Below are 47,874 nucleotides of genomic sequence, written 5' to 3'. Positions count from 1 at the left end.
AGCGGCGACGCAGGCTTCTTCCGGTACGCCCTCGGCCACGCCGCGCTGCGCCTGCACGGGGTGACCGGCTGGGCCCTGGACCGGCAGCGCGACGACGCCATCCCGATGCACGCGATGCGCACCGACGTCATGCCCGTAAGCCAGGACTCCTCCCGCCTGACCTACGCCACCCGCCAGGCGTCCGACACGGCGGCGGCCACAATCACGATCAGTCTCACCATGACGCAGGACGCCCGCCTGTCAGGGGCACTGCGCCACGAGAGGGCCTACCACGGCCCGGCCACCGCACGCTCGATCCTGCACCACCTCCATGAACACCTGGGCGCACTGTCCGGCTCGGCCGGGACGTGAGGCGTCGGCAACGTGCAAGTAAGCGAGATCAGCCCGACGCCTCGGGCCGTGCAGGCGGCACAGCCCCTGCCCCTCGTTCATGACCCGGATGACCCACCGGGCCGTCCGGCGGTTCGTAGCCCGCCCCGTCACTCCGAGGCAGACCTCGAAGTACTCCGCGCAGCAAGCCGGCTGCATCGTCGGAAGTCGGGTCTGCCGCGCAGGGGTCAGCTTTGCCTCTTGCGCCGCCACCTCGCACCGGCCTCTCGAGCCCGGTCGTTCCAGTGGTCCCGGACCCACCCCCACAACAGCGCCACCGGCGCTGCGACCAGAGCGACCAGGAACGAATGGTCCCATGCCATGCCGCCACGCCCATAGCGGAACATCAGCACGAGCAGCGCATAGACGGCGACGCCGAGTAAGAGAACCTTCAACGGTTTCGACAGATACATACCGTGCGGATACCCGGTGTCGACCGATGAACCCTGAGCACCCTTCGTCCCCCTTGGACCTCCTCCCAAAGCTAGCTGCGTTTCTCGCGCCCCTCGGCCGCCGCGGCGGGGGTTCTTGGCATCTGTCGAACTGGCCTGCCCGGTGCGGGGGGCGACCAGGGGCTTGCGCCCTTTGGGTCAGCCCTCAGCTGACGGCCGGGCCGGCTTCCTCGGTACCGGACAGTTCGCCAGGAACTGATGACGCCGGGCCGCGCGTTCCGAATCCTGCTCCATCACGGTGCGGAAAAGGTCGGCGATCGTCGGCGATCTCCTTCTTCCCCGCGTCGGCCCCGGCCCGGTCCCGACTACCTCGATGACCCTGGCCACGACTGAGCCGCCTCCACGGGCCGGGCCATGGCCTCCAACTGCCAGGCAGGAGACGGGCGAGGGCTGAGCGTCACCCCCAAGCGCCGGGCGAGGGCGGTCTCGAGGTGGGATCTCAGCGCGCGGTGCTGCGGCCCCAGCCAGTTCGGCCACTGGTCCGCAGACTTCAGTTTGTCGGTCACACCCGCCCAACGAGCGAGGCGCTGCCCACGCTGTCCGCCGTACGAGGGCGGCCCGGGCTGGATAACTCCTGACGATCTCCGGACCCTGCTGACCGCTCCGGCCTGCGTCGGCGGCCGAGTCGGCAGGCGCGGCGGGCGTCGTGCAGCTACGCGACAGCCGGGCGACGGCGGCCGGGGCCGGTGGGCGGGGGCTTGCTCGGGCTGCGCGTCCACGCTGGCGAACAACGCTGGCGAACAGCTCGTCCTCATCATGTGGGCCTCCCTTCCCACATCGCCCTAGCAGCATTTGCCCCGCTTCTTGTCCCTTTCTGTAACCCGCGCGAATGAATGGATTGTTTGCGTAGGCAGGGAAGCACCGGTCGACATCTGTGAGCCGCCGGTAACAGATGAGGGTACAGGCGATGCTCGTGAAAGCGAGGAAGTGCTCGGCTTTGCGCTCGTAGCGGCGGTGGAGACGGCGGCAGCCGGCGAGCCAGGACATAGTCCGTTCGATGGTCCAACGGTGACGCCCCAACCGCTGCTGGGTCTCAACTCCTCTGCGGGCGATGCGGTGCCCAATTCCCCGCTTGGATAACCATCGCCGCAGGTGAGCGTAGTCGTAGCCCTTGTCGGCATGGAGCTTGCCGGGCCTGCGACGGCGGGGGCCTCGGCGCGAGCGGACCGGGGGTGTGCCCTTCACCAGCGGAATCAGGGCCTGGCTGTCATGGATGTTGGCACCGGAAATCCCGATAGATAGGGGCAGACCGCTCCGCTCGGTAACCAGGTGGATCTTTGAACCGTACTTGCCCCGATCGACAGGATTCGGACCCGTCAACTCCCCCTTTTTTTGGGCCCGCATGTTCACCGAATCGATCGCGCAACGGGACCAGTCCAGGTTGCCGCGGGAGCCCAGTTCGTCGAGTACGAGGCGGTGCAGCTTGGCCCACACCCGTGCCTTCGTCCGCTCGGTGAACCGGCGGTGAGCAGTTGCCCCGGACGGCCCGAAGGAGGCCGAGGGCAGTTGCTGCCATGTACAGCCCGACGTCGCCACGAACACGATCGCGGCCAGCACTTCACGGTCACCGTGCCGTCGTCGACCACCGCCCTGAGGCCGCGTGGGGGCCTCAGGTGCCACCCGCTGGAACAGCTCCCACAACTCGTCCGTCACCAGCCGCTCAACGATTCCCACCACCCCGACAGCCTACCGAGACACCCAATTGAGATGGCTTCTTAGACCGTGTCCTACGTGGTGAGGCGTCGTTGACCTCGGTATGGGGCGGGGTACGTGGAGTTGGATTGTTCCGGACGGGCTGTGGGAGATCGCGAAGCCGCTGATCCCGCCCTCGAGGGTGCGGCCGCAGGGCGGCGGAACACAGGACACGCCTGATGAGACGCTGTTCGCGGCCATCGTCTACGTCCTGGTCAGCGGCTGCGCCTGGCGCCAACTGCCGCCCTGCTTCGGGATATCGAAGTCGACCGCTCACCGCCGGTTCCTGATCTGGTCGAGAGCCGGTGTCTGGGGCCGCCTGCACGAAGCAGTGCTGCACCGGCTCGACGACGCCGGTCTCGTCGATGTCACCCGCGTCGTCCTCGACACCGCCCACGTCAGGGCTAAAAAGGGGGCGAACACACAGGTCCGAGCCCCGTGGACCGGGGCAAGCCGGGTTCCAAGATGCACATCCTGTCGGACGCGAACGGACTGCCCCTCCTCGTCGGCATCTCGGCCGGCAACACCCACGACAGCGAAGGGCTGAAGCCCATGATCGAGGGTCACCAAACGAGACACGACCCCCACCGCGGCCGCCACTTCAAGCCTCAACGCCTACACGCCGACAAAGCCTACGACCGCGCCGACCTGCGGAAATGGTTACGTGGTAAACGCATCGGAGTACGGATCGCGCGCAAAGGCATCGAGCCCAGCGAACGATTGGGCCGCCGCCGCTGGGTCATCGAGCGGACGATGTCCTGGCTGTCCGGCTACCGACGTCTGAGCCCTCGCTACGAGCGCGATCCCCGCAACTACCTGGCCTTTCTCGGACTCGCAGCCGCCCTGTGCTGCTACAAACGACTCGTCCGCCTCACCACGTAGGACACGGTCTTAGATGACCGGGGCGTAAGCCTTGCGCGGTGCCGCCCTTGCCGCAACGGGCCTATCTCCGCGATAAGTTCAGTGATCGCAGCGGCCAGCAGGCCTCTACCCCTTCGGCCTGTGATGATCGCTGCACGAGCAGACGCCTCGGGGCCGGTGAAGGTGCCGAGGTGGAGGCGGGCGAGTTCGCGGCGGGCGGTCGACCACACGCCGGTGGTGGTCTCGGTGATGCGGATAAGGCAGCAGAACGAGCCGGTGTGGATCCGGACGGTGGCACGGCCCGCCAGGCGGTAGTGGTCGAAGGTGTACGTGTGGCCGGACTCGTCCCTCAGGGTCCAGCCGTCAAGGTTGACCGCGTTGCGGGGTGTTGTTGGTTAGCTCCACCCACTGCTTCTTCAGCACTTGGATCAGCTCGTACGCCTCGTCCAGCGTCAGCAGGCGCAGCCGCTCGGCGTCGTGCTCCATGGGCGCGAAGTCGATCTCATCGAGGTCAAGGGGTTCGTAGCCGTCCATGATCAGGGCAACGTCACCGACCGCTGGCGGGCTACGGCAGGACAACCCCTGCGGCCCCGGCCTGCCGTAGCCCGCCAATTCCTGGGCCGGGTACCCGGCTTCTACTGGTAGGCCTGGTTCAGCGCCCAGATCGCCCCGACGATCACGGCCAGCGACAGCACAATGGCCGTCGTGCCGAGTGCGACTCCCGCCCGCGCCGCCCGGGAGGCAGTCGCCTCCTCCCGGGGCTGAACCCCTGATCTCGGATGTCCGCCAAAGCGGATCAAGCACACTCGCGCCTCTCCGGGCCCTGGCAGGCCTCTCGCCTCCGGTGTGCATGGAACCACAAGGAGATGTGGACGGATCACCAACGACAGTCGTGCTACGGCTACGCATGATTGATCCCAAGCGCCGGAAGGCTCGCCTGCCCGCCCAGCCGACGGGCTATGCGGGTGCGGGGCAAAGCAGTAGTCGACAGAGAGAAGGACAGACCATGCGTACAAGGGCGTTGACCGTGATGGTCGCCGTTGCCGGCACCGTAGCCCTCAGTGCCACGCCCGCCAGTGCAGCGGTGGGCTGGAAGGCCGTGGACACCAACTCGAACTGGAGTTGTGGCGGTTATAAATCGCATCCGCTGTCCGGTCAGCTAAAGCTCAAGGTCTGCATCGTGAGGAATTCGAACGGCGACGCTCAAGCGATTGTGGTGGTACAGAATACGACGGGGGTGCCGGTATCGATCAGTGGCGCAGTGCGCAGCGACTTCGGAAGCAACGTCGACTGCGCCGGCACCACCCTGAACACCGGATTCACTCGCGGTTGTTTCGCTGGAACCGCCACTGACGTCACTGACAGAACCTTCCTCAATGCCACAGGGTACCTGGAGGCCAACGGTGTCACGGCCTCAGTCGGTCACGGAATCGCCAACACCTAGAGCTAAGGGATTTTCATGCGTCGCTTCACTACCGTGACTGCCGCTACGGCCGCCGTCCTGATGTTCGGAGCGAATTCCGCTTCCGCCAGCCCGACAGAGAACTGGAAGGCCGTGGACACCAACTCGAACTGGCACTGCGCCGCGTACACCACGCATGTGGACAAGCCGGGGGTGAAATTCAAGGCTTGTGTAGTAGTGAACTCCAACAACGACGCGCAGGCCGTGCTTGTCGCTCAGAACATTTCCGGAGGCCCTGTCACCATCGATGGCCGCATCGTCTTCCAGTCGCAACTCCACGGAGACGCCTGGTGCGCCTCGACACCGCTCAACACGGGTTTCACCCGGGGATGTTTCGCTCCCACCGTGCAGTTGGCGCCGTGCGACAGCATAGGGATCGCCGTGGTGACGCTCGGAGTCAACGGCAGGGACGACACCGCTCGCAGCGAGACGTTGATCAGCACCTGCTGACAACGTGTCCCCGCGCACCCTCATCGGTGTATCGAGAGGCCCTCAGTTTCGTACGCGCCGGCTTGGGGCGACATTCGTCGGGGCAGCATCTGCGCTCTTGTCGGACAGGGCCTCAAGCCGGTAGTCACTGGGAGCGAGACCGTAGGCGGAGCGGAAGGCTCGAGTGAAGTCGGCCGCGCGAGGGAAGTTCCAGCGGGCGGCGACGGCGTGGATCGGCATGCTGCCGCTGGGAGCGAGACCGTAGGCGGAGCGGAAGGCTCGAGTGAAGTCGGCCGCGCGAGGGAAGTTCCAGCGGGCGGCGACGGCGTGGATCGGCATGCTGCCCAGGGCCGGATCAGCCAAATCACGGCGGGCGCCCTCCAGACGCTGGCCKCGTATCCAGGCCGCGACCGTCTCACCAGGCATCTGCTGTTGGAAGATGCGGTGCAGGTAGCTGACGGAGATGTGGTGCGCGGCAGCGATCGCRGAGGGCGTCRGTTCGGGATCGTGAAGGTTCTGCCGGACGAACGCCCGGATTCGTTCTGCGAGCACCTGCTGGCGCGTCTCTGGCGAGAGGACGGCCTCCGCGTCGAGGAGTTGGCAGATCCACGCTGTTACCAGGTCGACTACGACCTTGCCCATGTGGGGCGCGTCGGAAGGCTGGAGGTGCTCGGACTGACGGTTCAGTCCGAGGAGGAAGGCCGCGAGGAGGGAACCGACTCCCTCGTGCACCGGCATCCGTCTGTTCAGCAACTCCCGTACCCGCTGCGGCGGCAGCGGCAGCATCACCTTCGGGATGTCCACGCCGATNGGAACCGACTCCCTCGTGCACCGGCATCCGTCTGTTCAGCAACTCCCGTACCCGCTGCGGCGGCAGCGGCAGCATCACCTTCGGGATGTCCACGCCGATYCCTCTGACGATCCGGCGTTCCCGGTCGTCCAGCGGCCGGAAGTCACTCCAGCCGGAGCCCCGCGGAGGTCGGCGATGTGGCTGCGGACCATCTGGTGGGTGACGGGCGCGTTGTCGGCAGTGAGTTCACGATGTAGCTGGGTGACGCTGGCGCATCCCTCGGCGAAGCGTCGCTCCAGGTAGGGCTTGTAGGGGTCCAGCCTGCTCGGTGGGGGCCGCCCCCCCCCCGCCGCGGTCTCGGCAGAGCGACCTGCGTATGCGGAATTCCAGGATGTTTAGTACTATATTTGACGAAAGCGTACTTCGTATCCTGCATCCGTAGGTCAGCCAGGTTCAGGGCAGGTCGGGACCATGGACGAACCGGACACGCCGGAGAGGCGCGGGCGCCTGAGCCGCCCGCTGGTGCTCGCCGCCGCCGTCGCAGTGGTCGACCGGGAGGGCCTCGCGGCGCTGACCATGCGGCGTCTGGCCACCGACCTGGGCGTCGAGCCGATGGCCATCTACCGGTACACCGCCGGCAAGGAAGCCCTTCTCGATGGCCTGGTCGAAGCCTTCTTCGCCGAGGTCAACGAACGGCTGCGCACCTCGGCCGCGCAACCGGCCGCCCCCGCCGACGTACCCGCCTGGCACGCCGAGCTGCGCCGAATCGCCCACGCCTTCGCCTCGGTGGTGCACCTCCACCCCGAGCTCCTTCCAGTCGTCGCCACCCGGCCGCTCGCCGTGCCGGTGGCCCGCCGCCCCAAGCCGATGCTCCAGCTCACGGAGCACATCCTCGCCGTACTGAGCCGGGCCGGCTTCGACGACGCCACCGCGCTGGCGATCTACCGCGCCTTCGCGGCCTGGAACCTCGGCTGTCTCCTCGTCGACAAGCGCCAGGTCGTCGACGACCCCGACGAGCCCGACCTCATGCTCCGCCTCGGCCTGCACCGCCTGCCCGCCGCCCAGTTCCCGCGGCTGCGCGCCCTGGTCCCGCACCTCGCCGAGTACGACGACGAGCAGGAACTGCTCGCGGGCCTCGACAGCCTGCTCAGCCGCATGCCCGAGCCGCCCCTTGACGCCTTCTACGGTGGAAGCGCACGCTGAGGATAAGAAGTACACATCGGATATATCAGTACGTTACCGCGTACGTGTACAGGTACCGTCGTCCCCGCGAGCGCTGCCGTCCGTCGTGCCCGGTCCCGGCCCTTCGACGCCACCGACCCCGGCTCCCGCTCCCCGATGTGGGCCCGGCGGCGCCCGAAGGAGGCCCCGTCATGTCCGACGACCACACGATCCTGCGCGCCCGGGTAACCGCCAGAGACGCCGACACCCTGCGCGCCCTCCTGCGCGATGCCCGCCCCGATGTCGGTGGGCGCGTCCGCCGGGCCGAGGACGGCAGTTGCACCATCGACGCCTACGTCACCCCCGACGAGGCCGAAGCCCTGGACCGCGAGGGCGTGACCGTCACCATCGTCGAAGACGCCACCGCTGTCGGACGGGCCCGCCAGGCCGAGGTCGGCGAGGGCGACCGCTTCGCTCCCGAGGACGCCCTTCCCCAGGGACTCGCCCTCAAGGTCCAGGACCCCTAGGAAGGACCCAGGAGGCACCGCCATGCCATACCTGAACGTCGTCGAGGTCGAGTCCGGTCTGACCAGCCTGGCCACCGCGTTCCCGGCCACCACCGATCTCATCGAACTTCCCGAGCCATCCGTCCAGGGCCGCACCTGCCACGCCCTGCGCGTCGGCACCCACCGCCTCGCGCCCAAGGACGCCGTCGTCCTCACCGGCGGCGTGCACGCCCGGGAGTGGGGCAGCTGCGAGATCCTCGTCAACCTCGCGGCCGACCTGCTGCACGCGCACGCGGGCGGTGCGGGCCTGGCGTACGGCGGTACGCACTTCACCGCCGACCAGGTCCGCACGCTCGTCGAGGAACTCGACGTCGTCGTCTTCCCGCTCGTCAACCCCGACGGGCGGCGCTACAGCCAGACCGCCGACCCCAACTGGCGTCGCAACCGCAACCCGGCCCAGTCCGGCGGGGACCCGCAGGCGATCGGCGTCGACATCAACCGCAACTTCGACTTCCTCTTCGACTTCAGAACCGCTTTCCACCCTCTCGCCCCCGTCCGGGTCTCGGACGACCCGGCCGACCCCAACCAGGTGTACCAAGGCCCCGAACCCTTCTCGGAACCGGAGACGCGCAACGTCCGCTGGCTGATCGAGCACTTCATACGCACCCGCTGGTTCGTCGACGTCCACAGCTACACCCAGAACATGCTCTATGTCTGGGGCGACGACGACAGCCAGTCGGACGACCCGGCCAGGAACTTCCAGAACCCCGCTTTCAACGGCAAGCGCGGCCTGCGGGACGACCTGCTCTACGCGGAGTTCTTCCCGAAACCGGACGCCGACGACGCCGCCCTGCTCGCCCAGCAGTTCTGCAAGGCCCTCAAGGGCGTGCGAGGCAAGGTCTACACCCCCAAGCCAGCCTTCGACCTCTACCCGACCTGCGGCACCAGCGACGACTACACGTACGCGCGCCACATCGCCGGGGCGGGCGAGGAAAGGATCCTGGCCTTCACGATCGAATGGGGCATGGACTTCCACCCGCCGTGGCCGGAGATGAAGGACATCGTCCTCGACGTCGACGCCGGCCTCGTGCAGTTCTGCCTCAGCGCAATCTCCTAGCCCGACGGAAACGACCGGGGCGCCCGCCGCCGGCGGGCGCCCCGGTCATGGCCCGGGTCAGGCGGCCCGGTGGTAGAAGAACGGGTCGATGGACGGCGGTACGAGCGTCAGGTTGTCGAGGTCGAGCAGTTGGTGGCTGGCGAAGTCGGCGTGGCGCTGGTACGTGACCCCCTCGGGGAAGTTGGCCGGGTCGGGCGTGTTGTTGCCCGAGAACACCCCGTAGAAGTCCCGGTCGACCGTGAGCAGCCGCATGTAGTCGCCCAGGTACGGCAGGCCCCGCCGCACCGGGATGTTCGCCGGTGCCTGGTGCAGCACGTGCCGCTCCGGGGTCGTCTGCCAGTCGTCGTCCGTCAGCTCCAGCACGGTCCTCCAGGTCCCCTCCAGGAGCCGCTGGCTGGCCAGCCCGAGCAGGGAGTCGGTGTTCACCGCCAGCGCCGGGTTCTTGGCGTTGGTGACGGTGCGCACGTCGGTGGACCAGGTCTGCCCGTGGTCGGTGGAGTGCCGTACGTGCAGGGTGTAGTCCGTGCCCGCCAGCCCGCCGACCCGGTCGCACCATGCCACCCAGACACTCCCGGGGTTCGTCGGGTCCACCGCGATCGACAGGTCGCCGCCGAGGCGGTCCTGCCCCATCATCGCGCCGAACTTCACGAAGCGGCGGGTGTCGACGCGCTGGCCCGGGGCGGAGTCCAAGGCGTCCTTGAGGTCCTCGAACGGAGTCGCCCCGACGCCACCGTTGTCGTCCCGCGTGACCACGACGTCGAAGAAGACGTTCGGCCCCGACCTCTGCTGCCAGCTCTGGAACACCGCGTAGACGGTGCCGGCGGGATGCAGGGCCACCCGCACCGGCGGCCCGTCCTGGCCCGTGGTCGTGCGCCGTTCGATGCCATGGCGCGTGAAACCGGCCGGCGGCCCCGCCGTCCGGGCGCTGCCCGAGACGTCCACCGTCGCGGTCTGGCCGGTGCCCTGGCCGAAGTCGTTGTTGGCCACGTAGACGCGGTCGCGGACCGTGCCGTTCACGTTCACGCTGCCGGCCACAACCCACGGCTGGTCCTCCTCGTCGCGCGAGACGAGCACCTCCATGGGCGCGGTCGAGGAGATCCCTGGGGAGCGCAGCACCTGCATGCGGAGGACGTTCTCCACGGCTGCCTGGCCGTTGAGGATGCCCGCGTACAGGGTGCCGCCCTTGGACGCGAAGCCGACCGAGATGTCTCCGGTGCCCAGGCCCAGGGCGCCGCCCGGCACGATGTTGCGCATCACCCAGGTGTCCCCGCCGTCGGTGGAGACGTAGACCGGGGCGAACGGGCCACCCATGGGGTCGGGTGTGAACGCGGTCGCGACCATCTCGTTGGGGTGCTCCGGGTCGACCGCGAGGCTGGGCTCGCCGTCCTGGGTCCGGTCGCCGCTCAGGGCTACGGGCGTGATGTCGACGACCTTCACTGTGGGCATGTCCGCTCACCTCCGTGCGGCCTGGAGCGTGTCGAGCTTCTGCACCGGCTGGTGGTCATCGGGATGGAGGATCTGGAACGGCGCCCACGCGCGCAGCTCGCCCTCGGTGGCGTGCAGGATCCACACCCCCTCCTGCGACGGCTTGGGCTTGGGCGCCTTGTACCAGCGGAAGTCGAGGCTGTTGGGGTACAGCACGTCGAGCGGCCCGGGCTCGACCTGCCCCTGCTCGACGGTGGTCACGTCGATCCGGGCGCGCCACCAGTCGGGGTGGTGTTCGGAGGGCTGGTCGGCGGTCATCTGCTCCAGGCCGACGACCGTGCCGACCACGACGGCGTCGGCCTCGGCGGCATGCGCGACCATGTCCTCGTCCGCGAGATCGCGCTCGATCGGCGAGAACGGCATCGCGTCGGCGGTCCTGGCCGCCATCTCGATGTTCTCCTGGACGTCGTCGGCCGGCAGCCGCCCGACCTCGGTGACGGCGAGGCTGTCGCCGTAGACCATTCCGGTGGTGAAGAACGCCGCCGCCTCACCGACGGCGGGCGGCTCCAGGTCGGCCGACAGTTGCACGGTGACCTCGTTGCCCGCGAGCTTCTGGAACGCCTCGGGCGCGTGCAGCACCGTGTCCACCTGGACGACGGCCGTCCGCTCATCGACCGGTACGTCCGTCAGCCGCGCGTCACCGAGTCGCGTGACGGTGCCCACGAAACCAAGCGGAGCGCGCCGAACGAGCGTCCGGACGTCCTCGGGACCTTCAGGCATGGCGGAATCCTCCTCCCGCCTAATTCCGGCCGCCTAGCGCGCGGCGTGCGCGCCGGCCGGGTGGATGCGGCGCCATTCCGTCCTCGCGCCGAGGGCGCACAGGACGGTGGCCAGGGCCGTGACGGCCACGATGAGCCACTCCAGGGCTCCGCTCCCGGCGTCCGGTTCGATGCCGAAGAGCAGTTCGATCCAGTCGCGCCAGACGAGAGTGATCACGAAGAGCAGCCCGGACAGGGTTCCCAGGACGACCTCCGCCCAGAAGCGGGGGCGCAGCCGGCCCGGGGAGGGGTGGTGCAGGGGTCGGAAGGCCATCACGCGGCCTCCCCTCTGTGACGCGCCGTGCCGGGGCGCTGGGGGTAAACGCGTACACCTACGAGACACACATACTCTGTACACCAGTCTCCGCGCGCCTCCCGTCCCAGGTCAAGAGCCGCCAGAGCCCAGCCGAAGTCTCCACTTCCCAGCCCGCGATCACGCAGGCCGTCATCCGCATTACCATCGACGGCTTCGCGCGCCCTTGCGGCCGGCGCGTTCACCGCCGTCCGCGAGGGCGCCGAGACGTCGTCGGCGGTGCGTCACCGGCCTGTCCAGGCGTGAGAACTAACGCCAACGGCCTGCAGCGGCTGTCGGCAGCGATGGAGGGGCACCGCCTCATCCGCGACGAACGCGACCCCGCCCAGCACCGGCGCGCACTGCTCGCTCTCGCCGACCAGCTCGGCGCCGCCTGCGCGACCCCGGCCAGATCGCCGCCGGGCTGACCTGCACCGTCCGCTACGCCGACCACAGCTCCACCCGCCCGAGCCGCCCCCTGACCGAAGCCAACCACCACACCGTCCAGCCGGCCCGAGCAGCGTATGCGATCCATGAATCCCTCGGGCTCCAGCGCGCCCGTGCCCGCAGCATCGCCCTGCGCACCGACGCCCTACGTCCTGGCGAGCAGGCCACCCGGCAGCTCACCCTCGACCAGGGCGACGACAAGCCTCTCGCGCTCGAAGCCGTCGCCGACCGCGCCCGGTACGGACACGACGTGCCCTACCCAGCGGCCCTCGCGGTCCACGTTTCCGGCCGGCGGGGTTCCGGCGAAGGGGCCAGGCGCTGGAAGATCCTCCGCGACTGCCGCCTCAAGGGCGACGGCGTCCACCACGCCATCCTCGGCATCGCCCGCCTGCACAACCTCGCCCTCACCGGATAGGCCAACGGACGGCACCGCAGCCAGCCTTGCCCTCGCCAAATCCAGGATCAGTTACGGGACAAGCCTTAGGGGTACGTGAAGTAGGTCAACAACACCTCTGGCGACCAACGGGTGCAGGTGTCCGCCGCCGGAGGGTTGTGGCGGTAGCAAGCAGCTACCTTGACCGAGTATGTGTTGTAGGGATCGCCACGCATGTTTGTGCAGTGCGCCGCCTTCACGGTGACCCTGCTCACGACCTGCTTACCCGGCGTCTTGTACTTTTCCTCGGAGGTCCGCGAGGGGCAGTTGATGCTCCAAGAGACCTTGTAGTAGCTGGCCGACCAGTAACCGCCGATATAGAAATTGACCGAGTCCCCGCAGCGGCGGAACCGCGAGCCCACGGACGGGCTCTTGTCGAACTTCCAGCGGGGAGGCTTGGGGTTACCGCCTATACTTTGGCCTTCATGCGCCAACCCGTCTACAACCTCACACGGCGCGGCCTTGGCGAGGCGCGGCGTAGGCAGCGAGTCACCGGCGGCAGATGCCTCAGGGGTGAGCAGAAGGCTGCCGGCCAGGGCGCCAGCAGCGAGGGAGCTGATCGCCAATTGGCGCGACGGAAATGCCAGAAATGTGCTCATGGTCTCTTGCCCTTTCCCGATGCCGACCTCGCAGCGGGCCTTGGCCCACTCATATTGGCCGGCACACAGAGATACAGGGGAGCCGGGGTCAGATCGATCACCGCTGGCCCTGAACCGCTCGGGCGAGAACAGTCGGTGAATGTCCCCAAGCAAAACAACCGTCTCATCAGCCCCCCATGATCGCATCTGTCCATAAGCTTCCAAGGTCAGCTGCGCCTCGGCGCATGGGCAGTTCGAGGGAAGCGACTTACACAACCGTGAGCGTAGCGGCGGTGTACGTGTTGGATTGATAAGAGGTGCGGCCCATGGCTCAAAAAGGATGGCTGGCTGGACAACGTTTGTGGCTGGGTCTCACTCTGTGCGCGATCCGGTTCTCGTGAACCAGGCCACTGGCCACCTCTGGTACGACGTGCCTGGCACTAAAGAGGAAAGGACCCCGGGGCGTATCCGGGGTTCCCTCCTCTTACTGCTCCAGCCGTAGATCGTGATCTCGATGGTGAGGGGCGCCGGGGCCAGCGTGGATCATCTCGCCCGAGATCGCCCACGCCGTCACGGGCGTCGGCTCCTTCTTCGTCTACCCGAGTTCACCGAGACGGAGGGCATCCCGCATCTCGCTGAGCTTCGCCGTTGTTGCCGGGGTCTGCTGCTGCGCTTGTCCAGCGAGTCGGAGGGCATCGTCAATCTCGCTGAGCTTCGCCGGGGACAGGACGGCCTCCCGCTCTATCAGGTCGTCCCGGGACACAGTGGTCAGCCACGTGCACGGGGTGAAGCCTGGACTCGGGAACGCGAGCCGCAGCGCGCCTTCGAACGGCAGTCCTTCACCGGCGCCCACCATCACTTCGATGCCCAGACCGCTGATGTCGACGCCCGCCGGAGCGACGACCTGCATCACCCGGATCCCGGACGTGTCCTCTCCCGACAGCAGTACGACCAACCTCCGCTCGTCGAACTGAACCCACCAGACTTCGCCACGTTGCACAAGTCCTCCAAATACAGGACGGCAGGCAGACGCTGCGCGACCCTGACGCGCTGTGGAGACGGGCGCAGCCACCGTTGATCACCGGCGTGTGAAGACAAACGATCACGCGGTGACCGGAGGTCACAGCGTAGACCCTGCCCGCTGGCAGGAAGCGTTCGAGGGCCTGATGAGACGGATAGCGGGACGGTTGACGCGGGTGGAATCCCGGTGCCGGGCCCGGAAGTTGGTACTCGGCCTGCTGTCCGACCTGCTGCGCAAGAACTGCTGGACCATCGTCGAGTGGGCCGGGGACAAAGCCCCGGTCGGCACGCAGCACCTGCTCGGGCGGTCCAAGTGGGACGCCGACCAGGTCCGCGACGACGCGCCTACGTGGTCGAGCATTTGCACGACGACGAGGCAGTCCTGGTTGTCGACGAGACAGGCGACGTGAAAAGGGGCACCGACACTGTCGGTGCTCAGCGGCACATCGGCACCCCGGGCAGGATCGAGAACGTCCAGGTCGCCGTCTATCTGGTCTACGCCGGCCGCCGCGGGCACGCCGCGGCGGACCGGGAACTGTACGTTCCGCGTTCCTGAACCTCAGGTCGGCGCGGCACCGAACCGATTGCTCGCCGCAATGGCTTGCGCGCTCGTCGGGTCCGGTCGGCGCACCGTCATCGACGGCTCCCCCGAGCCGATCACCAACTTCCTGCGTCCCCGTCCGGCCCGGGAGTTGCTCGACGCGGGCACGAAATCGGCGGCCGCGGGCTGGTCAGGCTGCTCTTCGAGCGCGGACGAACCCGAGGACGCCCTGGCCATCCTGAGACCGCTGGTCGAACTCCACGACACGACGCAGCGATATCCCGTTTCGGCCGGCCTTGTGTGTGGCCAGGCGTATCAGGACGTCCTGAGGGGCTGTCGGATTCCGCCCCAGCCCGGACAGCCGGGGGTGATCGAGGCTCGTCATGCGCTCAACCTAGCGGGATTGCCATGTGCCGTCCGTCCATCGGTCCTTGCCCCGGAAAGAGCGATCGACCTCACCGAGACCCTCCTGCTGCGGCCGCGGCGACCGCGCGGACCCCACCCGCGAGAGCGTCGAGCTCTCTTCCCAGCCGAAGAAGCCGCAGGACCTGGAGCTGAGTTTCCGGGACGCTGGTCATGGGCGGCTGGCTGCGCAGTGGATCGTCCGTCAGCGGTTGATTGCCGGTTTCCCGGTGCTCGCCTCGGTGGCGGTCGTGCGCTTCCCGACCCGTGACAGGCGAGACTCCGACGCCATGGTGTTCTGGTGTTCGGCCACAGAGCCTCCGCAAAAACCCGTTGGCGGAACCACAGCAGCCACTGTTATGTTTCCGGAGGCCGTGCAGGAGAGCGAGGAGGTGGTACCCGTGAACGTATCGACATGGGTGCTCCCCTCAGGGGTCATGGTCGGGCGGTAGGTCGTCCGGGAGCGCCACTCTGAGCCCTCCCGAAAGGCACGACCGTGCACTTCACTTCCGAACATCGCCTCGACGACGGCGTCCTCGAACGCGAATTCACCCTCGGCGAGATCCCCGGCATCCTGTGGACGCCCGCATCCGCACCGGCCCCGCTGATCCTGCTCAGCCCCCCTCCTCTCGGGCTGCGCAAGACGTACCCCCGACTTTCGGCCCGAGCCCGGCACGCTGCGGCGGACGGCTTCGCCACGGCCACCATCGAGCTCCCCGGTAGCGGCGACCGGCCCCGTTGGCCCGCCGCCGAGCAGGCCCGCGCTGACCTGCGCCGGGCTATGGCGGTCGGTGACCCGGTCAGCGACGAGATCATCGACGCCCTCATCCTCCCCCTGGTCGACAAGTCGGTCCCGGAATGGCGGGCCGCCCTGGACGCCCTCCTGTCGCTGCCCGAGATCGGCGGCCCGGTCGGTTACTCGGGGGGAGTGATCTCCATCGGGACCCGGCTGGCGGTGGTCGAGCCGCGCATCTCGGCCGCTGTTCTGTTCGCCGGGAGTTTCGTGCCTCGCGCCATGTTCGAGGAGGCCCGCCAGGTCACCATTCCGCTGCACGTCCTGCTGCAGTGGGACGACGAAGGGAACGACCGGCAGGCGGCCCTGGACCTGTTCGACGCCTTCGGCTCCAAGGAGAAGACCCTGCACGCCAATATGGGCGGGCACACTGGCGTCCCGCAGTTCGCGGGGGACGCCGCAGCCCAGTTCTTCACCCGACACCTGAAGTGACGCCGGGCCGTCAGGCCACCAGCAGTCGGTAGCCGTGTTGGCCAGGGTGCTGCTCATCTAGGGACAGGTCCCGTTCCTCCTCGGCTCTATGCAGCACGGGCCCCTGCCAGACTCTTGGCAGGGGCCCGTGCTGCCCGAAGCCATGAACTGCTCGACGTCCGCAGGCTTCGAGTGCTGCCCAAACCCCTGTACAGGTGCTGTGCCGAGGCCGTCCGCCGCAGGATCGATTTCAGGTACGCCTTGGGCATGGGACTGGACGACCCCCGGCCTCCACCACGGCGTCCTGACGGACTTCCGCGAGCGCTTGGCCGAGGACGGCAGGGCGGACAAGCTCCTTGACCTCGTCCTGGAACGGACCAAAGCCGCCGGACAGGTCAGGGAACGAGGGCGGCAGCGGACCGACTCCACCCACATCCTGAGTGCCTTCCGGGACTGGACACATCACCGCCGCCCGCCACGGCCACATCCTGGCCCACCTGCGCGCCGCCGGCCACGGGGCGCTGGCGGCACATGGGCCGTCGCTCACCATTCGCGGGTGGCGATCAGCTCCTCCACGTCCGCGTCCGCGAACCCGTAGGCCGACGCGACGAACCAGAAGTCCTCGGCGATCTCCTCGCGTGCCACGGTCTCGATCTCACTCCCTGCCGCCTCGAACTCCGCCTCCAGCAGGTTGAACTCCTCCGTCGCGGCTTGGGTGAGCACGTACAAGGCCGCCAGATCCGACGGCTGCTCGGCCTCGATCCGCTCGCACAGCCGCAGCAGGATCGCCTTGCCCCGGTCGACGACGTGATCGGGGAAGTACGCGTCCGCGTACAACGGCCGCAGAAACGCCCGCCCCGCTACCTGCTCGTTCGTGATCGGCACAGCCGCCCGCAGCCCCGCTGGACTGCTCGATCGGATAGGGCGTGGCCCGACTGCCCGGGCCGCCCTGGGCAGTTGTCAGGTTGCACGCGGGCGTCGCCCCGGGCCCCGATTTCGCTATTGCGTCAGTTGCTCTGGTCCTGCGGTGCGACGAACTGCATGTCCAAGTGCACCTTGACGACGTCACTGAGGAAGCCGGTCCCGAAGTCGAGCCCGAAATCGCTGCGTCGGATCTCGCCCGTGGCCTCGAAGCCGGCGTGCTTCCTCCCGTCGCCGGCGAACTCCACCGCCCCTCCGAACTCGACCGCCAGCGTGACCGGGCGGGTCACCTCCCCAATGGTCAACTCCCCTTGCAGGGACCACTCCTCATCCGCCCCGGACACAGAGGTCGACCGGAACGTCATCGTCGGCCGCTTCTCCACGTCGAGCAGGTCGGCCGAGCGGGTATGAACGTCGCGGTCGGGGTTGCCGGTGTCGATGGAGGCCAGGGCGATCTCGGCACTCGCCCGTACCTCGTCGAGCGTCTCACCGACGGACAGCCCGGCCTCGAAGTCCAGGAACCGACCGCGCACCTTGGCGATGCCCAGGTGCCGGATGGTGAAGTGGACCGCCGAGTGCAGGGGGTCGAGCTCCCAGGCGCCGGGGGAAAGAGGCAGAGCGGAGACGGAGACGGAGGCGGCGGAGGGGTTCGCGGTCTTGTCGTAAGTCATGCACCAACCCTGCGAGTTCGGCGTCCCGGTAGGGAGACCGGGCCGATGGTGGTAGTGACAGAGACACCCTCCGCGAAGCCATGCGCTGTACGGTCGATCGGTGAGCGACAACGAGCTGGGGACCTTCCTGCGCACCCGCCGAGAGGCCATCACTCCCGCCGAGGTGGGCCTACCCGCGGGCGACCGCCGCCGCACCCCCGGGCTGCGACGGGCCGAACTGGCCACCCTCGCCGGTATCAGCGTCGAGTACCTCATCCGGCTGGAACAGGGCCGCGATCGCAACCCCTCCGCCCAGGTCCTGGGCGCCCTCACCGAGGCGCTGCGGCTGTCGACGGCCGATCACCTCCTGCTGCGCCGACTGGCCAAGGAACACGGCATGGACAAGGTGCTCTGCCAGTCGGCCACCGCGCCGCCGGTCCGGACCGTGCGCCCCACGGTCCGCGCGCTCCTCAACCGCCTGGAGCCCGCACCTGCCATGCTGCTCAATTGGATCGGCGACATCCTGGCCTGCACGAAGGGCTACGAGCGCTACGCCCGCCCGCTCGGCCTGCTCGACGGCGACCGGCCCAACCTGGTGCGGTACGTGTTCACGGACCCCCGCGCCCGCGCGGTACACCCGGAGTGGGACCGGATCGCCGACGACCAGATCGCCTACCTGCGCAACGAGGCCTCCCTGCACGACCCGCATGTGGCCGCACTCACCGAGGAGTTGACAGCGACAGCCGGGGCCGACTTCCGTGAGCGTCTCGCCGCCGTGCCGGCCATGCCCGCCCGGTTCGGGACCGATCTCGTCGACCATCCCGAGGTGGGCCGCCTGCGGATGTCGTACGAGACCCTCGCCTTCCGGACGAGGGACAGCGGTTGGTGGTGCACCTGCCGGCCGACGAGGCCACAGGTGTGGCGCTCGACCGCCTCAACGGCCGCAGACCGGGAGCGTTGAGAGCCGTGAGAGCGGTGGGCGGCTGAGCCAAGGTCGGGGCGCGGTGGATCGTCGATCACGACACGCCGTGACCGTGGGTCCGGGCTCGGGACCCGTCGGCTCAGGGCACCAGCACCACCCGGCCGAACACCGTGCCCGCGTCCATCGCGCGGTGGGCCGACACCGCCTGGCTGAGCGGCAGCGTCCCGTGCACGACCGTGCGCAGGTCCCCGCGCGCGGCATCGGCGAACTGGGACGACCGCACGGCCTGCCGGTCGGGTCCGGGCACGGTGTCGGAGCTGAAGGTGGCGAACGACGGCGACTTGCGGAAGGCGGCCATCAGCCGCGTACCGAAGTCCGCCGGGGGCTGTCCCCCGACCACCCCGACGGCCACGTACCGCCCGTTGGGGTTCAGCTTCTCCAGGAAATCGGGAAGCCGGGGACCTCCCACGATGTCGATCACCACGTCGAAACCTGTCGGCGTGTCCGGCCCGCCCGCGCCGGAGCGGTCGAGGACCACGGTCGCGCCCAGGTCCCGCAGACGGGCGCCACGCCGCGCCGACGAGGTGGTGACCGCGACCGCGCCCGCTCCGCCGACGGCCGCGAGCTGGACCGCCGTGATCCCGATGCTCCCCGCGGCGCCCCGCACGAGCACCGTCTCGCCGGGCGTGAACCGCGCCCGCTCCAGAGCGAAGTGGGCGACCACGCCGGAGCCGCCGAGTGTCACGGCGTCGGCGCCGGTCAGGCCGTCGGGCAGCGGGAGGACGTCGTCGACCGAGGCCACGGCCTGCTCGGCGTACCCACCGGACAGCCCGGTGAACGCCCATACCCGGCGCCCGACCCACGACGCGTCCACGCCCTCTCCCACCGCGCTGACGCTGCCCACGACCTCGCTGCCGAGGACATGTCCCTCCCGGAAACCGTAGGCGGCGAGCGTTCCCCGGCGGATCACGGCGTCCACACCTCCCACCCCGATCGCCTCCGTCGCGATCCGTACCTGCCCCGGGGCGGGTACGGGCACGGGCAGGTCGACGACCTCCAGGCCGTCAGGACTTCCGAACGTCTTGATGACGACGGCTTTCATCGCTGCTCCTCGAGCCGGTGGAGGGAGGGGGCGCCGCTGCTGCGGCCGTGCGGCAGTTGCCGCGGCCCTCAGGCAGCGGCTCGGGTACGAGCAGGTGCGGAAGCGGCTCGCGGCGGGCCGGCTCCTCGGCCCGGGCACTACCGGCGGAGTGCGAGGACGAGGAGGCGGCACTGCCATCGGACCGTAACGGACGCCTCCGTCCGTTTGGCTAAAGTGAGAAACGATGACCAGCCACTTGTCTCGGACCGTCCGTTCCGACGCGCGGGACAACCGCGCCCGCATCCTGGACGCCGCCCGCGCGGTGTTCGGCGAGGAGGGCCTGGGCGCGCCCATGCGCGAGGTCGCCCGGCATGCCGAGGTCGGCCCCGCCACGCTGTACCGGCACTTCCCGACCAAGCAGGAACTGATCGCGGAGGCCTTCGCCGACCAGCGGCGGGCCTGCCGCGCCGTCGTCCACGACGCCCTGACGGCCACGGACCCGTGGGACGGGTTCCGGAGCCTGGTCGAGCGGATCTGCGAACTCCACGCGCGCAGCCGTGGCTTCGCCGACGCCTTCATGACGGCCTTTCCCGAGGCCATGGACTTCGCCGCCGACTGGGAGCGGACGCTGCTCGCGGTCACCGAGCTGGCCCGCCGTGCCCAGGAGGCGGGCTGGCTCCGCCGCGGATTCGTCGTCGACGACCTGGTCCTCATGCTCATGGCCCACCGGGGCTTGCAGGACGCGCCGCACGACTCCCGGGTGGCGGCCTCCCGCCGATTCGCCGCATACATGATCGAGGCGTTCCGCGCCTCCCCGGAGGAGGGATCGGCTGCGCCGCTGCCCCCGGCGCCTCACCTGCGGCTCGCGCACTCACCTGGCCCGCCGCGCACGTGAGGCTCCTGCGTTCCCGTCGCGCCGGGTGCGGGCGACGGACGGTGAGGGTGGGGTGATCACTTCCTCTCCGGTGCGTCCGGCATCGCCGTGTCCGCCGGATTGCCGGTGACCGACGAGGAAGACGAAGGATCGATGATGCTGAACATGGGCCAACGGGTGCGGCTGGCGGCGGACCTCTGGTTGGCCGGGTCGGTGATCCCGGCCGAGGAGTCTCCGGAGGAGACGGGCACCTTCGCCGCCTCTCTGGCTCTGGCAGCGGGCATCGAGGGCACGGTCGAGCGTGTGGACGAGCATGACCGGCAGCAAGGGGTGACACACCCCTGCCGCGCTGACCGCCGCACCCACCCATCGCCCTCGTCCGCCAGACCGCCCCCCTCCCCTACCACCCGCCCCCGATCCGATGGACGTTCTCCGCCGGGTGGGGCAGCCAGGAAACGCTGAACGGCACGCTGGTTGAAATCGAGCTGGTGGTGGAAGTCAGCGCCGACATCGCCAGAGACAGGGCCGGCCGCTTCCGGCATCCGGTACGACTGCCAAGTGACGCCGCCATCGCAGAGTTGTTGAGCAGTGCGGTGAGTTGTGAGGGGGCTCCGGGAATGCCTGATCCTCGGAGCTCCGGGTTTTGCGGTCCGGTGTGCGCCAAAGAAGCCGTCGGCAGACAGTGCTTGCTCAGCGGATCTTCGGGTACTTCGTTTTGAATAAGCATGGTATTTGCATGGCCTCGGGCTTACTGAAAGTGACTTGCTCGTGACGCACCTCCACGGCGCCGACGACGATCAGGCTGATGGACCGGACAACGGTCCTGAGGCCGTCGCGCTGGATATAGCCGATGCGGTGGAGAGCCTGACAAACGTTTGGGCTGTCGCGGCACAGGACCCGGCGCTGCGACTGTCTCCGCACCAACTGAAAGCGTTGCGCGTCCTGAAAACGACGCCGGGACTGAACCTGACTGCGCTGGCGGATCATCTGGACATCGGCATGCCCACGGCCAGCCGGCTGTGTGACCGCCTTGAGGCGGCCGGCCTGCTGGAGCGCGGGTACCATCCCCTCAGCCGCCGCGAGGTGCAGCTGCGCCTGACCGCGCCTGGAGGGCGGGTGCTGACGGAGGCGGCGCAACGCCGAGCGCAGGCTCTGACTGGCGTGCTGCGGGTGATGGAGCCAGTGGAAAGGGTCGCGTTGCGTCGTGGCCTCAAGGCCTTCTCCGAAGCGCAGGAAGCCGCGTCGTTGCGGTCTGAGCAATCTGACCGCCGGTGACGTGGGTCAGTGCGCATTCACCCGGTGGCGCGGCTCCTTGGTTTCTCGGCCGTTCCAGTCCAGGCAGACAACCGCGGCGTCGGCGGCGAGACCTCCACTGCCGCAGTGTTCCATCAGGCCGGAGATGATGGCGCGCGCGGCCTCGTGCGGGTTTTCGAGTCGTGTGGCGCTGATTGTTTGGCGCAGGGCCTGTTGGCCGAAAGAGCCGCCGTCGGCTGCAGGTGCGCTGTGGACGCCGCTGCTGACCGCGATCAGCCGGTCACCCGGTTCGACCTGGAAGGTCTGCTCGTCGTAGGGAGTCTCCTCGAACATGCCCAGCGGGTCCTGTGCTTCGAGGGTGACCTGTTCGAGGGTGTCGCCGCGCTGGCGGTACAGCTGGGGTGATCCGGCGTCGACGGCGCGAACGACGCCGGTGTCCAGGTCGAACTTCAGCAGCAGAGACGAGGCGTAACTCTTGCCTCCGTATTGGGCGAACAGTGCCTGGTCCGCGAGGCTGGCCTGATCCGCGAGCCCGATCCCGGCGCGACGCGCGTTGCGCAGGGCGCCGACAGTGAGGCTGGTGAGTAGGGAGGCTTCGATGCCCTGTCCCATGCCGTCGGTGACGGTGAGGGTGAGGTGGTCGGCTTCGGTGGACCAGTCGAAGTTGTCGCCGCCGATGGTGTAGGCGGGCTCCAGGTGGGCGCCGATGACGTATTCCTGGCGGGCGCAGCCCCGGCCGGGGAGAAGCTGCCACTGCATCTCGGCGGCGAGGGTGAGGCGCCGGGTGCGGCGGGCCTGCAGGTACAGGTCGGTGTCGCGGTCGGCGGCTGCGACCTCATGGGCCAGAGCGGTGGCGAAGTCGGTGAGCCGCAGCACGGTCGCAGGATCGGCCGCGCCGCTGGGCAGACGCACGGACAGGATGCCCAGCCGGTCGCCGCGGACGGTCAGGGGCAGATGGACGCGGTGAGCGGGCGTCGATCCGTCGCATACTTCGACGACGGGAGTCTGGCTGATGAAGGCGCGTCCAGCGGGCCCGTCGCGCGCGGGGACAGGATCTCCGGTGTGCGGCAGGTGGGTCACCGGTTGCAGGACGCTCAGCGCGTAGTCGGCCAGGAACAAGGTCACCTCCTCCGCTCCGACGCGCTCGGTCAGGAGACGGCGGGTGGTGGCGACCAGTTCATGCGGTGCGGCAGCGCGAAGCTGGCTCTCTGCGGACGGAACTGGCTCAGGTGTCTTCACGGCATCCACTCTCTCCCCTTGTGCCCTCCACGCTAACGCCATGGGCGCCGCCGACGGAGCGTGGGGAGGTGAGGGCGGACAGCCCCGTCGGTTCCGTGTGCGAGGAGCGCATGCACGGTACGGCGGTTTGGCCGTCCGGGAATGGCCGGGCCAGTGACGGGAGCGTGGTGTGGCAGAGCAGAAGGCAGACGTCGTCGTCACGCTCGGAGTCGCCCAGGAGAGGTTTGAGCAGGGATTCTGCCGCCTCATCCAGGTCTTGCTGCAGTTCCGTCGTGCTCAGGGAGGAGAAGACTCGGGCGAGCCTGCCGATCCCGAGGTCGATGAGATGGGCGCGGCGCTCGACCAGCCCGTCGGTGTAGAGAGCGAGGGTCGAGCCGGGTGGCAGCTCCATCGAATGGTCCGTGTAGGTGTACGGCATGGGGATGCCCAGCATGATTCCCGGTTTGGTGTCGAGGACCTGCACTGTCGCGTCGGGTGCCCGCACCAGGGGCGGCGGGTGTCCGGCGGCGGCCCAGACAACGGTGGGGTCGCCGGGTCTGAACCGGGCGATGGCTGCCGTCGCGTAGAGCTCCGGCTGCTGGTGGCGCAGCAGCTGGTGCAGGCGGGTGAGGAGCTGGGCAGGGCTGTCGCCTTCGACGGCGTAGGCCCGCAGCGCGGTGCGCAGTTGTCCCATCATGATGGCGGCGCGCAGTCCGTGGCCGGTGACGTCCCCTATGACGGCGAGCAGGCTCCCGTCGGGTTGCGAGAACGCGTCGTACCAGTCGCCGCCTATGTTGAGTCCGCGGGTGGCGGGCAGGTAGCGGGCTGCCAGGAGCAGGCCGTTCGTCGTGGGCAGGTCGGTGAGCTGGGCGCGCTGCAATGCTTCGGCGGTGTCGCGGTGCTGCTCGTAGCGGCGGGCGTGGTCCAGGGCGATGCCGATGCGGCGGGCCAGTTCGACCAGCATGAGAGACGTATCGGGGTCGAATCGGGGTCCGGGTGCTGTGAGCGTGAGCACTCCCAGGGTGCGGCGGACACTGAGGGGTAGGCACAGCAACGCTTGGGTGGGGGCCAGGAGGGACTGCGGCAGGTCGTCGACGCCGGGCAGGTCGCCGGGATGGGCGGCGGCGTGTTGCGGGCGGCCCGTACGGGCCGCGGTCACGGCGGCGGCGGGCCGGTGACCGCTGGGCGGGATCTGTGCGTCGTCGAATATCCAGACGTCGACGTGGCGGGCGTACTCCGGGACCAGGAGTTCCGGCAGCCGGCGCATGATGTCCTCGTGGTCGAGGGAGGAGGTGACCTCGGCGCTGGCGTCGGCCAGGAAGGTCAGCAGACGTCGGGCCTTCTCCGCTTCGGTGCGGGCATCGCGTTCGGCTGCGAGCAGCTTGCTCTGGATGATCGCTGAGGCGTCGAGTTCGGCGTGGAGCGCCAGAACGCCCTGGTTGGTCTGGTGCAGTTCCTCGCGGTGGAAGCGGACCAGTTCCTCTTGTTCGTCCAGGCGGGCCAGGATGGTCGCGGTGTCGTCGTCCGCCGCCAGGAGGGCTTCGGCGAGCCCGGGCTCGTCTGGAGCAAGCAGGTCAGAGGAGGGCAGGCAGGGGCAGGCCAGGGTGAGGTGCCAGGGCGAGGAGGCGTGTGGCCTGCCGCCGACCGGACACACGGTGACCTGGAGTTGCCGGCGGGTGTGCGTGTCGGGCGCGCTGGCCGGGCGTATGCGCAGGAACAGTTCCCAGATGCCGCCTTGGCCGAGGCACTCTCGCAGGTGGGCCGTGAGCGAGGTCAGGAAGCGTGCCTGCTCGATTGCGGGGACGTCGGCCTGCGTCGCGAGACGGGCGAGGAGGATGCGGGCGCGGGCCGCGTCGGCAGGTGAGCCGATCGTCCAGGTACGGGAGGCGGCGGTCACGGGTTCAGGTCCGGACGTCAGGGGACAGGACTGCCACGCTGGCGTCGTCAAGCAGGGGGCGGGCGTCGCTGCCGGCGTCGCGCAGGACTGCCGCGGCCACCACCGCCGGGTCGCGGGTGGAAAGGAGAGGGTCCTCCGGCGGTGTCCAGCGGGCGGGCAGGCCGTCGCTGTGCAGGATCAGCAAGCTGTCGGGCCGCCACGGAACGCGTTGGACGGGCACGGTGGCCGGGTGGTTGGCGCCGACGATGCCGGGCCGGGACAGGAGTGGCTGCCAGGTGCCGGCAGTGCGCAGCCGTGCGCCGATGTTGCCGACCCCGGCGAAGCAGAGCTGCTGTGCTGCCATGTCGAGTTGAGCCACCGCGACGGCGGCGCCCCGGGTGGGCCGTAGTTTCGTGTGCAGGTGGCGCAGGATGTCCGGGGGCGAAAGGTGAGCCACACACCGCAGTTCCTCGACGGCGGTGCCGGACGCTGTCGCGGCCCGCTCGCCGTGGCCGAGCCCGTCGGCCAGCATCAGGGTCACCTGCGTGCCGGAGTACACCCAGCTCCAGGCATCACCGGAATACTCGGCCCGTGACAGGGGAACGTTGACTCCCCCCGCTCGCGGGGCCGACGGGTGCTGACCCGGCCGAACGCGCGCGGAGGCGGGCTCGTGGCCGATGCGGGCAACCGCGACTGTTCCCCGGCCAGGAGTGCTGTGCAGGTCGAAGTCGTTCGCTATGCGCAGGCAGGTCCCCAGTCCCGCGCCCAGTGAGGCGGCGGTGGAGTGACCGTCGCGCAGCGCCACCGTGACGTCGGCGATGCCCGGGCCGTGATCGAGGGAGAGGATCTGCACCGACGGCGGCCGGGAGACGGCGCCGGCGGCGGGTGCCCGCTCGACGAGATTGACCACGATGCGGCCGCCGCCGGCGTGTTTGAGGAGGTTGGTCGCCAGCTCGGTGGCCACCAGCGCGGCGACCGCGGTGCGGTGTGGGCCGAGCCCGGCCCAGGCGGAGGCCGACTCGGTCGCCACGTGGACGTCCCGGATCCGGGTCGAGTCGTGCACCGGAATGTCCCACACCCGGCTCACCGCGGCACCGGCCGTGACGCGGGCGCGCCGCCGGCCCAGGCGACGACGGTGACGGTCGTGCCCTGGCCGGGCCGGGTGTCGAGAGCGAACTCCTGCACCAGTCGTCTGGCGCCGCTCAGGCCCAGGCCCAGGCCGCCGCCGGAGGTGTAGCCGTCGGTCATCGCCTGGTCGAGGTCGTGGATGCCGGGTCCGGTGTCGACGAAGACCAGCCGCAGCCCCCTTGGGTGCCGGTGGTCCAGTGAGGTGATCTCCACGTGCCCGCCGCCGCCGTGGATGAGGGTGTTGCGGGCCAGCTCGCTGGCGGCGGTGACCAGTTTGGTCTGTTGCACCAGACCGAATCCGAGATCGGTCGCGGTCTGCCGGACCCGCTGGCGCACCCAAGCCAGGTCCGCGTCCGAGCCGATGGGCAAGGTCGTCGTCGTGGCGGGGTAGGAGGCATGCGTCATGGGCCGTCCTCCGCTCCCGAGGAAGCGTCGGCCGGTGTGTACTGCCCGAGCAGTTCCCTTGCTCGGTCGACGTCCAGTGCGGTGTGCAGTCCCAGCAGAGTGAGCCCCAGCTCCACAAGCGTGATCGCCACAGCGGGCCGCATGCCGGCCAGCACCGTGCGCGCGGCCAGCAGGCAGGCGGTGGAGGCGAGGTCGGCGAGGATCCGCGCCAGGAACGAGTCGACGATGTCCACGCCGGAGATGTCGATCACCACACCGGTCGCCGTACTGTGCGCGATGCGCTGGGCGACGTTCTGGTGGAGCTGCTCAGCCGTCCCGTCGTGCAGTTCGCCCTGCAGGCTGACCAGCAGCGTGTTCCCGAGCATCACCACGGGAACCGGGGCTGTGGAAGCGAAGTGAGGGGTGTTCACCGCCGGCTCAGGCCGGCTGGCGTGCGCGGTGCGGCGTCGGTGTCCTGCTGGCTGAGAGCGTAGGCAAGGGCGTCGGCGAGCGACGTGCGGGTGACGATGGTCCCCAGGTCGATGCCGAGATGGACGATGGTCTGCGCGATCGCGGGGCGGATGCCGGAGACGATGCATTCGGCGCCCATCAGCCGGGCTGCGGCCACGGTCTTCATCAGGTGCTGGGCGACCAGGGAGTCGATCGTGGGGACGCCGGTGATGTCGAGGATGGCGTACCGGGCCCGCTCGGAGACGATCGCCTCCAGCAGGCTCTCCATCACCACCTGGCTGCGGGCGCTGTCCAGGGTGCCGATGAGTGGGACGGCGACGATGCCTTCCCACAGATTGATCACCGGGGTGGCCACTTCCAGCAGCTGCTGCCGCTGCCTTTCGATCAACTCCTCGCCTGTGCTGAGGGCGGTTTCCATCACCACCAGACGCAGGGTGCCCATCAGCACCGTCAGGACCAGGAGATCCTCCTGAAGGGACGCATCGGACGGCTCGGCGCGCTCGCCTCTCAGCAGACCGATCGTCGGCTCACGCAGGTCGGCCACTTCGTCGGCTATCTGGGCCGGAGTGGATCCCCCGCGGGTCCGCGAGGCCGCCATGCGCGCGAGCTGCTCGCGTACCGGTTCGAAGCCCGGCGCCATGATGTCTTCGAGGCGCCCGGAGGCGGCCACTACGGCCAGAGCGTCGACCACGGCTTTGGCCGCCTCGACCGCCTCGTCCCGGGACGCCGTGAAGACGGTCCGGAACAAAGCCGCGTCGGCCCATCGCTGAGCGATCTGTTCCTGACGGCGCTCGAGGAACGTTTCGACCTGCCGTGCCGCGGACCGGAAGGCCGCATCCTGCTCTGACACGTACATCTTCTCCCTGCGGATACGGGACCTGTGCGGTCATCGGACGGCAGACAATCAGAATAGTTTCCGTATGACAAACATTAGCGCCCGCCATGTCGTGCAAACAACGCACGCATGCTCACACGGACTCTCGCACGGTGACCGTCACGGGCGTCCCCGCCAGTCCAGGCAGACCACCAGGGCGTCGTCGTCCGGCGCCGCCTGACCGCGGTGGCCCGTGAGCTCCCGCAGAACAGCCCGGGGAACGTCCGCGGCCGGGAGCAGCCGGGTAGACAAGACGGCCCGGGCCAGAGCCGTGTCCCCGTACGCCTCGCCCTTCGGGGAGGCGACCGCATGGACCCCGTCGCTGACGAAGACCAGGCGGTCGCCCGGCTCGACCTCGAACCGCTGCGCCTCGTAGGCGGTCTCCTCGAACATGCCCAGCGGCAGCTGCGCATCGAACGTGACGTGCTCGATCCTGCCGTTGCGCAGGCGCAGCAGCTGCGGGGAGCCTGCGTCCACGACCAGGGCCCGCCCGCTGGCGAGGTCGAAGTCGAACATGAGGACCGACAGGTAGCAGCGGCCCCGGTAGTGGGCGTAGACGGCCTGGTCGGCGAGGGCCGCCTGGTCGGCGAGGGAGATACCGGCCCGCCGGGCGTTGCGCAGGGCGTTGACGGCCAGGTTCGTCAGCAGGGAGGCCTCTATCCCCTCACCCATCCCGTTGGACACGTACAACATCAGCCGGTCGGCGGTGGCCGACCAGTCGAAGTTGTCGCCGTAGATGGCGTACGCGGGCTCCAGCTGCGCGCCGAGTTCGTACTCCGCGCTGGCACAGGACCGCCCCGGAAGCAGCTGCCACTGCATCTCGGCGGCCAGGGTCAGCCGGTCCTTGCGCCGCGCCTGCAGATAGAGGTCCGTGTCCCGTTCGGCCACGACCACCTCGTGTCCGAGCACCTCGGCGATATCACCCAGCTCCCCCAGGCGACTGCGGGCATGCTGCCCGCCTGGAAGCGTCACCGACAGCACGCCGAGCCGGTCCCCCCGCACCGTGACGGGGAGATGCACGCGTACCATCCCCTCCGACCCTCCTGAGAGGCCCTCGATGAAAGGCTCCTGGGCGCCGAAGGCGCGGCCGGCGGGACTGCCGTGCACCGACACCGGCTCCAGCGTCTCGGGCAGCACGGCCACCGGCTGCAACACCGTCAGGCCGTAGTCGGCCATGAAGAGCTCGACGGAGTCAGCCGCATACTCCTCGGCCAGCACACTCCGGACGGCATCGAGCAGCAGGTGGGGCGCCGCCGTGCGCAAAGCACGCTCGGCGGCCATAAATCTGTTCACAGTTGTAAATACACCTATCCCTCATCAAGTGTTCACAGCTCCCACCAGTACTCCACAACCCACCCGTCCGGATGCGCGCCTGGCCCGATCCATCCTTAACCGGCTCGCCCGCCTAGTAGGCTGACGGTCACCCCAGCGCCTGCGAGAGTGTGATCGTGACTTCCTTCCACCCCCGCCTCGAGCCGGACGGGGCCGCGCGCGTGACCTCCACGGCAGCGGAGTTGCTGGAAGTCCTGTGGGGCCGGGCCTCGACGGAGCCCGTGTCCGCCTCCCAACTGCGCGTGCTACTCATCCTCGAACACCACGCGGGCATCAACCTGCGCACCCTCGCCGACAGCCTCGCCTCCACGCCGCCTTCGACCAGCCGACTGTGCGACCGCTTGCGTGCAGCCGGCTTCGTCGAACGCATGGCGAGCCCGACCGACAGACGCGAGGTGCGCCTGCACCTCAGCAGCCGGGGCCATGCGTTCCTCGCCGATCTGCGTACGCGCAGGCAGAGGGCGCTGCGGGCAGTGCTAGACCAGATGCCAGATGCTCAGCGGGCCATGCTGCTCCAGGGACTCGAGGCCTTCTGTCAAGCCGCGGCGGCGCAGATAAGCGATGAGGCGCAGGGCCCTGGAAGCCAGACCGCCTGAGCTGCCCGCCTCGGGCACTCCACTCACCCCTCGCCGCTCGCGCCGACGGAGCACCTCCGCCCACCACAGCAACCGGGACCACCTCGGCCCAGGCCTGCACCCATCTTCTTGCCTCATGGCAATAGTTGTCAAAGAGCAACTGCTTTCCCCGCTCCGTAGGCCGCTCGCCGCCCGGCAATCCGGGGGAAGGACCTGGATGCGACGAGCGGCTGGAGACCGCCGGACGGCCGACCCGAGCAGGTGACCGCTCGCGCCCAGCAACGGCTTGATCGCGAGAAACGGGCGAAATGGCTTTAATTGCGTATAACCACGAAATTCGCCTTTGAAGGCCAACGAGCTGGTCGCCGACAGAGCAGACAGCAGACGCGGCTCGTCCTTGGTCGTACCGATCAGCGCGGCACGGCCAAGCGGCCTTCAACGCATCCCCCCTCCCCACACCCCCGCCCTCCAGGCTTCGGGCCCTGAACGCGTTCGTCGGCACGCGTACGTCGGCGCCGAGCTGCCGACCGCGCCACGCGTCCAGTTCGCCGCCGAACAGCTGCCCGCTGCCCCGCGTCCGAGGGCCCGCACACCGCGCGCCCAGCAGGACGCCCCTGCCCACGGGCTCCCTCGCCGGCCTCGGGCTGTCACAGGCGCCGTGGTGGGTTCAGGGCAGGCCCCACCCTTCGCTCTGGTGCACAGCGAAGATCCCGTACCGGCCGCATTACGCCTGCGAGGCGACCTGCCAACGCCCGCTGCCAGCGTAAAAGCTTCGGACCCAGTTGCGGCTGGAGCTTGAAGCTTCAGCGGCGTATGTCTAGAGGCGGGTGTTCGCGTCGCCGCCGCGCATACGCTGCACTGGGATCAGCTGGACCGCGCCAGTAGCAGTGATCTACACGTTCACCACGTGCCAGATGCGTTCATCCTGGCTGCCGGTCGCGGCTGCCACTGTGTACTGATCGAGCTGATTGCTGCCCTGCCGGACCGTGACAGGGTCGGCTGATCCGGCGAAGGTGAGCCCGCTGTAGTGGTGGACCCAGTACCGGCACTGGCCGGGGATGAAGTCCGTCGCGGTCGGCGAGATCGTGATGTTCTCCGGACCGTGGGCGTCCTGGTCGTCCACGTTGAGGGACGCGTAGTCCACTGGGGCGGTCTGTCGGTTCGCATAGAAGAGGTGGAACCGACCGATGTTGGTGTCGGGGCCCGACAGGTGCGCGTCGAGATCGGCGGGGTGGTCGCCCCACTCCAGGGTGAGGACGACGGGCTAAACCTGTGGTCCCAGCGCAAGCCCCGACTACCATCGTCGACCTCCAGCTCATCCCGTCGTACCGTCGCGATCACGGCACTGCCCCCCGTATTCGCTGAGACTCGCCAGATGAGCGCGCCCTCGCCTCCTAGACGAGTGGGTCCGAATCCCGCCTGAGCCACGGTGCGTGTGCGTCGTCACGATCGTTCCGTTTACGGAACGTTCTGTTTGTGGAACGCTAGTCGCGTCACGACAATGCATCACCGGCGCGGTAGGGGCGGAAAGCTATGGAACTGGCCCAGGAGGTGGGCGAGCGGCTGCGCCGTCTGCGCCAGGGCTGCGGCCTGTCGCTGTCGGAACTGGCCCGCCGCTCCGGCGTCGGCAAGGGCACGCTCTCGGAACTGGAGACCGGCCGGCGCAATCCGACCCTGGAGACTCTATACGCGCTGACCACGGCCCTCGAGGCGCCGCTGAGCACGGTCGTCGGCCCCGCCCCGGTGCAGGGCGCGGCGGTGCACGCGGTGCTGACGGACCGCGTGCAGGACGCGGCTGCGGTGTCGGAGGTGTATCGCATCCGCATTCAGAGCGGGGCGGTGCAGCGCTCGGCCGCTCATGTGCCGGGCACGGAGGAGCACTTGCTGGTCTTCAGCGGCACGGCGCGGGTTGGTCCCGCCTCCGCCCCGTTCGAGGTGAGCCCAGGCGGCCACGCCCGGTGGGCGGCGGATGTACCGCATCAGTACGAGGCGGTGGGCAGGGATGTGGAGGGGCTGTTGGTGGTGCGCTACCCGGTGGAATGAGACGCCTACGCCGCACCGCCCTGCCCCAGGCCACGACCACCGCCGATCGGCATCGAGAGACAGGATGATCCCAGTACATGCCTATACGTGTAGCGCGCCCAGACGAACTACCTGCCCTCGTCCAGCACTCCGACCAGCCCGAGCGCAACGCCGGGACGGCCGCCTACCTCACCGACCTACTTGCCAAGAAGTGCACCCGGCCGGAGTGGTGCCTGGTCGCGGAGGACGAGGCCGGTCGGCTCACCGCGGCCACCGCGCTATGGACCTTCCCCGGGAACGACGTCCCGATGGCCCTGGTGCTCCTTGAGGCACCGTGGGACGAACCCGGCCTGGCCACCGGCCAGGCGCTGCTGACCGAGGCCGTCGCCCTGGCCGCCTCGCTCGGCGCCACGGAGCTGGAGCACGTCACCGACTCGCCGACGCAGCCGCCGCAGTACCAGGCGGAGCCGGAACGGCGCGCCGAGCTTCTCCTACTGGCGGGCTTCGAGCGGGCCCGTGGCGGTCGCCGCTTCCGCCGCCGCTCCGGGGTAGAACTCCCTTCGCATGATGACCGATTGACCTGGCATTCCCTGCCCAGTCTGGGCCGTGAGCCGTTCATCGCTCTCCTCGAGGAGGCGCTGCCGACCAGCGTCGACGCCCAACTCGCCGCCAAGGTCGCCCGGCATGGCGCCCGGCGTGCCGCGGAGAGCCTCCTAGCGGACATGGAAAAGTTCTCGTACGAGCCCTCGTGGTGGGAACTCGGCTACGCTCCGGACGGCAGGCCGGCTGCACTCAGCCTCCCCGCCCGAAACCCCTCGACTGCGGTGATCGGCCTGGTGGCTGTGTCTCCCGCCTGCCGCGGCAACGGCTACGCCACGGCGGTGGTGGCCCGCGGCACGCGGCTGCTGGTCGAAGCGGGCGCCGAGGAGATCCGCGGCGACTGCGACGCGGCCAACACCGCCATGATCATGGCTTTCGAACGGGCAGGCTACGAGAACTTCGCCGACCGCCAGGAGTTCACCCGCCGGTTGTGAGCGCGGGCCGCTCCCGCGCCATAACGAATGCTGAGCGGCCCCTCCCCACCCCGGCTGGTGAGGCTAGTGCGGTAACCGCGTAGGTTCGCCGGGCCGGTGTCGTGGCGGTTGGATGTGCCGCGACATTGGTTTCGAAAGGAGCGGCCATGCCGCACACGACACAACAGCCCGCATCCGAGCCGGTTGGCAAGCCTGACTATCTGACCGATAGGCAGTGGGCCGGCCTCACCCTCCGCGTCCTCATGGGCGTTGTTGAGGGCTGCGAGAGGGCCGAGCTCAAGGGCGCGTGGGCCTCGGATTTGGGGGTCGCTGCGGTGAAGGGGTTGCGAGCGCGACTGGACGAGTTGGTGGAGGAGGGCGCGTCGGATGGATGAGCTGGTGCGGTGGCTGGAAGTCAGCTCGAACGGACTGGCTCGGCCACCCCGCCTCCAGCCGTTGAACCGGACGTCGCCCCGTAACCGCCACAAGCACCAACCCGGCGGCCGCTGAGGCGACACCATGTGAGACCGAGCGGTACCGACACCTGCGCGACGGGCACGGCCCGCGAAGCGCCGGATAGTGCAGTTCAGCACCGAGCGGGTCTGCTGGTCCCGGTCAGGCTGCCGGGGCGGTCAGGACCGCCTGGGCCGCCAGCCGGAGATTCCTGATCATCGGATTCGGGTCGCCCTTGCGGCTGACCAGGACGACCTGGCTGGGAGGAGCGCCCTCGATCGGGACGGTGACGAGGTCGGGACGCAATGAACTACGCCGATCGCCGACCGGCAGCACGGCGATCGCCCTGCCACTCGCGACGAGTTCGAGCTTGTCCTCGTAACTCTCGATCGGCGGCACGCCGGCCCCGAGGATCCGGTAGGAAGTCCAGTCCGCGGTCTCGAACGCGCACGGCGCGGCCTCCTCGCCGGCCAGTTCCTCCGCCGTCACCGACGCGCGGTCGGCCAAGGGATGACCGCGCGAGACCGCGAGCATCCGGGGCTCCTCGTACAACGGGGTGGTGAATACGTCGTCGTCGGCGAGCGGCAGCGGGGCCCGCGCAATCAGGGCGTCGACGCGCCTGTCGGACAGCGCCCCGACGTCGCGGCAGCTCAGGTACCGGGTGGCGATCTCGGCGTCCGGGTGACGGCTGCGCAGTTCCCGTACGGCGGCGGTGATCACCAGGTCTTCGACGTAGCCGATGGTGATGCGTTCGGTCTCGGCCTGTTCACGCACGGCCGACTCGGCCTGGCGGGCGGCCTGCAGCAGGGCTTGGGCCCGAGGGAGGAACGTCTGCCCGGCCGGAGTGAGCCGGGTGCCCTGGGGTGTGCGGTCCAGGAGGCGTGCGCCGAGATGCTTCTCGAGCCGTTGGATCTGGCGGCTCAGAGCCGGCTGGGCCACGTGCAGGTCGGCGGCGGCCCGGCCGAAGTGCTGGTGCGCCGCCACCACGGTGAAGTAGCGCACCAGCCGCAGTTCCAGGTCCTGTCCGAGATCGTTCACGCTGCCAGCGTACGCGTCATGCCATTTCGGAATGACGCGGTTGCCGAACCGGTCTTGGACGGCCCTGCCGCCCTGGGCCTTGACTGAAGGAGCAATGTTTCCCCGAGAAAGCGACAGGCGCGATGAAGGCGATCCAGTTCCACGAAGCGGGCGGGCCGGAAGTTTTGCAGTATGACGAGGTGCCGGTTCCCGAGATCGGCCCGGGTGAGGTCCTCGTCCGGGTACACGCGGCGGGCATCAACCCGCCGGACTGGTATCTGCGTGAGGGGATGAAGGTCATGCCGGCCGAGATGAGGCCGGCGCTGGAGTTTCCCCTGATCCCGGGAACGGACATGTCGGGCGTGGTCCAGGCGGTCGCTCCGGACGTGTCGGGGTTCGCCGTCGGTGACGAGGTCTTCGGCATGCTGCGGTTCCCCGGATTCGACGGCCGGACGTACGCCGAGTACGTGGCCGCGCCCGCTTCGGACCTGGCCCACAAGCCGGCCGGTATCGACCACGTGCAGGCGGCTGGGGCGCCGATGGCCGTGCTTACGGCCTGGCAGTACCTGGTTGATCTCGGTCACGCCGTGCCGTCTCCTTTCACCGGCCAGGTGCACCGGCCGGTGCCGATCACGCCAGGGATGACCGTGCTGGTCAACGGGGCCGCCGGTGGAGTGGGCCACTTCGCGGTGCAGCTGGCGAAACGGAAGGGGGCACACGTCATCGCGGTGGCCTCGGGCCGCCACGAGCAGTTCCTGCGCAAGCTCGGCGCCGATGAGTTCATCGACTACACCACGACGCAGGCAACGGACGTGGTCCGCGGCGTCGACCTGGTGATCGACACCGTCGGCGGCCCGGACAGCTCACGCTTCCTGACCGTGCTCAAGCGGGGCGGCACCATGCTTCCAGTGTTCTTCGCCCAGTACGACCCCGAAGTGACGGCGCGTCTGGGCATCACCGTCTCGAACATTCAGGTGCGTTCCAACGGCCCCCAGCTCGCCGAGATCGGGCGCCTCTTCGACGAGGGCAAGCTCCAGGTCGGGGTGGACAGCACCTACCCGCTGCCCGACGCGGGCAACGCGCACACGCGAGCCGCGCAGGGCCACCTCCAAGGCAAGATCGTGCTGACGGTGGTCTCGTGATCGCCGAACTCCGGCAGGGGTGGCGGACTACACCCACGCCCTGGACGAGCTGAAGGTGCCCGAGCTGGCAGCGGTCCTGACCGAAGAACACCACCCGGACCTTCCCGAAGCCCGGACAGAAAGTCCTCGGCCCGATCGCCGGACGCGCGGCGGTGCTCGACTTCATCCGTGACGGGCACAGGGCCCGGACCGGATGGGTGCGGCACCACCTGGGCAATGTCGTGGTCACGACGACGGACGCCGCTACCGCCGAGGTGCGGGCCCGCCTGGCGCAGACGAGGAGCATCGGAGCGAACCCAGATGATCTCGACCGGCCCTGGCGGACCACTGCGAAGCAGCCAGCCAGCCAGCCAGCCAGCCAGCCAGCCAGCCAGCCAGCCAGCCAGCCAGCGGCGGATCGTACGCCGCGATGAGCCGACCCCGAAGCCTGCGGCCGACCAGGAGGTAACCATGGGCGCGGAGCCGCGGACGCCGAGTGACGTGCACGCGCGCCCCCGTCCGCCCGAGGCTTGGGCGGACGGGGGCGGCTTCAGCTACCTGTGAGCCGGACCCGCGGGGTCCAGGCGCCGCTGCCGGCGTCCGGGCCTTGAGTCACGTCATGCCGCGAGCGCGTGACCCGGGTGCAGCACGACCTTCGTGTAGCCCTCGATCCGCTTGTCGAACTTCTCGTACGCCCCAGGCGCGTCCTCGAGCGGCAGCTCGTGCGAGACCACGAAACTGGGCTTGGCGCGCCCGGCGATGATCATGTCGCGCAACTGGCGGTTGTACCGCTTGACGTTGCACTGGCCGGTGCCCATCTGCTGACCCTTCTCGAACATCCGGCCGATGGAGACCAGCAACTGGCCGTGCTTGGCGTGCTCGTCGGGTCCGCCCGGGTCGGACGGGACGTACAGGCCGGGCACGCCGAGCATGCCGGTGGGCCGTACCGTCTCGACGAGAGTGTTGAGGACGACGGCGGGTTCCTCGTGGCTGACGTCCTTGTGCGACGTGGCCTGGTAGCCGACGGCGTCCACGCCCTTGTCGGTGCCCTCGCCCGAAGTCTGCTCCTTGATCTGCTCAGCGGGGTCGCCGTTGGTGAAGTCGATGGGTATGGCCCCGATCTCCGCCGCCTTGGCGAGCCGCTCGGGCACCCGGTCCACCGAGAAGACCTTGGACGCACCGCGCAGCAGTGCCGAGTATGCGGCCATCAGGCCGACCGGACCGGCTCCGAACACGGCCACCGACTCACCGGGCGACACCTGTGCCAGCTCGCATCCGTGGTACCCGGTCGGGAAGATGTCGGCGAGCAGCACGAAGTCCGTCTCGAACTCCTCGCCCGGAGGCAGCTTCAGGCAGTTGAAGTCGGCGAACGGGACCCGCAGCCGCTCCGCCTGGCCACCGAGGTAGGGACCCATCGCGACGTAGCCATACGCTCCACCGGCGAACCCGGGATTCACCGTCAGGCAGAACCCGGTCTTACCGGCGAGACAGTTCTTGCAGAACCCGCAGGCCACGTTGAATGGCATCACGACCCGGTCACCCTTTGACAGGGAGGCCACGCCGCTGCCGACCTCCTCGATGATGCCGAGGTTCTCGTGGCCGAAGACGATGCCGGCTTCCGCGGCCGTGCGGCCCTCGTACATGTGCAGATCGGATCCGCAGATCGCGGTCGACGTGACCCGTACGATCACGTCGTTCGGGTGCTGTATCTGCGGATCGTCGACGTCCCGCACCGTCACATTGAACGGCTTCTCATAGACGACTGCTTTCACCTTTGGTCACCTCCGCGTCTGAGACCGGACGGCGGCGGCGAAGAGCCGCTCAGGAGGGCACCAGGACAGGCGGACTTCAGGGGCCGCGCCCCTTGGCCCAGCGGGGTCCTCGCCGCGCTGCTGAACACTTCCAGCAAACGCTCCCCCGGCCGGATCTGGCAAGGCACTCCGCCACGGACCCTGCCCACCGTCGAAGTCGACGATCTTGAGCGCGGCGCGTGGCCTGGTGATCTTCCTCGTCGCCCTTCCGGAGGAGCCCGGCATGGCCATGCCCGCCATGGCATCGAACCGTCGAAACGTGCAGTCGGTCGCACAGGTCACCGGAGACTCGGCGGGCGATCTTGCCGTCCGGGTACCGCGTCATGAACCGGGCCGATTGGGCCACAGGCTGGTCCGGACGGCCCCAGGCGGTCCACCGGGCGCGGAGCGAGGCTGGAGAAAAGAGGCCCGCGTCCGCCGGTTCGCGAACCTCGACGGACCGACTCGCAGAGGTGATGACCGTGTCCCGTACCAGCACACGGACCGTCTCCGCGCTGGCGGCGCTCGCGCTGGCCACCGTGTTGTCTGCCGGATGCGCCACGGACAGCACCACGCCCAGCCATGCCGCGCTTCGCCCGACCGCCGCGCCGACCCTCTCCGGCAGCGCTTGCTGGAGTGCGGGCACGTCGGACGACGACTGGAACGACTGGGACTCATGGGGGCCGGGCATGGGGCCGGGGATGATGGGCGACGACTGCTCGTGGGGCGTCGGCATGAGGGGCGGCCACTACTGGCAGCGCGGAGACGGCACCCCGGTGAAGGACGTGGACCAGGCCCGACAGCGCGCCGACGCCTTCGCCCACCGGCTCGACCTGCGCGTCGGCGAGGTCATGGAGTTCTCGAAGAACTTCTACGCCGAGCTGCAAACGCCCTCCGGGAAGCCGGCCACCGAGATCCTCGTCGACCCGGCCGACGGCGACACCGGGATCGAGTACGGCCCGGCGATGATGTGGAACACCGACTACGGCATGCACTCCCGCGGCCGGACACAGACCCGGCTCTCCCCCGACCAGGCCCAGCAGCGCGCCCGGCAATGGCTGCGTGACCGGGACAGCGACCTGACTGCCGACAGGGTCGAGGCGTTCCCGGGCTACTACACCCTCCACACCCTGCGCTCCGGGAAGATCAACGGCATGCTGTCCGTCAACGCCGCCACCGGCGCCGTGTGGTATCACACCTGGCACGGCACCTACGTCACCACCAGCGAGCACTGATACGAGCCGGGAACCGTGGCACATCCGGCCTGACGGCCGGCAGGAACACACCACCGTTAGGACGGAAAATGATCTGCTGACGCAGCGCCCCCGGGCTCTGCCTGCCTCGCCTCCGCCGGTGTGGCGGAGGAGATCGAGCGGTTGCGAGCCGAGCCGGGGACGGGAGACATCGCGATCGGCGGCCCGACACTCGCCGAGCAGGCGGCCGCGTCGGATCTGATCGACGAGTACCGGGCTGTGGTCTACCCGGTGCTGGTGGGCGGTGGAGCCCCGTTCTTTCCCCGGCGTGAGCGCCGGGTGGACCTGGAACTCGTCGAGACCCGGACCTTCGGGTCGGGAGTCGTCTACCCGCGCCATCGCGTGACGCGTTAGCACCCTCGTCCGCCGAGCCCCGCTCAGGTCGCAGATCGCCAGGCGACCTGGGCTCGGGGCTGCCTGCCTCCGGCAAAAAAGCAGGTGGCCCCGGCATACCCCGTGGATAGGGTTGGGCAATGCCCGAGCTGAAGCGGCTGCATGTCAGCCATGCCCCGGCGGTGTTGGCCTTCGAGGTGGCGAACCGTGCCTATTTCGCCGCCTCGGTCTCCGACCGCGGCGACGACTTCTTCGCGCGGTTCACCGACCGGTACGACGCCTTGCTGGCCGAGCAGGAGGCGGGCATCTGCGCCTTCTACGTGCTCGTCGCCGAGGACGGCTCGGTACTCGGAAGGTTCAACCTGGTCGACATCGAGGACCACACCGCGGAACTCGGCTACCGGGTCGCGCAGCACGTCGCCGGCCGCGGCGTGGCGACCGCGACCGTCCGGGACGTCTGCCGACTGGCGGGGGCCCGGCACGGGTTGCGCACGTTGCGAGCGGCCGCGACCCACCGGAATGTCGCGTCGCAGATGGTTCTGACCAAAGCCGGGTTCGTCCCTGTCGGCCCCGCCGACCCGGCGCACATCGGCGGTGAGCCGGGCACCTGGTATCAGCGCGACCTGACGCTCCGGCCCGACAGTGCGATCTTGCCCGGGGACAGGTCGCAGGAAGGCCACGGCCGACGCTGATCATCAGGCCGGTTCAGACGGGCAGGCGCGGGACGCTGTCGATGAGCCGCCTGGTGTACTGGTGGGCGGGGGCTCCCAGCACCTGGGCGGTGTCGCCCTGCTCGACCAGACGGCCGCGCGCCAGCACGGCTGTGCGCTCGCACAGCGAAGCGACGACCGACAGGTCGTGGGAGACCATCACCAGGGTCAGTCGGCGCTCCTCCTTGAGTTCGGTGAGCAGATCGACGATCTTCACCCGGGTGGTGACGTCGAGCGCGCTGACCGGTTCGTCGGCGAGGAGGACACGCGGGTCGCACACGATGGCAAGGGCGATGGCGATGCGCTGACGCTGACCATCGGAGAACTCGTGCGGGTAGCGCGTGGCGGCGTCGGCGGGCAGACCGACCCGTTCGAGAGCCGCGGTCACCTTGGGAGCCGCGGTCGTACGGCTGTCGAGGCCGAGCGAGCGCAACGGCTCGGCGACGATGGCGGCCACGCGTCGGCTCGGGTCCAGGGAGGAGTACGGGTCCTGGAACACGCATTGGACGCCGCGCCGGAAGCGGCGCATCTGCTGCCGGTCGCGCAGGGACAGGGTCTCGCCGTCGAAGCGGACGCTTCCGGCCGTCGGGCGGGTCAGTCCGAGCAGCAGGCGCAGCAGCGTGGTCTTGCCCGCCCCGGACTCGCCGACGAGAGCCAGGGACCGGCCCTCCTCCACGGCGAGGGACACATCCCGCACCACGTCCGCGGCGGCGCCCCGGTAGCGCACCGCGACGTCCTTCAGTTCCAGCAGGGGTATCATCACGGGCTCCTCAGGTCCAGGGCGCGCCCCAGCTTTCGGGCGCCGGCGACGAGCGTCCTGGTGTACTCGGCCCGCGGTGCGCCGATGACGTCCAGGACGGGCCCCTCCTCCACGGCCCGGCCGTCCTTCATCACCAGGGCCCGGTCGGTCACCTGGGCGACCACGGCGAGGTCGTGGCTGACGAACAGCACGGCCATCTCCCGTTCGCGTACGAGGACGTCTAGGAGTTGCAGCATCCCGGCCTGTACGGACACGTCGAGCGCGGTGGTGGGCTCGTCCGCGATGAGCAGACTCGGCTCGCAGGCCAGTGCAACGGCCAGGGCGACGCGCTGCCGCTGGCCGCCGGAGATCTCGTGCGGGAAGGCGCGGACGATCCGCCCGGGTTCGGGCAGCCGTACGCGTTCGAGCGCCTCGATGACTGCGGCGCGCAGGCTTCTTCCCTTCAGTCCGGTCTGGCGGGCAAGGGGTTAGCATCTGCTGGGCGATACCGGCGAGGCTCCCAGCGCGACATGCCGCCGGTCCGACGGGCGGGCGTCGCGACCCAGAACGAGATCACCGGGGTGCGGGTAGGCGCCCAACCGCCCTCCGCCGCCCGGTCTCATCCGCCGTGCGGCAGCGCCGTCTTGGACGCCGCGCTCGTCGAACTCGCCGTGCTACTAGCGGAAATTACCGCCGGACCCCCTTCCCGGTTCGGCAGCCGACATCCACCGACGCGAGGGAGATGCGCCTTGCGCATCGGCAAGCGCATCAACAACGAGCGCGTCGACGAGGCCCTCTCCCTCAACCCCGACATCGTCTCCACCGCCTGCCCCTTCTGCCTCGTCATGCTCACCGACTCCGTCAACGGCAAGAAGAACGAAGGCAAGGCCAAGGAATCCATCCAGGTCGTCGACGTCTCCCAGCTCCTCCTGGAATCCGTCAAAACCCCCGCCGGAAACGAACCCCCCGCCGGCGAGACACAGACCGAGAACGAACCCGAACCCCAGCCGGTGAAGTGACACGCGGGCACGCGGACTCACCACACGCGGAGCCTGCGGCGAACAGCAACGGCCCCGGCGCCTGTCCGCAGCGCCACGCGTCCGCTCCGTCGGTCCTTGCGGGCCGGAGACGGAATCGACCGGACAGACCAGACGCCGCACGGACGCGGGCCCGATGCGGGCCAGATGCGGGTGGGAGACGCGACGCGGGTCAGGGCACCTCGGCCTTCAGCGGCCCACCACCGGAGGGAGAGCCCCAAAACGGGGGTGCACAGGCGGCGTTGCGGGGAAGAATGGCCGCCATGACGTACGACGGCTCCTCGATCGATCCGACCAAACCCAGCATCGCCCGCGTCTACGACTACCTGCTCGGCGGCAAGGACAACTACGCCGTGGACCGTGAGATCGGCGACGTGTTCAAGCGCGACCTGCCCGGTTCGGTGGCCATCGCCTTCGCCAACCGCGCCGCCCTCACCCGGGCGGTCAGGGAGATCGCGAAGAACACCGGCATCCGGCAGTTCATCGACCTGGGCAGTGGCCTGCCGACCGCGGACAACGTGCACCAGGTCGCGCAACGGCACGCTCCCGATTCACGGGTCGTCTACGTCGACATCGACCAGCAGGTGCTGGTCCACGGCCGCGCACTGCTGGAGAACAACGACCGCACCCGCGTCGTCGCGGTCGATGTGCGCCACCCCGAAGGCATCCGCACCCACCCCGACACCCTCGACATCATCGACTTCGACCAGCCCGTCGCGGTCATCCTCAGCGCCATCCTCCACCACGTCAACGACGACGAGGACCCGGCGGGCATCGTCCGCTACTGGCGCGACCAGGTCCCCTCCGGAAGCCACTTCTTCATCAGCCACTTCCGCTCCGGCAACAACCCCGAGACCGTGGAGGCCGAGAAGATCCTCCAGAAGACGTTCGGCCGCGGCCGCTGGCGCACCGACGCGGAGATCGCCTCTCTGCTGGACGGCCTGGAGATCCTCGACCCGGGCATCGTCCCCGCGTCGCTGTGGCGTCCCGACGAGAACGACAACCCGTGGAACAGCGGCGAAGGACGAGAGCTCACGGTCTGGGAGCACCTCATCGCCGCCGGACTGGCCCGGAAAGCGTAGCCGTGGTCCCCGGGCGGCGATCGCCGGGCGACAGCGCCTCTGGCGTCCAGATCGCCGGGTGGTGAGGCGACTCGGCATCGGTGGCGACGGGTTCACGTGACTCCGCAGCCCGGGCACGACCGCGAGGGGGAAGGGAAGGGGACGGGCCGCGGGCGGTGCGTCTCGCACGGCGGTGGCGGTTCGCCGTCGTCGTGCCTGTACGTCGCTTCCCCCCGCCCCGCTCGCTGCCACCACTTCGCCCCCTCCCGGACTGTCGGATGCGAGTCGCTGGAGGGAAACGCCTCTTGGGCGGCCGCGTCGCGCGAGATCCGGCTGACCAGGACCGCGCGCGGCGGCTGTCGGCGGCCGGCTGAGCCACGGCCGGGTCGCGCACGGCCCAGTCATCACCGTAGGCGTCGGATCCCGGCGCCCCTGCCTTCCTCGCCGGCTTCCGGCTCCGGGCCGCGATGACGGGACCGATCTGGACGATCAGCCGAGGCCCTGCGTGCTTGTACGGCGCCTCGGTGACGACGATGAGGCTCACCGCTCTGGTCAGCACAGGGGACGCTTCCGCCGCGCGACGCCGTCGGCAGGAAGTGGCCTTCTCCATCGTCTTCAGGACGAGGTTCCTCGACGTCCAGGGAACCGGAAACCGCTCTACCGGCGGACCGCCGAGATCAGCCTGCCGGGCCGCTCCTCGCGTCGCGGCGGGATACAGATCGGACGGCCGTAAGCGGCAGCGCGCTCGTGCTGGGTGTGGCACCCGGCCGGCCGGCCCTGCCGGCCTCTTCCGGGGCGTTCCCATCCCCGGGAGACCACGTCGTCATTGATCCACCGTGTCGCGGCCCGCTACGGGATGGAAGCGAAGGTGCTGCGCCGCCGGGAAGTGCCAGGCAGTCCGAACAGGCGTCCGGCGCCGGTTCCTATCCGGCTATGTACTCGACCTCGGGGTAGCGCGGTGAAGCCCCCCACAGCAGATGCCCAGCGCCCGGGCGGCCGCGCAGGTGGAGATCGAAGAAGGCCCGCACAGTCGCCCGTACGGCAGCCACCGCCCCGGTCGGCGGGGATCGTGCCGATCTGCAGCGCCTCGCGCACCGATTCGGGGACCTGCGGGGCGATGGCCACGATGTCGGTGAAGGAGTTGTGGTCGGCGTCCGCGAGCCGCAGACAGCGGTGCCAGTCGCTCAGGTGCGCCCAGAACGGCGGCCAGGAACCGTCTTCGTTCAGCCCGTCGTGAACCGCCGTGTCCATCAGCAGGAACGGCAGGTCGAGACCGTGCTCCACCACCGGCCCGTCCAGCGCGCCGTCCAGATCGATGCCGGCCCGCACCCGCTCGTCCAGATACATCACCGCCGCCGACGCGGCGCCGCCCCGGGAATGCCCGAAAGCGCCGACCCGCGTGAGGTCCAGCGTCCCGCGCAGCCCGCGCGGGAGCGGACTCCCCTCGGCGTCGGGGTTGCCGCCCCGCTCCAGCACGGTCAGCTGATCGAGGACGAACCGCAGATCGGCGGCGCGCACCGTCGACGCGCTGACCGTCCTCGACCGTGTCGAGGAGGGCCACGAGGCGGTACGCCGCTATGTCATGGAACCACGCCTGCCGAAGATCACCGCGCGCACGCTCGCAGTCTGTGCCCCCGACGACAGGTTCTCCCGACCGTCCCTGGCGAAGTTCGCGGCAGCACTCGGCTGTCCGACCAGGGTGCTGTCCGCCGGACATGTGGCGGCGCCGGAGCAGGTGCCGCATGAGTTCTCCGACATCGTGATGGAGTGGGCAGGCCGCGGCTGACCCACGTATTCCCCGACAACAGGCCCCGGAACACGGCATCCACTTCGACGCCGTGAACGTACGCGTCGACCGTGCTCAGGTCCGCACTGCCCCAACTCGCCTGTCGGGTATTTCTGTTGGCCCGAGCCATCGGGGCTTGTCCTCTCGCGGAGACGACGCGGCCCACGCATGCCTGGCCGGGGTGGCCTGCGCGGACGACTCGGTCAGCGAGGCTGAAGCAGCCGGGCCAGATGGCCCGGCTGTGGGGTCGGCTGCCTACGCAGATGTGGAGCGGACGCCGCGCAGGGGTGAATTGGCAGTGTGTCACCGGGACACCTCCGCAGGCGCGGAATGGACGCCATCGCCAAGCTCGACCCGACAACGGCCGTCGGACGAACTTCTGCCGGGGCGGAGATGTCCCGGAAAACATCGGCACGTCCGGGTCAGGCTGCCGTCCTCTCCGCGCGAGCAGGGGTGTTCCGTCGCGGGGCGGGCCCGTCCGGCCGCAGAGTCCGCCCTTCGTGAACGCGTGAGTCTCGTCCATGGCCGTGCACTCGCTTGCTGGTGTGCCTTCTCCACCACCTTCGTTCCACACGTGGACGCGTACCTCTCCCCCGGACGCGTGCGACACACGAGGGGCCCGATCCCCGCCTGGTCCGGGCCCCTCCGGGAGTCGTTGGTAGCCGTGGGCGCGGGCCAGGGTGAGCCCGTCGCGGGCGAGGGATTCGGCGCGGTCCCGCTGGCCACTGATGATTTCTTCGATGGCGAGCAGGACGATGGCGGTCAGTCGGCTGCTGACGGCGCCGTCTGTTCGGGTTGGAGCAGCCGGTACAGGCGGCCCTTGCACAGATCCAGGATGGAGCACACCCGCTCCTGGCGGGCCCAGATGCTCACCGGCGCCGACATGGCCCGGGCCACGGCGGGAGGTGCTTCGCAGTCCCGGTCGTCGTCCGGGCGGTCCGCCGAGAGCTCCGGCGGGACTCGCCCGTATTGCGGCACGCCATCCGCTTGGCGGCGGTGGCCCGATCGTGCGGAACTCACCGCGCTTGAGGGCGCGGGCGGATCGTCGCCTGCTGGATCACAGCCGACTCCGCACGCCTGGACGCCAAGCTGCGCAAGAAGGCCAAGAAGCGCAAGGCCAAGGATGCCGCGAAAGCGAAGAGGGCCAAGCTCGCCAAACGGCACGGCCTGGATGCGGCGGACCTCTCGGAACGCGATCCGGCCGTGGCGTGATACAGCAGCGGGAGAACGGGGCCATTGCCTCGCCGACGGTGCTGCGGGCACCCTGGTGAGACGGAAACACGGGGGGTGAGCCGATGAGCCACGTGGCACAGTCGCAAACTGCCCACTACACACCGTCCATGCCCCGGCAGCAGGGCCAGGAATCGGTGAGCCCACGGGACCACAGGGTCAGCGTCCACCAGCACTGGCCCGACGGTCTGCTCGACGGGACCGGTCCGGAACCCTTCTTCCTGGTTGAGACCTGGCGACCGGATGACAATGTCGGATACCCAGCCTCGTGCACGCCGGAGACCTGCCGTCGTTGGGTCGAGGCCGCCCTCGCCTACGCCGCCGCCGTGGACGCAGTCAGCGCCGAGTTGACGGCAGCCCACCAGGGCGTGGGGTCCGTCCCGCGCTGGAGGTACTTCGCCGCGCGCCGCGCCCTGCACGCCTGGGAGAGGGTCCGGAAGCGCTATGAACAGACGGTGCGGGAAGCCGGCGAGGCTTACCAGCCGACCAGCCGGGAAATCTGGCATGAGGTGTGGTCCGAGCGCGACCGGGCGGGCTTACGGGCACGGGAAGAAGCCCAGGAGAAGCGGGAAGACTCCCGGGAGGAGGCCCAGGCCCGACGGCGGGCAGCGGAGCTGGCCGAGCGGCCGATCTGGGGCTGGTCGGTGGTGACGAGGAAGAAGTGGAGCATCGCGTATGTCTTCCGGCACGATGTCCCCCACAGCGACGAGCGCGTATCGGCCGCCCGACAGGGCAGGCCATGCGTCAACCTCCAGGAGCTGCGGCAGGCCCTCAAGGACCTGCATCCGGACCGGCTGCACTGGGACGGCACCGCGCTCGCCGAGACGGGACGCGAGTTGGACGGCCTGAGCTTCGGGCGCTGCTGGCGGGAGCTGTTCGGCGAGGATCACAGCACCTTCACGTCGCTTCCGCCGCTTCCCCCTCCAACCCGGCGCCCCACCGACCGGGGCAACCCGAGTGGTGGCAGCGCCACCAGCGGCACGGGCGGCCATGGCAGCGGATTCAGCTACGGCGGCTTCGGTGGCGGGTACTGACGCAGACACCGGATCGCAGCAGCGGCACACGTTCCCCCTCGAGCGGGAGATCACTCCCCGCGCATTCTCCCGGACGGCTCCCCCTGGCGCGTCACCGCTTCCTGATCGCACCCTCCGCCAGGCCGGACGGGAAGTGGAGACCCTTGGAGATCGCTCCGGGCCGCCCCACGCACGAGGTCGGTCCACCAAGCGGCTTACAAGTAAACGCGGTTCGGTGACAACGCCCAGGAGCTGCTCGACCGACGCGCTTCCTGACCGGTTGGGCTCTCACCCGAAGGGTTCCGGATGTACTGCTGTACACGGCTGCGGAGTCGATGCCGATGCTACGGGTGTGCCCGCACTGCGGCGGGCCGCTCGGGAAGGCCTCCGTCGACACGGCGACGGACCAGTGGTGCAACCTTCCGCACCATGGCAACGATGTTGGTCTTGCCGTCTGCCGGGACGCGGCCAAGAGCCTCGACATGACGGACGAGCGCACCACAACCGGCGCAGGGACGGCGGCGCCGCGGGCGCTGAGCGACACCGGACGTGCGGCCCGGCACACCCGGCCGGCCGCCGAACGCTCCTCATCCCCACCCGGCCCCTCGACCCCGCCGACCGGACGACGCACACCGCCCTGCTCCGCCCCGGCCCGCAGGAGCACGTCCTGGTGAGGCAGTTCCACCACCCGACCGCCGACGGCGCCTTCCGCACAGAACCGGCGTCGGCCCCCACTCTGTCCCGCAGTACCCGACCCCAAGGCAGGGCATGAAAACGACCACCGGTCCCCGAAACCCGGCACTTCCGCTCTCCTCGCGCCAGGAATTGTGCTGGGAGTGGGAGCGCTGCCACGGAAAGCCCTACCCTGCGGTGGTCTCGATCGACTGCTCGACCGCCCTGCGGCTCCTGGGGCCGCTGGACGCCGGCGCGCTGCGGGAGGCCTTCGCCGAGGTCACACTCCACCACGACGCCCTGCGCCTGCGGCTGGACGAGCCGCCGGAGCAGGTCGCCGACGTCATCCGGCCCCACCAGACGCTTCGCGCAACGCCCCTGCCGCTGGAGGAGGCCGTGCTGCCCGCCCGGCCGTACGCGCTCCTGGTCGACCTCAGCACCCGCCCCTTCGACGTCACCGAAGCCCTGGGACGCGCCCACCTGCTGCGCGCGGCCCCCGACCACCACGTCCTGCTCATCAGCTTCCACCACCTGGTGTTCGACGCGGCCAGCCACCGCCTCTTCCTCAGCGACCTGGCCCACGCGTACAACCGGAGGGTGGCCACCGGGGTACCGCTGCGGCCCGCCTTCTCCTACCTCGACCTCATCCGCGCCGAGTCCACCGGCCCAGCCCTGGACGACCGCGCGGCCCGCCTGGCCGCCCGGGCCGCGCTGTTACGGGCGTACGGCGCCGGGGACCTGCTGCCAGGCCGTACCGCCGGCCCCACGGCGCTGCGCCACCGCTACGACGAGGAACCCCTCGACTTCTCCACCGGGCAGACCCGGCAACTCCTGCACGCCGCCCGGACCGCCAGGGTCTCCCTGTACTCGTTGCTGACCGCGGCGTTCGCCAGCGCCCTCGGCCGGCACTTCGGCGTGGAGAGGATGATCCTCTCCACGCCGTCCCACGGCCGGCTGCGGCCCGAACACCGCACCGCCGTAGGCGACTTCGCCAACATGGTGCAGATCCCGGTGGACATGTCGCAGGACCGCGGGCACGGGCTGCTGCGGCAGACACACGAGGCC

The 47,874-nt window shown here is 69.5% G+C and carries 44 protein-coding genes and 13 pseudogenes; 29 read left to right on the top strand and 28 right to left on the bottom strand.

All coding sequences use genetic code 11. The annotated features are described in order from the left end of the window. A pseudogene (locus ASD48_RS23325) lies at positions 1-351 on the top strand (hypothetical protein); the annotation flags it as partial. Between the two features lie 206 nt (positions 352-557). Here the strand turns inward: ASD48_RS23325 and ASD48_RS23320 are convergent. Together ASD48_RS23320 and ASD48_RS42275 are read right to left on the bottom strand one after the other, a co-directional pair. After that, on the bottom strand, positions 558-782 hold the full coding sequence (locus tag ASD48_RS23320; RefSeq protein ID WP_057603633.1) for a hypothetical protein: 225 nt from the start codon (positions 780-782) through the stop codon (positions 558-560). A 915-nt stretch (positions 783-1,697) separates the two neighbouring features. After that, positions 1,698-2,489: pseudogene (locus ASD48_RS42275) on the bottom strand (IS5 family transposase); the annotation flags it as partial. An 88-nt stretch (positions 2,490-2,577) separates the two neighbouring features. Between ASD48_RS42275 and ASD48_RS43525 the strand changes: the two are divergent. Further along, a protein-coding gene (locus ASD48_RS43525; protein WP_107104380.1) for an IS5 family transposase occupies positions 2,578-3,395 on the top strand; the annotation gives its coding sequence in 2 pieces (ribosomal slippage) (positions 2,578-2,920 and positions 2,920-3,395; 819 coding nt in all). A gap of 251 nt (positions 3,396-3,646) precedes the next feature. Here the strand turns inward: ASD48_RS43525 and ASD48_RS44350 are convergent. Together ASD48_RS44350 and ASD48_RS46190 are read right to left on the bottom strand one after the other, a co-directional pair. Then, positions 3,647-3,860: pseudogene (locus ASD48_RS44350) on the bottom strand (lamin tail domain-containing protein); the annotation flags it as partial. Beyond that, a pseudogene (locus ASD48_RS46190) lies at positions 3,846-3,908 on the bottom strand (hypothetical protein); the annotation flags it as partial. The pseudogenes ASD48_RS44350 and ASD48_RS46190, both read right to left, overlap by 15 nt. A 373-nt stretch (positions 3,909-4,281) precedes the next feature. Here ASD48_RS46190 and ASD48_RS42260 point away from each other — a divergent pair. Together ASD48_RS42260 and ASD48_RS23305 are read left to right on the top strand one after the other, a co-directional pair. Continuing rightward, entirely contained in the window at positions 4,282-4,818 is a 537-nt protein-coding gene (locus ASD48_RS42260; RefSeq protein ID WP_242432696.1) for a hypothetical protein, read from the top strand. A 15-nt stretch (positions 4,819-4,833) separates the two neighbouring features. After that, the gene (locus ASD48_RS23305) at positions 4,834-5,286 is read left to right on the top strand and encodes a hypothetical protein (protein ID WP_057603630.1); all 453 of its coding nucleotides are present in this window, start codon (positions 4,834-4,836) and stop codon (positions 5,284-5,286) included. Between the two features lie 42 nt (positions 5,287-5,328). Here ASD48_RS23305 and ASD48_RS23300 read toward each other — a convergent pair. Then, positions 5,329-6,075: pseudogene (locus tag ASD48_RS23300) on the bottom strand (helix-turn-helix transcriptional regulator); the annotation flags it as partial. Positions 6,076-6,526: 451 nt separating this feature from the next. On the opposite strand from ASD48_RS23300, the gene ASD48_RS23295 reads away from it, so the two are divergent. The 3 genes from ASD48_RS23295 to ASD48_RS23285 all read left to right on the top strand — a co-directional run bounded on the left by ASD48_RS23295 (position 6,527) and on the right by ASD48_RS23285 (position 8,839). Beyond that, the gene (locus ASD48_RS23295; RefSeq protein WP_057603628.1) at positions 6,527-7,258 is read left to right on the top strand and encodes a TetR/AcrR family transcriptional regulator C-terminal domain-containing protein; all 732 of its coding nucleotides are present in this window, start codon (positions 6,527-6,529) and stop codon (positions 7,256-7,258) included. Positions 7,259-7,428: 170 nt separating this feature from the next. Further along, positions 7,429-7,743 carry a hypothetical protein gene (locus tag ASD48_RS23290; protein ID WP_057603627.1) on the top strand — a complete coding sequence of 105 codons (315 nt, stop codon included), beginning with the start codon at positions 7,429-7,431 and terminating at the stop codon, positions 7,741-7,743. A 22-nt stretch (positions 7,744-7,765) separates the two neighbouring features. Further along, a complete protein-coding gene (locus tag ASD48_RS23285) occupies positions 7,766-8,839 on the top strand; it encodes a M14 family metallopeptidase (protein ID WP_057603626.1) in 1,074 nt (357 codons plus the stop codon). A gap of 57 nt (positions 8,840-8,896) precedes the next feature. Here ASD48_RS23285 and ASD48_RS23280 read toward each other — a convergent pair whose 3' ends face one another. The 3 genes from ASD48_RS23280 to ASD48_RS23270 form a co-directional block, all read right to left on the bottom strand. Further along, on the bottom strand, positions 8,897-10,285 hold the full coding sequence (locus tag ASD48_RS23280; RefSeq protein WP_057603625.1) for a hypothetical protein: 1,389 nt from the start codon (positions 10,283-10,285) through the stop codon (positions 8,897-8,899). A 6-nt stretch (positions 10,286-10,291) separates the two neighbouring features. Further along, complete coding sequence (locus ASD48_RS23275; RefSeq protein ID WP_157880675.1) at positions 10,292-10,987, bottom strand: hypothetical protein; 696 nt, start codon at positions 10,985-10,987, stop codon at positions 10,292-10,294. A gap of 90 nt (positions 10,988-11,077) precedes the next feature. Further along, the gene (locus tag ASD48_RS23270; protein WP_057603623.1) at positions 11,078-11,356 is read right to left on the bottom strand and encodes a hypothetical protein; all 279 of its coding nucleotides are present in this window, start codon (positions 11,354-11,356) and stop codon (positions 11,078-11,080) included. Positions 11,357-11,637: 281 nt separating this feature from the next. Between ASD48_RS23270 and ASD48_RS44820 the strand changes: the two genes are divergently transcribed. The 3 genes and pseudogenes from ASD48_RS44820 to ASD48_RS43510 all read left to right on the top strand — a co-directional run. Beyond that, the gene (locus ASD48_RS44820) at positions 11,638-11,802 is read left to right on the top strand and encodes a hypothetical protein (protein ID WP_199875921.1); all 165 of its coding nucleotides are present in this window, start codon (positions 11,638-11,640) and stop codon (positions 11,800-11,802) included. Beyond that, a pseudogene (locus ASD48_RS46185) lies at positions 11,769-11,945 on the top strand (hypothetical protein); the annotation flags it as partial. The gene ASD48_RS44820 and the pseudogene ASD48_RS46185, both read left to right, overlap by 34 nt. Before the next feature lie 189 nt (positions 11,946-12,134). Beyond that, a pseudogene (locus tag ASD48_RS43510) lies at positions 12,135-12,236 on the top strand (IS5/IS1182 family transposase); the annotation flags it as partial. A gap of 65 nt (positions 12,237-12,301) precedes the next feature. Here ASD48_RS43510 and ASD48_RS44345 read toward each other — a convergent pair. Both ASD48_RS44345 and ASD48_RS23265 read right to left on the bottom strand, forming a co-directional pair. Next, positions 12,302-12,853: a hypothetical protein gene (locus ASD48_RS44345; protein WP_157880674.1), complete on the bottom strand. Its 552-nt coding sequence runs from the start codon at positions 12,851-12,853 to the stop codon at positions 12,302-12,304. A gap of 574 nt (positions 12,854-13,427) precedes the next feature. Beyond that, on the bottom strand, positions 13,428-13,832 hold the full coding sequence (locus ASD48_RS23265; RefSeq protein WP_057603622.1) for a growth inhibitor PemK: 405 nt from the start codon (positions 13,830-13,832) through the stop codon (positions 13,428-13,430). Between the two features lie 166 nt (positions 13,833-13,998). On the opposite strand from ASD48_RS23265, the pseudogene ASD48_RS23260 reads away from it, so the two are divergent. Both ASD48_RS23260 and ASD48_RS23255 read left to right on the top strand, forming a co-directional pair. Next, positions 13,999-14,405, top strand: a pseudogene (locus tag ASD48_RS23260) (transposase); the annotation flags it as partial. Positions 14,406-15,291: 886 nt separating this feature from the next. Next, entirely contained in the window at positions 15,292-16,020 is a 729-nt protein-coding gene (locus ASD48_RS23255) for an alpha/beta hydrolase (RefSeq protein ID WP_057603621.1), read from the top strand. Between the two features lie 522 nt (positions 16,021-16,542). Here ASD48_RS23255 and ASD48_RS23250 read toward each other — a convergent pair. Further along, on the bottom strand, positions 16,543-16,884 hold the full coding sequence (locus ASD48_RS23250) for a DUF5713 family protein (protein WP_057603620.1): 342 nt from the start codon (positions 16,882-16,884) through the stop codon (positions 16,543-16,545). 122 nt (positions 16,885-17,006) lie between these two features. Further along, positions 17,007-17,591: a YceI family protein gene (locus tag ASD48_RS23245; RefSeq protein ID WP_057603619.1), complete on the bottom strand. Its 585-nt coding sequence runs from the start codon at positions 17,589-17,591 to the stop codon at positions 17,007-17,009. Between the two features lie 100 nt (positions 17,592-17,691). On the opposite strand from ASD48_RS23245, the pseudogene ASD48_RS23240 reads away from it, so the two are divergent. Continuing rightward, positions 17,692-18,557, top strand: a pseudogene (locus tag ASD48_RS23240) (helix-turn-helix domain-containing protein). Between the two features lie 74 nt (positions 18,558-18,631). Here ASD48_RS23240 and ASD48_RS23235 read toward each other — a convergent pair. Continuing rightward, positions 18,632-19,594 (bottom strand): zinc-binding dehydrogenase, encoded by a 963-nt coding sequence (locus tag ASD48_RS23235; RefSeq protein WP_057603618.1) that lies wholly within the window; start codon positions 19,592-19,594, stop codon positions 18,632-18,634. Between the two features lie 223 nt (positions 19,595-19,817). Here ASD48_RS23235 and ASD48_RS23230 point away from each other — a divergent pair, with 223 nt between their 5' ends. After that, entirely contained in the window at positions 19,818-20,468 is a 651-nt protein-coding gene (locus tag ASD48_RS23230) for a TetR/AcrR family transcriptional regulator (RefSeq protein WP_057603617.1), read from the top strand. Positions 20,469-20,524: 56 nt separating this feature from the next. On the opposite strand, the gene ASD48_RS44340 is transcribed toward ASD48_RS23230, so the two are convergent. Continuing rightward, positions 20,525-20,731, bottom strand: a complete 207-nt coding sequence (locus ASD48_RS44340; protein ID WP_157880672.1) for a hypothetical protein — start codon at positions 20,729-20,731, stop codon at positions 20,525-20,527. 484 nt (positions 20,732-21,215) lie between these two features. On the opposite strand from ASD48_RS44340, the gene ASD48_RS23225 reads away from it, so the two are divergent. Beyond that, entirely contained in the window at positions 21,216-21,722 is a 507-nt protein-coding gene (locus ASD48_RS23225; protein ID WP_057603637.1) for a MarR family transcriptional regulator, read from the top strand. Between the two features lie 6 nt (positions 21,723-21,728). Here the strand turns inward: ASD48_RS23225 and ASD48_RS23220 are convergent, their stop codons facing one another. The 7 genes from ASD48_RS23220 to ASD48_RS23190 form a co-directional block, all read right to left on the bottom strand. Next, positions 21,729-22,949 carry a GAF domain-containing SpoIIE family protein phosphatase gene (locus tag ASD48_RS23220; RefSeq protein ID WP_057603616.1) on the bottom strand — a complete coding sequence of 407 codons (1,221 nt, stop codon included), beginning with the start codon at positions 22,947-22,949 and terminating at the stop codon, positions 21,729-21,731. Then, positions 22,927-24,816 carry a GAF domain-containing SpoIIE family protein phosphatase gene (locus tag ASD48_RS23215; RefSeq protein WP_057603615.1) on the bottom strand — a complete coding sequence of 630 codons (1,890 nt, stop codon included), beginning with the start codon at positions 24,814-24,816 and terminating at the stop codon, positions 22,927-22,929. Before ASD48_RS23215 ends, ASD48_RS23220 begins: the two co-directional genes overlap by 23 nt. A gap of 4 nt (positions 24,817-24,820) precedes the next feature. Then, complete coding sequence (locus ASD48_RS23210; protein ID WP_107104381.1) at positions 24,821-25,873, bottom strand: ATP-binding SpoIIE family protein phosphatase; 1,053 nt, start codon at positions 25,871-25,873, stop codon at positions 24,821-24,823. Between the two features lie 5 nt (positions 25,874-25,878). Beyond that, positions 25,879-26,328 (bottom strand): anti-sigma regulatory factor, encoded by a 450-nt coding sequence (locus tag ASD48_RS23205; RefSeq protein ID WP_057603613.1) that lies wholly within the window; start codon positions 26,326-26,328, stop codon positions 25,879-25,881. Further along, entirely contained in the window at positions 26,325-26,693 is a 369-nt protein-coding gene (locus ASD48_RS23200) for an STAS domain-containing protein (RefSeq protein ID WP_057603636.1), read from the bottom strand. Before ASD48_RS23200 ends, ASD48_RS23205 begins: the two co-directional genes overlap by 4 nt. A 41-nt stretch (positions 26,694-26,734) precedes the next feature. Further along, the gene (locus tag ASD48_RS23195; RefSeq protein ID WP_057603612.1) at positions 26,735-27,634 is read right to left on the bottom strand and encodes an STAS domain-containing protein; all 900 of its coding nucleotides are present in this window, start codon (positions 27,632-27,634) and stop codon (positions 26,735-26,737) included. Between the two features lie 138 nt (positions 27,635-27,772). Next, positions 27,773-28,933 carry a PP2C family protein-serine/threonine phosphatase gene (locus ASD48_RS23190; protein ID WP_057603611.1) on the bottom strand — a complete coding sequence of 387 codons (1,161 nt, stop codon included), beginning with the start codon at positions 28,931-28,933 and terminating at the stop codon, positions 27,773-27,775. 161 nt (positions 28,934-29,094) lie between these two features. Here ASD48_RS23190 and ASD48_RS23185 point away from each other — a divergent pair, with 161 nt between their 5' ends. Then, positions 29,095-29,580 carry a MarR family transcriptional regulator gene (locus ASD48_RS23185; RefSeq protein ID WP_242432695.1) on the top strand — a complete coding sequence of 162 codons (486 nt, stop codon included), beginning with the start codon at positions 29,095-29,097 and terminating at the stop codon, positions 29,578-29,580. An 871-nt stretch (positions 29,581-30,451) separates the two neighbouring features. Here the strand turns inward: ASD48_RS23185 and ASD48_RS23180 are convergent. Beyond that, complete coding sequence (locus ASD48_RS23180) at positions 30,452-30,703, bottom strand: hypothetical protein (protein ID WP_057603610.1); 252 nt, start codon at positions 30,701-30,703, stop codon at positions 30,452-30,454. A 389-nt stretch (positions 30,704-31,092) separates the two neighbouring features. On the opposite strand from ASD48_RS23180, the gene ASD48_RS23175 reads away from it, so the two are divergent. The 3 genes from ASD48_RS23175 to ASD48_RS44335 all read left to right on the top strand — a co-directional run bounded on the left by ASD48_RS23175 (position 31,093) and on the right by ASD48_RS44335 (position 32,989). After that, a complete protein-coding gene (locus ASD48_RS23175; protein WP_057603609.1) occupies positions 31,093-31,602 on the top strand; it encodes a helix-turn-helix domain-containing protein in 510 nt (169 codons plus the stop codon). A gap of 77 nt (positions 31,603-31,679) precedes the next feature. After that, entirely contained in the window at positions 31,680-32,615 is a 936-nt protein-coding gene (locus tag ASD48_RS23170) for a GNAT family N-acetyltransferase (protein WP_057603608.1), read from the top strand. A 146-nt stretch (positions 32,616-32,761) separates the two neighbouring features. After that, a complete protein-coding gene (locus ASD48_RS44335) occupies positions 32,762-32,989 on the top strand; it encodes a hypothetical protein (RefSeq protein WP_057603607.1) in 228 nt (75 codons plus the stop codon). Positions 32,990-33,209: 220 nt separating this feature from the next. Here ASD48_RS44335 and ASD48_RS23160 read toward each other — a convergent pair whose 3' ends face one another. Beyond that, the gene (locus ASD48_RS23160; RefSeq protein ID WP_057603606.1) at positions 33,210-34,085 is read right to left on the bottom strand and encodes a LysR family transcriptional regulator; all 876 of its coding nucleotides are present in this window, start codon (positions 34,083-34,085) and stop codon (positions 33,210-33,212) included. A gap of 122 nt (positions 34,086-34,207) precedes the next feature. On the opposite strand from ASD48_RS23160, the gene ASD48_RS23155 reads away from it, so the two are divergent. Continuing rightward, complete coding sequence (locus tag ASD48_RS23155; protein ID WP_057603605.1) at positions 34,208-35,206, top strand: NADP-dependent oxidoreductase; 999 nt, start codon at positions 34,208-34,210, stop codon at positions 35,204-35,206. Positions 35,207-35,358: 152 nt separating this feature from the next. Beyond that, positions 35,359-35,619, top strand: a complete 261-nt coding sequence (locus tag ASD48_RS45375; protein ID WP_242432694.1) for a hypothetical protein — start codon at positions 35,359-35,361, stop codon at positions 35,617-35,619. 183 nt (positions 35,620-35,802) lie between these two features. Here ASD48_RS45375 and ASD48_RS23150 read toward each other — a convergent pair whose 3' ends face one another. Continuing rightward, entirely contained in the window at positions 35,803-36,957 is a 1,155-nt protein-coding gene (locus tag ASD48_RS23150; protein WP_057603604.1) for a glutathione-independent formaldehyde dehydrogenase, read from the bottom strand. Between the two features lie 500 nt (positions 36,958-37,457). On the opposite strand from ASD48_RS23150, the gene ASD48_RS23145 reads away from it, so the two are divergent. The 3 genes and pseudogenes from ASD48_RS23145 to ASD48_RS23135 all read left to right on the top strand — a co-directional run bounded on the left by ASD48_RS23145 (position 37,458) and on the right by ASD48_RS23135 (position 39,253). Further along, positions 37,458-38,210 (top strand): hypothetical protein, encoded by a 753-nt coding sequence (locus ASD48_RS23145; RefSeq protein ID WP_242432693.1) that lies wholly within the window; start codon positions 37,458-37,460, stop codon positions 38,208-38,210. Positions 38,211-38,291: 81 nt separating this feature from the next. Further along, positions 38,292-38,582 (top strand): annotated as a pseudogene (locus ASD48_RS23140) (dihydrofolate reductase family protein); the annotation flags it as partial. A 119-nt stretch (positions 38,583-38,701) separates the two neighbouring features. After that, complete coding sequence (locus ASD48_RS23135; RefSeq protein ID WP_057603603.1) at positions 38,702-39,253, top strand: GNAT family N-acetyltransferase; 552 nt, start codon at positions 38,702-38,704, stop codon at positions 39,251-39,253. 13 nt (positions 39,254-39,266) lie between these two features. On the opposite strand, the gene ASD48_RS23130 is transcribed toward ASD48_RS23135, so the two are convergent. Continuing rightward, complete coding sequence (locus ASD48_RS23130; protein WP_057603602.1) at positions 39,267-40,031, bottom strand: ABC transporter ATP-binding protein; 765 nt, start codon at positions 40,029-40,031, stop codon at positions 39,267-39,269. Then, positions 40,031-40,498, bottom strand: a pseudogene (locus ASD48_RS46180) (ATP-binding cassette domain-containing protein); the annotation flags it as partial. The gene ASD48_RS23130 and the pseudogene ASD48_RS46180, both read right to left, overlap by 1 nt. A 264-nt stretch (positions 40,499-40,762) precedes the next feature. On the opposite strand from ASD48_RS46180, the pseudogene ASD48_RS23120 reads away from it, so the two are divergent. Both ASD48_RS23120 and ASD48_RS23115 read left to right on the top strand, forming a co-directional pair. After that, positions 40,763-41,029 (top strand): annotated as a pseudogene (locus ASD48_RS23120) (heterodisulfide reductase-related iron-sulfur binding cluster); the annotation flags it as partial. Between the two features lie 272 nt (positions 41,030-41,301). Further along, positions 41,302-42,129, top strand: coding sequence for an SAM-dependent methyltransferase (locus ASD48_RS23115; protein ID WP_057603600.1), 828 nt, complete (start codon positions 41,302-41,304; stop codon positions 42,127-42,129). A 636-nt stretch (positions 42,130-42,765) separates the two neighbouring features. Here the strand turns inward: ASD48_RS23115 and ASD48_RS45360 are convergent. Together ASD48_RS45360 and ASD48_RS23110 are read right to left on the bottom strand one after the other, a co-directional pair. After that, positions 42,766-42,867 (bottom strand): annotated as a pseudogene (locus ASD48_RS45360) (SAM-dependent methyltransferase); the annotation flags it as partial. A 90-nt stretch (positions 42,868-42,957) separates the two neighbouring features. Further along, positions 42,958-43,626, bottom strand: coding sequence for a hypothetical protein (locus ASD48_RS23110; RefSeq protein WP_242432691.1), 669 nt, complete (start codon positions 43,624-43,626; stop codon positions 42,958-42,960). Positions 43,627-43,690: 64 nt separating this feature from the next. Between ASD48_RS23110 and ASD48_RS23105 the strand changes: the two genes are divergently transcribed. From ASD48_RS23105 to ASD48_RS23090, 3 genes are all read left to right on the top strand, one after another. Beyond that, positions 43,691-43,894 carry a hypothetical protein gene (locus ASD48_RS23105; protein WP_057603599.1) on the top strand — a complete coding sequence of 68 codons (204 nt, stop codon included), beginning with the start codon at positions 43,691-43,693 and terminating at the stop codon, positions 43,892-43,894. Between the two features lie 1,340 nt (positions 43,895-45,234). Continuing rightward, positions 45,235-46,158: a hypothetical protein gene (locus ASD48_RS23095; protein ID WP_157880671.1), complete on the top strand. Its 924-nt coding sequence runs from the start codon at positions 45,235-45,237 to the stop codon at positions 46,156-46,158. Between the two features lie 747 nt (positions 46,159-46,905). Beyond that, positions 46,906-47,874, top strand: a 969-nt coding sequence (locus ASD48_RS23090) for a condensation domain-containing protein (protein WP_242432690.1), incomplete at its 3' end; no start/stop codon positions are given.

This window comes from Streptomyces sp. Root1310, from assembly GCF_001426425.1.
Taxonomy (GTDB): Bacteria; Actinomycetota; Actinomycetes; order Streptomycetales; family Streptomycetaceae; genus Streptomyces.
The sequence above is the reverse complement of the archived record's forward strand: the minus strand, read 5'-3'. Positions and strand labels throughout refer to the sequence as shown.

Bases quoted from the DNA above. Each gene is read 5' to 3' on its own strand.
- ASD48_RS23320 (WP_057603633.1), bottom strand. From the start codon at position 782: ATGTATCTGTCGAAACCGTTGAAGGTTCTCTTACTCGGCGTCGCCGTC.
- ASD48_RS42260 (WP_242432696.1), top strand. From the start codon at position 4,282: ATGATTGATCCCAAGCGCCGGAAGGCTCGCCTGCCCGCCCAGCCGACG.
- ASD48_RS23305 (WP_057603630.1), top strand. From the start codon at position 4,834: ATGCGTCGCTTCACTACCGTGACTGCCGCTACGGCCGCCGTCCTGATG.
- ASD48_RS23295 (WP_057603628.1), top strand. From the start codon at position 6,527: ATGGACGAACCGGACACGCCGGAGAGGCGCGGGCGCCTGAGCCGCCCG.
- ASD48_RS23290 (WP_057603627.1), top strand. From the start codon at position 7,429: ATGTCCGACGACCACACGATCCTGCGCGCCCGGGTAACCGCCAGAGAC.
- ASD48_RS23285 (WP_057603626.1), top strand. From the start codon at position 7,766: ATGCCATACCTGAACGTCGTCGAGGTCGAGTCCGGTCTGACCAGCCTG.
- ASD48_RS23280 (WP_057603625.1), bottom strand. From the start codon at position 10,285: ATGCCCACAGTGAAGGTCGTCGACATCACGCCCGTAGCCCTGAGCGGC.
- ASD48_RS23270 (WP_057603623.1), bottom strand. From the start codon at position 11,356: ATGGCCTTCCGACCCCTGCACCACCCCTCCCCGGGCCGGCTGCGCCCC.
- ASD48_RS44345 (WP_157880674.1), bottom strand. From the start codon at position 12,853: ATGAGCACATTTCTGGCATTTCCGTCGCGCCAATTGGCGATCAGCTCC.
- ASD48_RS23245 (WP_057603619.1), bottom strand. From the start codon at position 17,591: ATGACTTACGACAAGACCGCGAACCCCTCCGCCGCCTCCGTCTCCGTC.
- ASD48_RS23235 (WP_057603618.1), bottom strand. From the start codon at position 19,594: ATGAAAGCCGTCGTCATCAAGACGTTCGGAAGTCCTGACGGCCTGGAG.
- ASD48_RS23230 (WP_057603617.1), top strand. From the start codon at position 19,818: ATGACCAGCCACTTGTCTCGGACCGTCCGTTCCGACGCGCGGGACAAC.
- ASD48_RS44340 (WP_157880672.1), bottom strand. From the start codon at position 20,731: ATGCCCGCTGCCAGAGCCAGAGAGGCGGCGAAGGTGCCCGTCTCCTCC.
- ASD48_RS23205 (WP_057603613.1), bottom strand. From the start codon at position 26,328: ATGACGCATGCCTCCTACCCCGCCACGACGACGACCTTGCCCATCGGC.
- ASD48_RS23200 (WP_057603636.1), bottom strand. From the start codon at position 26,693: ATGCTCGGGAACACGCTGCTGGTCAGCCTGCAGGGCGAACTGCACGAC.
- ASD48_RS23195 (WP_057603612.1), bottom strand. From the start codon at position 27,634: ATGTACGTGTCAGAGCAGGATGCGGCCTTCCGGTCCGCGGCACGGCAG.
- ASD48_RS23190 (WP_057603611.1), bottom strand. From the start codon at position 28,933: ATGGCCGCCGAGCGTGCTTTGCGCACGGCGGCGCCCCACCTGCTGCTC.
- ASD48_RS23175 (WP_057603609.1), top strand. From the start codon at position 31,093: ATGGAACTGGCCCAGGAGGTGGGCGAGCGGCTGCGCCGTCTGCGCCAG.
- ASD48_RS23170 (WP_057603608.1), top strand. From the start codon at position 31,680: ATGCCTATACGTGTAGCGCGCCCAGACGAACTACCTGCCCTCGTCCAG.
- ASD48_RS44335 (WP_057603607.1), top strand. From the start codon at position 32,762: ATGCCGCACACGACACAACAGCCCGCATCCGAGCCGGTTGGCAAGCCT.
- ASD48_RS23155 (WP_057603605.1), top strand. From the start codon at position 34,208: ATGAAGGCGATCCAGTTCCACGAAGCGGGCGGGCCGGAAGTTTTGCAG.
- ASD48_RS23135 (WP_057603603.1), top strand. From the start codon at position 38,702: ATGCCCGAGCTGAAGCGGCTGCATGTCAGCCATGCCCCGGCGGTGTTG.
- ASD48_RS23130 (WP_057603602.1), bottom strand. From the start codon at position 40,031: ATGATACCCCTGCTGGAACTGAAGGACGTCGCGGTGCGCTACCGGGGC.
- ASD48_RS23115 (WP_057603600.1), top strand. From the start codon at position 41,302: ATGGCCGCCATGACGTACGACGGCTCCTCGATCGATCCGACCAAACCC.
- ASD48_RS23105 (WP_057603599.1), top strand. From the start codon at position 43,691: ATGGAACCACGCCTGCCGAAGATCACCGCGCGCACGCTCGCAGTCTGT.
- ASD48_RS23095 (WP_157880671.1), top strand. From the start codon at position 45,235: ATGCCCCGGCAGCAGGGCCAGGAATCGGTGAGCCCACGGGACCACAGG.